Consider the following 57,671-nt stretch of genomic DNA (forward strand, 5'->3'; position numbering starts at 1 on the left):
ACAAATAAAATAGATAAATATATCCAATTAAGGTATAATTAAGTTGAATCAGTTAGATTTATAATTAATATATTATATGGATTAGAGTTGTTATAAAGCTAAAAGTATTGAAATCACAACGATATAAGTGTTTGTATAAAGTTGATGAATTTAGTTTTTAAAATAGATAAATGAGAGTTTGCCACCCATTTGCCACCATACTGTATTTCGGGGTGGCAAACTCTAATTTGTAATTCTTTCAAATATATCTACAGTTTCATTTTTCATCTTATCAGTTACATGTGAATAAGTATCCATTGTAGTTGATAATTGACTATGACCTAGACGATTTTGTATGTCTTTAATGTTAGCACCATTTTCTAATAGTAGGGTAGCATGTGTATGTCTTAGACAATGGAAATGGAAGCCATTATTTAAGACTTCTCTAATTTGTCTTACTATAGTGTCCATAGTGTGAATAGTTACTTGTTGACCATTTTCTTTAGTACATACCCAATCACTATCAAAGTAAAATTCACCATATTTTAATTTCATTTTTTTTTGATATAGTTTATGTTCTTTTAATGCTCTTACTAAGGTATCACCTGTAAATATAGTTCTACAAGAGCTTTCTGTTTTTGGTTGGTTTAATTCAAACATTCCATTTTTCTTTTTAATCAGAGTATGTTTTACTGTGATAGTTTTATTATCAAGGTCTATATCATCCCATGTTAATGCAATAATTTCACCTCTTCGCATACCAGTATAAAATCCAATTAGTAAGACTATACGCTGAAATGAATCTTGAGGAAATATATTTAATGTTTGATTAAATTCTTCTAGTGTAATAGTTTTAACTTTTTTAGTTTCTGTTTTAATTTTAGTTTTTGGTATGCTTACATATTGCATAGGATTTTCTCGTATGTGCTTGTAAGGGTAGACTGCTGATTTTAATGACCTATGTAATATAGCTTTTAATACTTGTAATGTACTTTGAGAATAGTCTTCTTTGTACTTTTTGTTTATGAAGTTTTGTAGTATTGCTGGTGTTAGAGCTTTTACTTTATAAACTCCTAGCTTTGGTTTTATATGTTTTTCTATGTTTATTCGGTAGCTTTCTTGAGTGTTGTATTTACAGTTAAGTAAAACATATTCTTTGAACCAAAAGTCGAGATAGTCTGATAAGCTGATGTTGCTTTCTTCAAATACTATGCCAGAGTTTTCATACTCATTTAGTGCTTCTCTTAAGGCTTTTTCTGCTTCTTTTTTAGTATTGCCTCCAACTCTTTCTACTTTTTTTCTTTTTCCTTCTACTATACCTAGGTCAAAGTAGTAATACCATTTGTTACTTCTTTTTCTTACTCCACCTTTCATAATAGTACCCCCTTTTTTAGAATGTATGTTTGTTTTGTATTTATATAAAAGAGCAGATTGACTGCTCTTTTATATCCTTTTGTTATGTACAATATTATCTTAATTTTGTTTATCTGGTTTTTACTTAATTATTTTCTTAATATTCTTACAATTTTTTAGCTTTTATGTGTAGTTTATTATAATAATATTGAAATATATATTTATTAAGTAAAAAATCTATAAAAGTAGAATAAATAAGTTTAAAAAATATCCTCATATATGTAGAAATTTGGCAAATTAGTTAATACTAAAAATCTGTTACTTCCTAAGTCTAACATGCTTTTCTTTTTTGATAGAAATTCTAATCTTTTTAGTAAGAAGTTGATACTAACTTGTAATTCTTCAGCTATTTCGTATACACTTGTAGCGTGTGAATTAATAACATGTATTATTTCTTCTTCTGTTATAAGAAATTCACCTGCCCATTTTAGTGCTTTGTTTTCAGTTTTGTCTATCAAGATTTTATTTTTGTAGTTGTTTTTTGAAGATACATAATTTCCAACACTGGTAAAATGATGTCCTAATTCTTCTGCTAGTATCTCTATTAGCTTAGTCTTGTTTTGCTTTAATGAGTTAAGCAATGATATAATTTTTAGCCCTTGTTTGTTTATATACAATCCTTTTATGTCATCTGCTATTTTGTCAGTGTAGTAAATTTCTATTTCTTCATTTTTTGCTAAGTCTAAAAGTGCGTCTAGTTTTTTCATGGAAATCCCCCTATAAAAAGAATGTATGTATTACTTTTTTATATATAAAGAGCAGGTTTGAACTGCTCTAAATATTTATTTTTTATATCTATCAACTAAAAATTCTATGTAACTATTAATGTGTTCTTGAGCTTCTTTAGGTAAACTTTTATAAGCATTAATTATTTTGGATATTTCATCAGTAGTTGTGTAATTTTCAATTGAGGTTTTGCCAAGTAGATAATCAACTGACACATTAAAAAAGTCTGAAAGTTTTAACAAATCCTCTTTAACAGGTTCTCTTTTGTCAGTCTCTAACATAGCAATTTTGCTTAGTGAACAATTAAGTGATTTTGATAATTCTGTTTGAGTTAATTCTTTTTTCTTTCTTAATTTTTTTAACCTTATTGGAAAAGTTGAATTCAAGTACTTTGTTAATTGATTTGAATCATCTATGTTAATTTTTCCAATTAAGTAATCTGTAGATACTCCAAAATAGTCTGAGCAATCTTTAATAAATGATTCTTTTGGTTCTCTTAACCCATTTTCAATCCTAGATAGAGTAGATTTATTTATATTTAAGTCTGTACTTAATTTATCTAAAGAAATCCCTTTTTCAGTTCTTAATTTTTTTAATATTAACATAGATTCAATCCTTACTTTTTATATTTATTCATTAAAAATTCAATATAATCATTGAGTTGTTCTTGTGCTTCTTCTGGTAAATCTTTATGAGGATTAGCTTTATGTGCAGCTACAGTATCTATATGATTTCTAACAAGAGTTCTACCCAAAAGATAATCAATTGATACATCAAAAAAATCTGCCCAATTTTCTAAAACGTTTATTTCTGGTTTTCTTTTATTATTTTCATATTGTGATATTGTTGATTTATTAAAACTTGTAAAGTAAATTTTATTAAATTTTGAAACTAGTTCATCTTGAGTAAATTTTTTTTCTTCTCGTAATTGTTTGAAACGTTCTCCAAAAGTTGCCACAAACAACACCTCCCAATAATTAGATAATACTATAAGTTTACAGAAACGTAAACTTATGTTTAAAAAAAAACAAAAAAGTTAACAAAAAAATAAACTTACATATTGACAAGTTTTGTTTATGTGAATATAATGAAAGTATGAAGTTCACAAAAATAAAACATTGGAAGGTGAAGAATATGAAGAAAAGAAGTTTAAAAGCTGGTCGAATAGAAGCTGGATATACTCAAGAAGAATTAGCATATAAAATAGGAATAGCAAAATCCACATATAATTTAAAAGAAAATGGAAAAAGAAATTTTACAGAAAAGGAAATGATAATGATTAGCTATATTTTAAATAAAACAATGGATGAACTTTTTTTAGAAAAAAAGTTAACATAAACTAGAATTTTTTGTTCACAGAAACATCTATAAGGAGGATAGAAAGTATGAATAATTTACAAATATTTAAAAATAAGACTTTTGGAGAAATAAGAGTAATCAAACTAAATGGAGAGTTTTGGTTTGTTGGAAAGGATATCGCAGAACAATTAGGATATAAAGATACATCTGATGCTTTGAAAAGACATGTTGATGATGAAGATAAAGGAGTAGGTGAAGTACCGACTCCTGGTGGAAATCAAAATATGAAAGTAATTAATGAAAGTGGTCTTTATTCTTTAATATTAAGTTCCAAGTTGCCAAGTGCAAAATTATTTAAACGTTGGGTAACTAATGAGATATTACCAAGTATACGTAGTACTGGAGCATATAATATGATAGATTCACAACCTAAATTACCAACTACATATAAAGAAGCGTTACAACATCTTATAGAGCAAGTAGAAGTAAATGAGAAATTACAACTAGAAGGTAAAATGAAAGACCAAGTAATAAAAGAACTAAAACCAAAGGCAGATTACACAGATATGATACTTAAAAACAAAGGTCTTGTCACTATAACTCAAATAGCAAAAGACTATGGAATGAGTGGAAAAGAAATGAATAAAATACTTCATGAAAGAGGAATTCAATACAAACAAAGTGGGCAATGGCTTCTATATAAACAGTATCAAGGCAAGGGATACACTCATTCAGAAACAATAGATATAACTAGAAGTGATGGAATGACTGATGTAAAAATGACAACTAAATGGACTCAAAAGGGAAGATTGTTTTTATATGATTTATTGAAAGTAAATAACATATTACCTGATATAGAAAAAGAGTATAGTTATCAAACTTCAATGTTAGGTTAGTACTTTGAAAAATAAATACAGAATATTCAAAAAGGAGTGATTAGGTAGAAATGAAAAATAAAAAAACTCCAAAGGTAGTACCTAAGGAGCTATCAAATTTAACTGTGATGATTGTACCTAAAAATGAAGATAGTTTAAGTATTAAAATAAATAAAATTAAATCCTTAGTAGATGAATTAAACAAAGAGATTAGTACAATACCATCTGAGTTTAAATCATATTTAAAACTTTAGATTAGATTTTAAATATTCTTCTGTAGCAGTACTAAGCATTTTATCCCATGTAGAAAACTTAGTGTTTTTGGAAATGTAAATATCAAACTCATCTTTTGGAATAGCTTCAAAATCTTTTGAAGAATTAACATTGTAATTTCCAAATTTCAATAATTCATCAAAAGAAGTAAAGTTTGTATATTTGGTCATGAATTTAGAGTTACATATTTTATCAATAGGAACTTGTCCAGTTGATTCTTTAATATTTTTTTCTAAGTTTTTTAGAGATTTTTCTAAATCTTTAAATCCATTTTTACTCATTATTTTGTATCCTTTCCATGATATTTGGAATATATTCCATATTTATATTATACCATGTAGAACTGAGGTGAATCCAATGTTGATAGGCGACAATATAAGCCAAATCCTAAGAAAAAGAGATATAAAACCTTATAAATTAGCAAAGGAATTAAATATAGATGCAAGTGGTCTATATAAATTGTTGAAGAATAAAAATTCTAATCCAACTATAGATACTCTAATAAAATTAGCTGATTTTTTAGATATTACATTAGACGAATTAGTTGGAAGATAAATAATTGAAAAGAGGGGAGAGAATTTTAACATGGATATTTCTGAAAGTATAACAAAGCAATTTAGTGATAGTTTAAAAAGTTTAATAGAAATAGAGATAAATAAACAAGAGACAGATAGAGTTAAGAGTCAAACTGTTGAACAAAAGGTAAAAGTACTGGAGCCTAAAGATATAGTTGTCTTGATAAAAAGAGGTTATCCAAATTACTTGATAACAGTAGAAGAAGCAAGGGGAATTTTAAAATTAGATACAGTTTTTATGCGTAGGTTAGTGAGCACAGGCTTGATAAAATCGCTAGCTAGAGGTGATGGTAGAAAAATTTCAAGGTATGAGGTCGATGATTTTATTGAGAGAAATCAAGGTAGAAATTTGGATGAACTTTTAAAAGAAGCAGAAAAAGAAATAATCTAAAAAATTACTTTAAGGGGGTAAGTTACATGGAAGGATTAATAATAAGATTTGATTTAGATAAGTTTAAGGTAGGAAATGTAGTAAAAATAAGCTCTAAAAGACTTAATTTTGAAGGGAATTGTCTAATTGTACATGCTTCTACACATGAACTAAATTTAGCATACTATGACAAAGAAAGAGGCAGTATGGAGTATCAAGCTCTAACAATAGAAGATATAGAATGCAGTGATTATGAAATTAAATTTCTAAACTAAAAGGGGGCAAGTTATATGGAAACAGCTAGATTAATCGCAATAGGTCAAATTAGACAAGCAGAAAAGGAAATAAAAAAATTAAAGGAGCTGGAAGAGTTTGAAACTAGTAGTTTGAACTGGTGGGAGGCTGTAAAGTTTGCTAGTCAAAATATCTTAGAAGGACTAGAATTTGATATTAAATTAGAAGTTTCTGTTGAGTTTAGAGAGGTTATGATGTATCAAGAAGAACTTGAAAGAGATAGAGCGATAGATGTTCAGATATAAAGAAAAGAGCCTTTGCACAGGCTCAATAAAAAATAATATAAAATATAAGCTAATTATAGCACAAGGGGGAATAAATGAAAACAAGAAATGAAATAATTAAAGATTTAGAAGATAGATTATTTTTATTAAAATTCATGTCAGTGGATGAAGTAGACTATGATGTAAAATTTGGACAAATATCAGCATTAGAATCTTGCATAGATAAACATAGAAAAGGATGGACTTTGAAACAATTTAAAAAGCATTTAGAAGAATACCAATTACAAGGGGGTTGTGGTGATTATATAGACGGTTTTATGTCAGTTTTAGAAAGAAATATTAGAGAAATGGAGGAGGAAGCTGATGGAAGTGAATAACATTTACATAAAATTGATGGATGTAAGAATTAAGTTTAATAAATTAGATATAAAAAAGAGTGGTCAAAACAAGTTTGCTAACTTTAAATACTTTGAGTTGGCAGACTTTCTCCCTCAAGCTACAGAATTATTAGAAAAAGCCAAATTATGCCCTATAGTGACCTTTACAAATGACTATGCAACACTAACATTGATTAATGGAGAAAAACCAACAGAAGAGATAGTATTTACTTCTCCAATGAGAGAATTGCAATTAAAAGGCTCTAATGAGTTACAAGCATTAGGAGGAATTGAAACATATCAGACAAGGTATTTATACATTCAATTATTAAATATTACAGAAAATGATACTTTTGATGCTACTAGTGGAAAAGAAGATTATAAAAGAAATGACTTAGGAACTTCTTCTATTAAAGCGAATGAAAATAATCAAATAAAAATAAGTCAAAATCAAATAAAAAGGTTGTTTTCAATAGGAAATACAATAGGTAAGGATTCAGATAGAGTAAAAAGTGAAGTATATTATAAGTTTAATAAAGAAGTTAAAGACTTAAGTAAACAAGAATATGACCAGATATGTGTTGGATATGAAAAATTGCAAAGAGAAAAAGGGATAATTAAGTAGGTGAATCTCTTGAATAATATGGACAAGGTTATTATAGAAAAAGGAAATATATTAAGTGATGGGTATGGTCTTATGCCAAGATTAGTAGCTAGAGATAGATGGTTAACCATTGGTGCTAGAATGCTATATTCTTATTTATCTAGCTTTGCAGGGATAAATGGAACTTGCTTTCCAACTAGAGATTTAATTTGTTATGAGTTGAATATATCAAAAGATACATTTACAAAATACAAGAATGAACTAGAGCTTAGTGGATATATAAAGGTTCATAAAAATAAATCTAAACAAGGTAAAATGCAAAATAATATATATGAAATAGTATTTGATAGAGTTTATATAGATGAATGTATATCTAGAAGAGGTTTAAAAGTAGATAAAAAGAAGAAAAAACCATGTCCTAAAAATATAGACATGGAACCATGTCCTACTTTTCCGGACACGACTCAGCCGGACACGGAAAATATGGACACTAATATTAATAGTATTAATATTAATAGTTTTAATAGTATGTATATAGATAAGCCTGTGGATAACTATTTAAAAGAATTTAAGAAGCTGTATGAAGAAAATATAGGAGTAGTATATCCGGTTACAGCTGAATGGTTATTAGAAGTATCTAATGAAGTAGATATAAGAGTATTTAAAAGAGCTATAGAGATATGTGCTGAAAGAATGAGTATGAACTTATCATACTTAAAAGGAATCCTTAAAAAGTGGAAGGATGCAAATATAACTACATATGAACAATTAGAATCGTATAAATTGCAACATGAAAATAAAAAATCAAGAAAATCTAGCAATCAAACAAATAAAAATAAGTTTGCTAATTTTGAACAAACATTTACTCAATATAGTAACAAAGAACTAGATGAAATTATAAAGAAAAGCCAAAAGGCTAAATTTAAATAATAATAGTGGAGGTATTAAAATGAATCAAGTTGTATTAGTTGGGAGATTAACTAGAGACCCAGAACTAAAATACATACCAGGAAAAGGTACAGCAGTAGCATCATTTACAATAGCAGTAGACAGAAATTATATAAATAAAGATGGAAAAAGGGATACTGACTTTATACCAATAGAGGTAATAGGTAAATCAGCTGAATACTGTGCAAATTACATAACAAAAGGGAAGCTAGTAGCATTAGAAGGAAATATAAGAGTTGACAATTATCAAACTCAATCAGGAGAAAAGAGAACATTTACAAAAGTAAGTACAAAATCAGTACAATCATTAGAAAGTAAGAGTAAATCAAGTAATTCATATAAAGAGAGTGTACAAGATGAAACAATAGGACTAGACCCTCAAGGATTTGAAATTATAGATGATGATGAGTTACCATTTTAATCTGAAAAGTTAAATATGAGGTGAAATAAATGTTTAAAGTAGAAAGGTATTTTAGTGGCTCAGTAGTGGACAACCTTATTGAAGATGACCTTACATGTAGAAACTACTTAGCATTATATTGTTGTTTGTTAGGAGTTATAAAAAATGGAAAAAGAGTGTATCCTAAGCCAGAAAAGATACTGGCTGAATTTGGAGTTAAGAAGGACAGAAAAATAAAAAAAGAATTGCCAGTAAGAATTAGAAATGTTAATACAGGTGAGGTAAAAGAATTTGAGTCTATAGATGGTGCAGCCTGTTTTTTAAGATTAAAATATCAAGCAGTTTATCAAGCTATTAAAAAGAAAAGTAAAACTAGAAGTGGCTGGAAAGTTGAATACATTGAGGAGGAATAATGGAAGTTTCAAGGACAGAATACACAATTAAGAGAGCAAAAGAGTTATATGACAATGGAGAGGATATATTTATTGCTATAGATAAGGCTAGAGAAGAATATGAGGAGATGATTAAAAGTGAATATCTTAGCTAGTGTGATATTAGTAATAGTAAGTTTCATAGCTGGTAGGGTTTATGAGTATAGATTGAATCTAAAAGAGTGCGAAAATTGTGATAATAAGTATAATGAAAAATAAGAAAGAAGTGATTCTATGAATAAAAGAATAATTTGCAATTGGTGTGGTAAGTTATTTTACATTCCAAAAGAGTCTAAAAGAATTTACTGTTGTAAAAAATGCGAGAGAAAGTCTAATAAAAGCAATAGAGAGCATCAAAATTAATTTTAAATTAGTAAAACTATGGAGGAATAGCAATGAATAAGTTTCAAAAAGCAGTTTCTCAAATGGTAAAGCAAGAGGAAAAAGAAAACTTATGGCAAGGATACGAAAATTGTAGGGTAGGTAGAAGTATACCAAGTTCAATAAGAATATATGTAAAAGGATTTAAAAGGTTTGGATATAGTGTACATGAGGTTTATAACTTTATAAATGATATTAATAAGTATTAGTAATTTTTAAGAGATAAAGGAATTATTTAATTGAGTAAATACAATAATAAGAAAATTATAATAGATGGAATTAAATTTGATAGCAAAGATGAATCAGAATATTATCTATATTTAAAAGAAAAGAAAGAAAATGGAGAAATTAAAGATTTTGGACTACAACAAAAGTTTGAATTACAGCCTAAATTTAAGAAGGATGGAAAGAACTATAGAGCTATTACATATACAGTTGATTTTGCCATATACAAATGGGATGGTGAAGTTGTTTATATAGATGTGAAAGGATACAGCACACAGCAAGGTGAACTTAGAAAAAAGCTTTTTGATTACAAATATCAAGATAAAAAATTGATATGGATTGCTAAGAGTAAAAAATATGGAGTAGATGGTTGGATAGAATATAGTGAACTTAAGAAAAAGAGAAAAGAAAATAAGAAAAAGGTAGCTTAAGTAAATAGGGGTGATGTTATGGCAAGTAAAGTTAAAAAGGAGTTTTTTATGGCAACAAAAAAGCACCTTGAGAACTACAAACAATTACATATTAATATTGAAAGTCTAAAACTTCAAATAAAAAATCTTAAAGAGTGCCATTTAGGTGATTTTATGCAAGGTTTAAGCTATGACAGCATTCCTATAAGTAAGACTAATTCAATAAGTAATCAAGTTGAAAATGAGTTAATTATTCTTGAAGAAAAGATAATAGAAAAACAGATAGAACTATATGAAATGGAAGCACTAAAATATACAATAGATGCATCCATAAGCAATTTAAAACCTATACATAAACAAATTATAAGGTATAGATATATTGAAGGCTTAGAATGGAGTTTAATAGTTGATAAAGTATACTTAGAAGAAAGACAATTAAGGGAAAGAGCTAATCAAGCTATTAGTTCAATATCAATAGCCTTATTTGGTAAAAAGGCACTAATAGAACAAGAACCTTTGTTTAAGATGTTAGATTTATAGGCAGTTAATAACTGTCTATTTTTTTGTAAAAAAGATGTATGGAAATTATTGACAATATCACGCATACGTGATATAATTAAAGTATAGAAAGGAGGTGAAAAGAAAGTGGCTAAGAAAATAAAAGAGTTCAGAAAACTCATAAAAGAATTAACTGAACTCGTACTCGAAGTTGGCACACTATTAGCAGTCATCAAAATGGTAATAGATAGCCTACATTAGTAAAACGTTAAGAGTGGAAGTTGCACCTTCCCTCTTAACTAAATTATAAAACATAGTCACTGAAAATACAATGAATAAGTACAGAGAGTTAACATTTGAATTATTGAAATTACTGTATGATACTATTAAATTGATTGGAGCATTAATCCTGTTATATTATGTTATTAACTCAATTTTATAGTAATGATTAAGGGGGATTTTATGAATCGATTTGAGGGCATTTATAGCTTTGCAGAAGCAACAAAATTATGGAGTTTGAAAGACTCTACACTTAGAAAAGCAGTTGCAACAGGAAAATTAGTTGAAAATATCGATTGTAAAAAATTTGGTCGTGATTGGGTAGTAACTATTGAAGCAATGGAAAGAGAATATGGAAAATTAGATAGTATAATGAAAGACCTAGATTAAATTCTAGGTCTTTTTATTGCCGTTTTTCTGCCGATTTTACAATTTAAAATATGAGATAATAGTATTGTGGAAATGAATATTTCTCTCTCAAAACTAAATACATATGTGGGCTAGGTTAAGGGATTCACCTAGCTTATATGAACAGACTAGGCAGGGCATGAGGATGCTGTAAGTTCAATTCTTACTATGTTCAAACTTATTAATACACTATATGTAGATATGTTGGATTAAATCCGAATTTAATTCAAATGTCTAAAAGGGTGGGGCTTGGTAACCTCACTCAATTTGCAAGTACTGGTGTGTAATCTTAGGTTCGATTCCTAAAACTTGCTCCCTTAAATATAATATGTATCCCCTAAAAATAAGACTTTAGATTAATTTTAAAGTCTTATTTTTTTATTTATAAAGCAAATAAAGAGGTGGTGGTATGGCAAATTTGACTGAAAAACAAAAAAGGTTTTGTGACTATTATATTGAAACTGGTAATGCTACAGAAGCATATAAAAAAGCATATAAAAACAGTAATCAGAGAACCTCAGAAAGCAGTGGGAGTAGACTGTTGAGTAATGATGAGGTTAAAAACTATATTGATGAAAGGCTGAAAAGTTTTGAATCAAGAAGAATTGCAGATGCCAAAGAAGTTATGGAGTACTTAACAAAAATATTAAGAAATCAGGAAAAAGAAGAGGTTGTAATAGTATCTGAAAATGGTCCTGAAATAATAAAAAAAGATGTAAGTATAAAAGACAGAAATAAAGCTGCTGAATTATTAGGGAAAAGATATGCTTTATGGACTGAAAAAGTTGACCTAGATGGAAATGTTGGCGTAACCATAATTGATGATGTAGGTAACTTAAATGATGAATAAAAAATTATCTGAAATAATAAATAAAAATTTCTATGAATTTTGGAAAGTAAGTAATAGCAATAAATATTTATATCATGTATTAAAAGGTGGAAGAGCTTCAGCAAAGTCAACTCATATAGCCTTTTGGCTAACTTTAGCTATGGTTAAATATCCTGTAAATACTGTTTGCTTTAGAAAGGTTGGTAACACAATCATGGATAGTGTTTATGAGCAATTAAAAGAAACTATAGAGATATTTGGTTTAACACATTTATTTCAGTTTAAAAAATCTCCAATGGAAATTATTTTTATTCCAAGAGGAAATAAATTTATATTTAGAGGTCTTGATGACCCACAAAAGATAAAATCTATAAAGTCAGCTAAATATCCAATTGCTTTTGCATGGTTTGAAGAGGTTGCAGAAATAAAAACAGAAGATGAGTTATCTATGGTAATTAATTCAGTGTTACGTGGAGAATTACCAGACAAATTGGATTATAAAATATTTTTATCATACAATCCTCCAAAAAGAAAGCAATCATGGGTTAATAAGAAATTTGAAACACATACATTACCTAAAAATACATATGTTCATCATAGTATTTATTTAGATAATCCTCATATATCAAAAGCTTTCATTGAGGAAGCTAATGAAATTAAAATAAGAAATGAGTTTAAATATAGATGGGAGTACTTAGGAGAGCCTATTGGTTCTGGAGTAGTCCCTTTTTCTAATTTAGAGTTTAAAACAATAACAAATGAAGAAATATTTCACTTTGATAACATAAGGCAAGGTAATGACTTTGGATATGCAACAGACCCTATGGCATTTGTAAGGCTTCATTATGATAAAAAGAAAAGAATTATATATTTTATAGATGAAATATTTGGAGTGAAAATGTCTATAAGAGAATTAGCTTCTAAGATTAAATCAAAAGGGTATGACGATTTTAATGTTGTTTGTGATAGTGCAGAACCAAGAAGTATTGCAGAACTTAGAGAGTATGGAATAAGAGCATTAAAGGCTAAAAAAGGACCTGGTTCAATCGAATTTGGGGAGAACTGGTTAGATGATTTGCAAGCAATAGTAATAGACCCAAACAGAACTCCAAATATAGCTAGAGAATTTGAAAATATAGATTATCAAACAGATAAAGATGGAAATGTAAGAGCTAAATTAGAAGATAAAGACAATCATTCAATTGATGCAACAAGGTATGCACTAGAGTTAGATATGAAAACACATGGAAGAGAAAGACAATATAACAGTAGATAGGGGGTGTAACATGCTAGATTTGATAGATATAATTCAGATGGAACTTACAGGCTTATATGGACAAGAAGTAATACGAGAAATGGGTGAAATTATAAGGCTGTATGATAAGTACGAAGGTACAGGACAACATTGGATAGAAGAGGAACAAGACTATAAGCAAACAAGAAAAAGAACCAATTATATTAAAAAGCTGATTAAAGAAGAAGCAAGATTTTTATTTGGTAAGACACCAATATTTACAATTAGCCCAGAAAATGACTTAGATAAAGACAAAGCGGAAGAAATAAACAAATGCATTAACAAAATTCTAAAGAGAAATTTATTTTCAGATAAATTGATTAAGGCAGCTAGAGATTGTTTTATTGGTAAAAGGATAGCTATAAAACTACATGCAGATAAAGAAAGCAAGAGTTTAAAGATAATGTTTGTACCCAGTTTAGAGTTTATATATGAGCCTTTTGATAACCAATTTGATGAACTTAAGAAAATCGTATTTTTCCATCAAACAAATCAAGAAGTGGAAAAAGATAAACAGAGAATTTGGAAACAAAAATATGAAATGGTTAATGGGAAATGTATATTAAGTGAAGGTATATATAATGGTTATGGATTATGTATAGAAGAAATAGTAAGTGATACAGATTTAAAACTTAGTGGAATACCTTGTTATGTAATTCTTAATGATGGTTTACTTGGTGATTTAAAAGGTGAGAGTGACATAGAAGAGATATTTGATAATCAGATGGCTTATAATAAGCTAGCTTCTGAAGATATAGATACTCTTAAAAAAGGAATGAATCGTATTATATATGGTGTTGATGTTGAAGAAGAGTCAAGTAAACATTTCAAAATAAAGCCAGGTGCTTATTGGGATGTAGAAACATCTCAAACTGCTGACCAAAAACAGGCACAAATTAATACAATTCCTACTGACTTTGGATATGATAACAGAATAGAAAATTCACTTAATAGAATTAAGTCAGATATGCATGAAGTACTAAATATACCACTTATAAATAATCAAGACCTTAAAGGTATGATGACATCAGGCAAATCAATGAAGGCTTTGTATTGGCAACTAATAACTAGATGTGAAGAAAAAATGAAATCATGGGGTCCAGCTCTTGAATGGTTAATACGAGCTATGATAGAGATGATAGAAGTATATAATATAGCTCAAATACCTAAATTAGATGCAGATTCCTATGAAGTGGTAGTTGAAAATCAGTATCCATTACAAGAGGATGAGGATTCTGAGAAATTACTTGATATTCAACAAGTAAATGCTCAAGCAATGTCTAGGAAAACTTTCATTAAGAAGTGGGCTGATACTAATGATGATATAGCAGATGAAGAACTACAACAAATGTCAATAGAAAGACAAATATTAGAAGAAAGCTTCAATCTGGAAGAAGAATCAGAAGCTACAGATATAGAAGAATCAGAGGAAGAAACTGCTGAAAAAGAACCAAAAGAAGTAGTTGATGACTAATGGCCAATAAGTTCAATAAGTCTATGAAGAATGCTGAAAGAGTCAGAGATATATCTTCAAACAAAACTACTAAGAAGATAAGACAATTATATAAAGATATAGCTAATAAATATGTAAAAAAATTAAATAAAGTGAATTCTAACACATTAACTGAACAATATTTAAGAGAAAGTATAATTTATTTAAATAAAGAGTATGATAGGTTAGGAAAAAAGCTAAAAAAAGATATTGAAAGTGAAATATCAAAAGTAATAAAAACTACTACAGATGAACAATTAAGCTTTTTTAATAACATATGTGATAACTATTCAGTTAATTTAAAGCCACAATTTACTGAAATGTTTAGTAAAATTCATGAAGATGTATTAAGGCAAGTTATATCTGGTAGTATGTACAAAGATAAACTTAAATTAAGTGATAGAATTTGGAGTAACATAGATAAAACTAAGAAGGATTTAGATTACATTGTAAGTAGAGGATTAGCAGAAAAAAAAGGTAGTTATGACATAGCAAAAGATTTAGAAAAATATGTTAATCCAAAGGCTAAGAAAGATTATGAGTGGTCAAAGATATATCCTAAAAGTAATAAAAAGATAGATTTTAATGCATATAGATTAGCATCTACATATATAACTCATGCATATCAAAAGACAGCTAAAGAAAGCTGTAATAAGAATCCATTTGTTAAAGGGATTAAGTGGATATCATCACATCATCCTAGAATGTGTAAGGTTTGTGCAGATAGAAATGGAAAAACATATATTCCAGAAGAATTACCATTAGAACATCCTCTAGGAAAGTGTACATTTGAATATGATATTCCAATGAATATGGAGGACATAGGTAAAGAGTTAAGAAGATGGATAGATGGAGAAGAAAACTCTAAACTTGATGAATGGTTTGATGAATATGGATTAGAGTTTGCAGGAATAGATAATAAAAAGTATAATAGTAATAAGAAGAATAATTCTAGTTCTAGGTCAAGTGGAGCTATAAGCAGAAAACTACTTGATGAAGATGGAGTTTATTTTAGAAAAGAAAAGCATGCTGAGTTGTATTATGAGGAGATAAGAAAAAGAACTTCTGATATATCTACTATAGCAAAAAATACAGGTTATAGTGAAAAGGTAATAGAAAATATAAAAAATCATGTTTTTATGAATAAGTATAACTTAGATAATGGATATAAAAGATTTGACCCAAGTTACGATATGGCTTTATCATGGCAAAGATTGATAGATGGCAAAAACATAAAGGAAAGTGATTTAATTCTTTTAAAACATGAAAGACTGGAAAAGTTTATTATGGATAGATATGGATACAATTATAAAGAAGCTCATAATATAGTTGTTAGAAAATATGATTATGATGAGAGCTTAGATAAGGAGGGATTACTTTGGTAGAATTATTTAGAATATTTAATGATGAAAACTTTGTTAAATATGAATATGTGAATGATGGAATTAAGGAAAAATCAGGTATAATAGTATTAAATAAAAAAACGAAGGAAGTTATATTTGAAAGAAAAGCTCAAAATGGAAAGTCTTTAACATTTAGAGGGAGAACAAAATATAGATTATTAAAATATGCTGAAGAAAATGTTTATCCAGAAGAAGATTATATAGCAATATATTAAAGACACTTACTTAAATTAAAGATTAGTAGGTGTTTTTTTATTGCCTTTTTTAGCTATATGTAGGCGTAAAAGAAATAAATAGCAAACTATACTAGAGAAGCAAAACTCGTATAAAAGCGTAGTGTAGGAGGTAATAATGGAAGAATTATTAAAAAAATTAGGATACCAAGATACAGACATAAAAAACATAATTGAGGGTATGAAAAAAGATAAAATTTACACTTCTAAGGAAGAAAACATAGATGAAAGATACAATAAGTTAAAAGAACAAAAAATGGCCTTAGAAGAGCAAATAAAAGGTGCAAATGATACTATATCAGATTTGAAGAAAAATAGTAAAAACAGTGAAGATATAGAAGCAAAAGTGAAAGAATGGGAAAATAAATATAATGAACTTGATAGTACAAGTAAAGCTAAAATAAAGAATATGACTATAGACTATGCTATAAATTCTAAACTATCTGGAGTAAATGAAAAATATAGAAAGCTCTTATGTAAAGAATTTGACACTGAAAAGCTGGAAGTAAAAGATACTGGAGAAATTATAGGATTAGATGAACAATTTAAAAACATATCAGAAACATATAAAGAATGGTTTGAAAGTTCTACTCCAAGTAATACTGGTTCACCAGGTAATTTCCCAAGAAAATCAAATGTAGTCAATAATCCTTTTATAAAAGAAACATTCAATTTAACAGAACAAGGAAAATTATTAAAAGAAAACCCTGATAAAGCTAAAGAATTTGCAGCTCAAGCAGGAATAAATTTATAAGAAAGAGAGTGATTTAAATGGCAGTAACAAAATTAAGTGATGTAATAGTACCAGAATTATTTAACCCATATGTAATAAACAAGAGCATGGAGTTATCAGCTCTATATCAAAGTGGAATAATTACAAATGATGCAAGTTTGAATGCTTTAGCTTCTCAAGCTGCACCAGTTGTAAATATGCCTTTCTTTGAAGATTTAAGTGGAGAATCAGAACAAATAATAGAAGATGCTGATTTAACACCAAATAAAATTACTTCAAGTCAAGATGCAGCAGCTATATTAAGAAGAGCGAAAATGTGGGCAGCTACTGATTTATCAGCAGCTATGGCAGGAAAAGACCCAATGGCAGCAATAGCAAGTTTAGTTGGAAGTTTCTGGGCTAGAGATATGCAAAAAGAACTTATAGCAGTTTTAAATGGTATATTCTTATCTGCAAATATGACAACAAATAAATTAGATATATCAGCAGCAACAGGAAATGCAGCAAAATGGTCACCAGCAGCTTTTATAGATGCACAACAGTTATTGGGTGATGCACAAGAACAATTAAAGGCTATAGCAATGCATTCAGCTACAAAATCAGCACTTAAAAAGCAAAATTTAATAGAAACTATTAGACCAGATGCAGGTCCAGACTTTGACGTTTATCAAGATAAATTAGTTATAGTTGATGATGGTTGTCCTGTAACAAAAGAAGGTGTTTATACTTCTTATCTATTTGGTAGTGGAGCAATAGCTTTAGGAAATGGTAATCCAGTAGGATTTGTAGCTACTGAGATAGATAGAGATAAGAAAAAAGGTTCTGGAGTAGATTATTTAATTAATAGAAAAACATATATACTACATCCAAGAGGTATAAAATTCACTAATGCAAGTGTAGCTAAAACAGAAGGACCTTCAAGATTAGAGTTAGGAAAAGGTGAAAACTGGACAAGAGTTTATGAACCTAAACAAATAAGAATAGTTGAATTTAAGCATAAATTATAAAATGTAGATTTAGTAGGTGATAGTATGGATTTAGAAGTTTTAAAAAATATAAAAATAGAACTTAGAGAAGAACAATCACCTTTTTTTTCTGATGATGAAATTACTTATTACTATAATAAAAACAATCAAGATTTTAAAAGTACTATGTATGAGTTATGTATATTAAAGGCTGAAAATGATAGTATCACTTTACCTGGAGGATTAAGCATGCCAGAAAATAAACTATACTGGTTAACTTTAGCAAAAAAATATAAGACAAATGGAAGTAGATGTCTATGATAGCTCAGAAAGTAAAACCAAAGATAATTAAGGCTATAAATAAGATGCCAACAGAAGGTATAGTAAAAAGAGTTGGAGTAAATGAGTTTGGAGAGCCTTCAGATGAAGAAAATATAGTTTGCAATGTAATAGGCTTATATCATGAAGGAAGTAGCTCCATAAGTCAAATAACAAAGGATAAAGGTGTTGTTATAAAAGATAAAGAGCAATATTTAATGGTTGTTTATGATGAAGATACAATAAAAATAAAACAAGGTGATTTTATGTATTTGGATAATAATAAGTTTGTTATACAGGACCTTGGAAATCAAAATAGAATGAATATTTATTTTGATTTAAAGTTAGGAAAGGTGAGATAGTATGAGAAATGGATTTAAATTTGATGCTAACAAACTACTTAATGCCTTAGTAAGTAGAGAAATGAAAACCAAAGCTGCACTAGGGGCTTATGCAGATACTTCATCTCAGTTACTAGAAAGTAATGCTAAAAATGATAGACCATGGAAAGACCATACTCATGAGGCTAAAAACAGGCTACATGGTAGTTGGGAATGGCAAGGAGATACTATAAGGATAGCACTTAGTCATGGAGTTGACTATGGATTATACTTAGAAAAAGGTACAAGACCACATGTTATAGAAGCAAGACCAGGAAGTTACTTATTTTGGGATGGAGCATCACATCCTGTTAAAAAAGTTAATCATCCAGGAAGTAGACCGTATCCAATTATAATGCCAACTATAGAGAAATGTGGACCAAGTATTATAAGGGGTCTTGATGTGATTTTAAAGTAGGTGAAACATGTTTAAAAAAATATATAAACATTTAAAAAATAAAGGTTTTAATGTGTATTCAATTGGGCAACATCAAGGATTATGCATAGAGCCTTTTTTAGTTATATTTGAAAAAGGTTCACTACAAACAACAGAAAAAAATATAATAAAAGATTTATTTGAGATATATGTATTTTATCCAATTGGACAGTATTCTAAAGTAAGTGAATACAAGACAAATATTGAAAATGTAATGGATGAAATAGTAGGAATAAAACAAGCTTATGAAGCTTTACCTATTCTTATAGATGATGAGAAACAAGCTTATTTTACAAGATTAAGTTATTATGAAAACAAACAAATTAGGAGGTAATAAATATGGCAGTACAAATATTAAATCAATACCCACTTACAGATGTTGTATTAGTTCAAATTGAAACAGTTGAACAAAATCCAGTTACATATACATTTGATACATCTGATGAGATAGGGACAGAGGAAATAATTTCTGAAGGTGAAGAATTAACATTAAAAATAAAGAAAAAAATAATAGCAAATAGAGCAGCAGAAGATACAAGCTTAGGATATGATTTAACATTAAAAGACAATGTATTTTGTCCAGAAATACTTCAAATAATGCAGGGTGGAACAATAGAAAAAGAGGAAGATGGTAGCTTTAAGAGATACTTAGCTCCTGAAGTAGGAAAGACCTTTTCTAAGAAATCTTTTAAAACAATAATATATAGTTCTGTTGTTGGACCAGGAGGAGATACTGGACAATTTGCTAAGACTACTTTCCCAAATTGTAAAGGAAAATCTGTTCCACTTAACTTTAAAGATGGAGAATATTATTCAAATGAATATGTTATAAATAGTAGACCTAATACAGGGCAATCTCCTTATGAGGTTGAAATAGTAGAAGAGTTGCCTAATGGTTATGAAGCTACAAAAGTATTTTTAGACAGTGCATCTGTATCAGGAGCAACAGCAGGAGATAAAAAGATAACAGGATTAACAGCGGGTAAAATATATAAGGTTACAGTTAATAGTGATATAAAATATACTTTAGCGGATGGAACATTAACAAGTACTGAGTCTGATAAAGCAGCATTAACAGGAACAGAGATAATAGGATTAACAAATGGAGAAACATATAAGGTTGAAGAAGTTAGTGTAAGTATATAAATAGATTAAAGCTCTAGTAACTAACTAGAGCTTTTTTAGAAAGGGGACATAAATATGAATGAACTTAAAGTAACAAGTTTAGAAGAATTAAAGAAAATAAAATTGACTGAGGTAATAGAAGTTGGAAGATTTTTAGATGGAACTATGTTAGTTGCAGAAGTAAAGCAACCTGACTTAATGGCTCTTGCAATGGCTGGTAAGATACCAAACAGTCTAATGACAGCATCAATGAGTTTAGTTGAAGAGAAGGAAAGTAAAGATAGTACAGGTGAAAAAGTACTAAAGAAGATGAATGATGAGTCTAATTTCTCAAAAGAAATGTTTGAAATGATGGATATAGTGGCTAAAGAAGTGCTAGTTAACCCTACATATTCTCAGATTAAAAAAATAGGATTGGAACTTTCTATTGAACAAAGATTAAAATTATTTAATCGTATTCAAGGAGGTACAAAGTCACTAGAAAACTTTCATCAAGAGTCCACAGATATTGAGGATTCTAAATCAAGTGATAATGTACAACAAGATGCCTAGTGAGATATTAAGAATTAAAGATGAATATACTTCTTTTTGTTTTGATGAAGCTTGTATGTTTTTAGTAGATGCTATAAAAAATGATAAAAAGCTTAAATTTGAAAATGATGAAAAGAAAACTATAGATAAAAATGAGAGAAAAACTTTTGTCCAAATAGCATTAGAGAAAAAGAAAAAAGTTAATAGGTAAAATATTCTAAATGAATAGAATAAATTAATGTTAATTTATGATATAATGATAATATAGATATTTTGCAGTGTTCAATTTCTTATATACATTGGATGTAATCATTGAAAGTACTATGATATAAGAGTATTTTGTGATATATATAAAACACTGCTGGTTATTCACTGCAATTTTAATATAGTTTTATATGTGTAAGGATTGAAAATGCTCAATTTATTTTGGGGTATTATATTAACTATGTGGTATGTAAAGACTGCAAAAAGTTTGAATGTCAGTATAGAGCAACTTGTATTATATTAACTATGTGGTATGTAAAGCAGATGAACGTAATGAGTTCGCTGAAATGGAAGCTAGTATTATATTAACTATGTGGTATGTAAAGTTCCATATCGATGAAGTTATACTTTTTATGCCATTCATATTATATTAACTAAGTGGTATGTAAATATCATAGTTATAAGACTTGCTATTGCTCCTATAAGAGTATATTATATTAACTAAGTGGTCTTAAAATTGAATAAACGCACAAAACACCTACTTAAACATATAGGTGTTTTTAGTGCGTTTAAAATATTTTTAAGTAATTGGATAAATTTCCTAAATCAATAGACTAAATTATTAATTTTAGATAGAATTATATTTGAATAAATAATTTAATAGGGGAGATTATATTATGAAATTAACTAGAAAAATATTAGCTTTAAGTATGATAGTATGTTTTTCTGTAATGATGTTTGTAACAGGATGTACTAGTGCACCAGCATCTAAAATGGAGGAAACTGGGCAAGAAATACCAAAAGAAGAAGAGGAAGAAGTATCAACAGAAGATAAGGTTGACCTAAATAAATTTAATCCAGATGAACTTCTAGATTATCAGATGAATGAATTTAAAAAGAGTTGGAAGGCGCTACAGGGAATAGAGAAAAGTGCAAAAGAAGGAGAAATAACTAGTGATAACTTAAAAACGGGAGCTGATTTATATGAAGCTCGTTTTAGGGATTTATGTGAAGAAGGCGAGGAATATAGAAAAAGTCATGATTTAACTGATGTGCAAAAGAAGGCTTTTGGTGAATTAAGAACAATAACAACATCAGCAAGTACATACTGTACTGGTTTATTAGGTAATGATGATGAGTTATTAAATAATAGCAAAGAGCTAATGAATCAATCACTTGAAAGATACCATAATTTATATAACTCAAAATAATATAAATAAAGCACTTACTTTAAACTAGTAAGTGTTTTTATTTTATTCAAATTAGCCAATTAAGTAAACTGTTTCAGAAAATTTTGTATGAAAGGAGGAAATAATATGTCTCTAGAATTAGGAACAGCAGTAGGTTATCTAGATTTAGATGGAGGAAAGTTTTTTAAAGCTCTTGCTGATGCAGCTAAACAACTTAGTCAATTTAATTCAAGTACCAAAACTACAGGTAGTGCAATGACAGCTATGGGAAAGCAAATTGCTGACACAGCAAATTCTTTGACACAAATAGGTAGACAATCAGCATTAGCAGCATCAGAATTAAATAAAATAGCATCAACTTCAAGTGGACCATTTTCATCACTAAAAAACTCTATAAAACAGACTGAGAATGAACTAAAAACAGCTAGAAACACAATAGACACTTATGGACAAGGAATATCAAGGCTTACATCCGAAATAGATAAGTCGAAGCAAAAGTATACAGAAATAGAAAACAAAATAGAAAGATATGAACAACAATTAGAACGTTGCAATAGTATGTATGGAGAAAGTTCAGAACAATCACAAAGATATAGAGAAGCTATTGAAAGACTTAAAAATTCTCAAACTCAGTTAGGCAATGAAATCGAAAATGGAGAAGATTCTTTAACTGATATGAGAACAGCCATGAATAATGCAGAGGCAGAAGCTAATAGACTTAGTGATTCATTAAGAAGCATGCCATTTGATGCTATTGGAACTAAAATGAAAGATATTGGGCAGACACTAACTTCAACAGTTACAACTGGATTAGTTGCAATGGGAACAGCAGCAATAACAGCAGCTACAAACACAGAACAAGCAATGTCGATTGTTAATTCTATATTACAACTAAATACAGAAAAAGTTCAAGGTGGTAAAAGTGAGTGGGATGCTTATGCAAGCACATTAAAAGAAGGTGCTAATGAAATTGGAATGGCTTATGATGAATATGCTAACTCTGCATATAATGCGATATCTGCGAGTGTAAAGCAAGCAGATGTAACTGAATTCTTAGCACAAGCAGATAAACTAGCAACATCAGGTTTAACAGATTTAGCAAAAGCTACAGATGTGTTGACAACTATTCAAAATGCGTATGGGATGTCCCAAAAGGATATGGCTCATGTAAGTGATGTTCTTATACAGACCCAAAATAAAGGCAAAATTACGGTGGATGAGTTAGCAAGTTCTATGGGTAAAATAATTCCAACTGCAAAAAGTCTGAATGTATCAGTTGAGCAACTAGGAGCTGGATATGCTATATTAACTGCAAAAGGAATTGCTGGCGCAGAAGCAACAACTTACATGAATGCGATGTTCAATGAACTTGGGAAAAGTGGGAGTAAAGCAGATAAAATACTTAAAAAATTAACAGATAAAGGATTTGCTGATTTGCAAAAAGAAGGAAAATCAACAGCAGATGTATTATTAATATTAAATGATTATGCAAAGAAAAATAGCTTATCTCTATCAGACCTATTTGGCTCGGCAGAAGGTGCAAAGGCAGCTAATGTTTTACTAGGTGATGCAGTTAATGAAACTACAGGAGAAATAATTGAAGGTACAAAGAGTGCTGATTCATTTAATCAAATGCTTAATGATATGAAAAATTCTACTGGACTTTGTGATAAAGCGTTTGAGCAACTGGATAATACTACAAAGACTAAACTTGAAGATGCACTCAATTCAGCAAAGAATATGTTATCTGACTTAGGTGAAGTTATGATGCCTGTAGTTGCTAAAGTGGCTGAGATGGCAACTGCTTTTATGAAAAGTGTTAGCGAAATGGCTAAGAGTAATCCTAATTTTGCTAGAATCGTTGTAAGCATTGGAGCTGTAGTCGCAGCAATAGGTCCGCTTCTTGTAATATTAGGAACTATGGCAATTACAATACCAAAAGGAATAGATGCAATCAAAAAATTAGGTGGCACATTTACATTTCTATCAAGAACATTAGCTGTGGTAAGAGGTGCAACAATACCTACATCTGCTGGTATGGCAACACTAGCTAAAGGGATAGCATTTTTGACTACACCTGTGGGAGGTTTGACACTAGCACTTGGAGCATTAGCAGTAGCGATTGGAACTAACTTAGTAAAAGAAATGAGTAAGCCTTCTGTAGAGATAGACAATTTTGGAAAAGATGTTGATAAAAGTACTAAGAAAATAGTGGGTTCATATCTTGAAATGAGTGAGAAAATAACTAAGTCGGCTATGAATATGAGATTAAGTGGGAATATAGTCACAAAAGATATGGTTGGTGATATGGCTAAAAATTTAGATGAATTGGAACAACAAGTACTTCCAAAATTTGAAGAATTTAAGTCAAGAGCAATAGAAACTCTTAATGGATTATGGAATCAATCCAATGAGCTTAGTGCAAAGCGAGAAATAGAGATAACAGGAGAAGTAATTAAATCTCTAGATGAACAAAAGAAACAATTTAAAGAAAATTCTCAAAAAATAAAGGAAATAGCTCAAAAAGCAAGTGAAGAAAGAAGAGAAATCACTTTAAAAGAACATGAAGAGATTTTAAAACTACAAAAAGAAAATGATGAGATGTCTATTGAGGTATTATCTAAAAGTGCATCTGATGCACTTATAATAAAAGAAAGAGTACATGCTAACAATAAAAAAATGACAGTTAAGCAGGGTGCAGAGCTAAGAGCAGAGGAAAATAAAAACTATAAAGCTCAAAAGGATGATATTGAAAAAGCTTATGATGAGCAATTGCTTTTAGCAGCAATGCAAAGGAAAAAAGGTACAAAAGAAGCAAACCAAATGGCAGATGATATTATAGCCTCAGCAAAGAAGCAAAGAGAAGATTCCTTAAAAGAGCTAGAAGGTCAACATAAAGAAACTGTAACAGAAATAGAAAAAATGGTTGGAGATGGCATAAAAGCCTACAATGGTGATGGAACAGTCAAGAGTAAATGGACATTATTTCAAGAAGGCACAAAAGAAGATATTAACAATGCTCAGAAAAACTTAGACCAATGGTGCAAGGATATAGATTCTAAATTTTCAACTTGGTGGAACGATTTAGTTGAGGAACTTTCTACTTTTTTACCTGAGTTTGTCGAAGATTGGAATAGAGATATGGAAGTCATATCTAATAACTTGAGTACATGGTGGGAAAGCATAAAAACAGGCTTTTTAGATTGGTGGAATGGTATATGTGAGGATTGTAATAATGGTTGGCAAAAACTAAAAGAGGATGCATCTACATGGTGGGAAGATATCAAACAAGGTATATCTGATTGGTGGAATAGTATATGTGAGGATTGGAAAACTGGATGGCAGAACTTAGGTGATAACTTCAACTCATGGTGGCAAGATTTAAAGGACAAATGGTTATCAAGTATGGAAGAACTAGGAATAGATACTTCATCAGTTTGGGGATTTATTACTTCTTCAATTGAAGAATCTTGGAATTTCATTAAAGATAAAGCAGAAGAAATATGGGATAATATAAAAGATTATATATCAGACAAATGGGACGAATTGAGAGACAAAGTGCCTATATTCGATACAATATCTAATAAAATTTCTACTGCATGGGATTTTATAAGTGGAAAAAAATCAATTTGGGGTTCTATAACTTCATTTATAACTGGTAAATGGAATGAGCTTAAATCAAAGTCTTCTATTTTTAACATAATAAGTAGTGTTATATCAAAAGCCTGGGACGTTATTAAAGGAAAAACTTCTATTTGGGATGCAATAAAAGACCTTATTAAGAAAGCCTGGGATGCTATAAAAACTGGAATAGATGATAAAATAACACTTATAAAATCAGCTATAAAAACTGGATTTGATAAAATGAAAGGGTTTATGACTAAGCCATTTTCAGATGCAAAATCAACTATAGATAGTATTATTGGTGGAATTTCTTCTGCTGTTGGTAAAGTTAAAAATATGGTGAGCAGTATCTTTAGGAGTGGTTCTATGATTCCTCAAAATAGTAATGGTTTTATTCAAAAAGATATGTTGCCAACACCAATGATGTTGAAAACCTCAGCCATAGGTTTTGCACCAAGTAGAGGAAGTATGCTAGATTCTATCAGCAAACTTTCTAATACCATGGCGAAAGGCATGGGCAGTTCGTCAGGAATAGTTTCACAATTTGGTAATGCAGGAAAAAATTCAGCAAAAGCATATTTAGATGGATTATCAAACATAGAAGAAGGATTAACAAATACACTCAGAACAGTCCAAGCAATAATAGGTAATGGAAACATAAAAGAAGCTCAAGAAATTAAGAAGTTTAATAAGGAAGTTCAAAAACTACAAGAAGAAAAAGCTGAAGAAATAGCAGAGTTAGATAAAGAACATAAGAAAAAACAAAAAGAAAGAAATGAAAAAGAAAACGAAGATATAAAGGAAGCAGAAGCAAAGAAATATAAGAATAAAAAAGAAAAGTTAGCAGCCTTAAAGAAAATAAAAGATAAGTATAATAAGGAATCTGTAAAAGACCAAGAAGAATATAGAGAAAAACTTGAAAAAATTAATAAAAAGTATGATAAGAAAGAAAAAGAAGATACTGAAAAGCATCAAGAAGAACTACAAAAACTCAGAGAAGAGAAAATAAAAGCTGAAAGAGATTTCAATAAAAAATATAATGATATTAAAGAAGATTATGCTGAAAAAGTAGCAAACTTAGATAAGAAATATATTGAGGACCAAAAGAAACTAAATGAAGAATATCAAAAGATATATGACTCAAGAGTAAAATCTTTAATGGATTATACAGACTTATTTTCTTCTGTAACATTTGAAGAAATTGACAATGATGAGTTAATGGAAAACCTAGAAGAGCAAGTTGATGTGCTTAGAAAATGGGACACTGATATGGCAGATTTATCTACAAAAGTAGGTAAAGATTTGTATGAGGAACTATTAGCTAAAGGACCACAAGCTCATAATGAAATAGAAGCAATAAATAAGATGTCAAAAGAGCAACTAGAAGAATACGAAAGACTCTATCAAGAAAAGAAGAAAATAGCTGAAAGAAGAGCCAAAGAAGATACAGAAGGTGAAAAGTATAGAATAGAAAAAGAAATTGAAGAATTGAAAAAAACTTATGATGCAGAATATAGAAAACTAGGTCAAGAAATGCAAAAAAGTATAGAGGAACAAATTGAAAGTTTTAAGGATAAATTTGGAGTAGTACCAGCTATGTTTATGGAAACTGGTAAAGATTCTATGCAGGGCATGATAGATGGTATTAAATCTATGCAAGGAGCATTGGGTAAGATTTTAAGTGACATAGTTAATTCTATAAATAAACAACTTTCTAATATAGGATTTAAAGATGTAAATATACCTACAGGAGGAAGAAAAGAAGCAGCAAGGTTTAGAAATGAAATAGAAAACTTACAAAGTATAGCATACTCAGATACTCTAGCAAGAGGGATAGCCTCAAATAATTTACTGAAGGATGCAACTGTTAATATAAATAATAATAGTAAAGTTGATAACGAAAAAAGTAGTGATAAAAGAGTTGAGTTAACTTTACATATAGAAAAGTTTATAAATAATACTAAACAAGATATAGAGCAAATAGGTTCTGAAATAGCATTTATTACAAATCGAAAATTAAAGTTTTAGTGTTACAAATACCTTTGTAATATCCAAATTGTGGTATAATAACTTTAGCAAGAAGATGAAACCTATAATCTAAGAGTGGAGTTCATACTGAGATAAAACCTACTTTCTAATGAAAGGAGGTGGTAAGTATGAACAACTTTTTACTTAATGTAATAGCTGGTATTATTGCCAGTTTAATATTTTGCTTAATAAGTAAGATATTTGCAAAAGTAAAAAGCCACTCTGTGCGAAAGAGTGGCTGGGAGTTTGATTTAAAAATCAAATTCCATAAAAAATAATTAGCTTTTAATTATGAACTCCGCTCTACTGACAATAGATTGTAGTTCTTCTTGCTTTTATTATATCACATTTTGATAAAAATATGCAAAGTAAATGGAAGGTGATGTATCAAAAGAAAAATTTGAAGCATCTCTTTTTTTATGTATAGGAGGTGATAATTTGGCTTTACAATACTGTGTCAGTGAAAATGAACTAGTTTCTTTTCAATATGGAAAAATAAATAGTAGAGATTTTGGTATTGTAATTACAGATATTAATGAACTTGCATCACCAGAACGTAGGTTTGAAAGAATAGAGATACCAGGGAGGAATGGCAGTCTTATTTTAGATGAAGGTTGTTATAGTAATTTTAATCTTGAAATAGAATGTTATATAGATGTAGATGGTAAAGATATTAACATACTAGCATCTGAAATAAAGATGTGGTTACAAACAGACTTTTCCTATAAAAATCTTATTATAAGTAGTGACCCAAACTATTATAGAGAAGCAGTTTGTATTAATAAACTTGATTTAGAAGAAGTTATAAAAGATTTAGGATATTTTAAGATTACATTTGAATGCAAACCACTCAAAAAACAGTTAATTAGTAATTTAATTACAATAAATGAATCAAATTCTAAGTTAATAAATACTGGAATGGCTTCGTATCCTCTTATAAAAGTATTTGGAAATGGTGATATAGAATTAAAAATAAATAATGAAATAATAGAACTTACAGAAGTTCAAGGACATATATATATTGATTGTGAACTTATGAATGCTTATAAGATAGATATTCATACAAATGATATAGCTAATGAGAATAGTAGAATGTTTGGAGATTTTCCAACATTTGAACATGGTGAAAATATAATAACATACACTGGAGATGTAGAAAAAATAGAGATAGAACCTAGATGGGTGGTGTTATAGATTGCTTAGGTTATATAATGCAAATGAAACAAATTTTAAAAACAATGGATTAGGAATATTAAAAGATGCAGTTGAAGCAAAGGTTACAGAAGAATTAAATGGGTTGTTTGAGTTAGAGTTTACATATTATGTGGGCTCTTTTTTATTTGATGAAATTGATTATAATAAAATAGTTATGGCTGATGCTTCTCCAAAACTTAAAAATCAGTTATTTAGGATTTACTATATTTCTAAAGAACTTGATGGAAAAATATTAGTTAAAGCAGAACATATTAGTTATGACTTGTTAAATAATTTTATAGAGACTTTAGAACTTAAAAATGTTACTTGTGAAGAGGTTCTTAATCAAATATTTAGGTCCTGTACTGAAGAAAATAGATTTGTAGGATATTCAGATATAACTGGAAATAAAGATTTTTCAATATCATGTGTAAGTCCACACAATGCTATATCTGATATTAAAGAGTTATTTAACAACAAATCTAAATTAAAGAGAGATAATTTTAATATAAGCTTATTAAATAATATTGGAGAAAGTAATAATGTATTACTAGCATATAGGAAGAATATAACAGGTCTTACAGCAACTTATGATACACAGGAAGTCATAACTAAGATATATCCATATGCAACTAAAAAAAGTGGTAAAAATAAAAAAATTACACTATCAGAAAAATATATAGAAAGCAAATATATAAATAATTATCCAACTCAAAGAATTGTTGCAGTTGATTTTACAGATGATGATGTGAAGAATGAAGAGAGTTTAAGGAATAAGTGTAAAGACTATTTTACCAAAAATAATGTTGATTTACCTAAAGTTACTTATAAAGTTGAATTTGTAGATTTATCAACTACAGAAGATTATAAGAATTATAAAATGCTTGAGACTGTTAATATGGATGATGAAATAATAGTTAGAGATTATAACTTAGGTATAAATGCTACTGCAAGGGTAGTAAAAACTGAATATAATCCAGTATTAAAGAAATACAATTCGGTTGAAATTGGTGACTTAGTAAATCATTTTAAAGATGAAAGAATAGATGATTTAGAAGAAAAAATAGATAAGGTTCAAAATAATGTAGATAATATTGTAATTGAAAGTGATAATTTTCCAGATACACTTCCAGAGCCTTCAAATGTAATAGCACTAGGGTTATGGAGTATGATTCAGTTAGATTGGACTTTTGATAATAAACTATATTATAACTATGAAGTATATGCATCCCAAATAAAAGGATTTGAACCAGATACTGTAGGATATACAAATAGGATATATGTGGGTCAAGCAAGTTCATTACTTCATGAAGTTAAGCCTATGCAGACTTGGTATTATAGAGTAAGAGCAGGGAATACACATGATAACTATAATGAATTTTCAAATGAAGTTAGTGCAACAACAAGGAAGTTAAGTGATGCAGCTGAATATTTTGAAGAAGCAGCTATAGGTCATGCAGTTATAAGAGATTTAGATGCAGATAAGATAAATGTAGGAAAAGTAAAAGGACAGTATATTGAAGCTAAAAATTTAGTTGTAGTTGATGGAAACAGTCAAACAACTTTAAATATAGACAGTTTTGGAAATGTTCATATAGGTGCAACAACATTTACATTAAAAGGCAAGTCACTGGAGTCTATTATTGGTGGAGAAATAGATAATATAACTCAACTTGAGATATTTAATAAATTAACTAATAATGGTCTTGCTAAGGGACTATATATGGTTGGGAATGAGTTATACCTAAATGCTAGTTATATAAAAACTGGTACTTTAGAAGGGCAATTTATAAATGGTAGAAATTTAACTGTGAGAGATAATGATGGATATACAACGCTACAAGTCGATAGTAATGGAAAAGTCAATATAAGAGCTAATGAGTTATCTATAGGTGATAAAAACAACTATGAAAGTGTTTTAACTAGTGACCAAAAAGCAGTATTTGATGCATTAACAGGGAACCGAAATTGTGGAATATATTTAAGTGGAAGTAGATTATATATAAATGCTGATTATATAGATACAGGTACTATTTTATGTGACAGAATAGGTGCTAGTTCATCAAATCCAAGAATACTACTTTTTTCAGGTAATGGAGCTGAATGTGCAATAGATGCTACTGCATTAAATGGTGTTGGTATAGGTAAATCAATTAGATTTCAGTATGATAGAAGCCATTATGTAGCTGTAGATGGCTCTTCAATAAACTTTTATATAGGTAGTACAACTATTTATAATAACTTTTCTCGTTCAAAAGTTTATTTTTATCAAGATGAAATTAGATGGGATAGTGCAGTTTTTGATATGTCTGGAGCTTTAAGACTGTATACAGAGAGTGAAGAGACTGGTTTTGTAGCATGGAATGATGGAACTGCTGCAATTTATTGTGATGGAAGAGAAAGACACGCTTTTTATGATGATGGGACTAAAAAAGGAGGTTCTATTGAAATTGATGGGACTATTTTTGGTATGTCACCAGTTGACAGTCCTCAAACATTAATAGAAGATATTTTATTTGATGTAGAAGTAGAAGAAACAGGAACTATAGTTAAATTAGACAGTACTTATGCCAAAACTATTTCAAGATATGCTGTATTTCCTTCTAATGGAAAAGTTGAAGTTGTAGAAAAGCAAAATGGATATTTTAAAGTATCTGGATATACTGGGAAAGTAGATTTTAGTGTAAAGGGAAGTAGAATTGATAAAGAACATGAATATTTTTCAATAATGGGAGGAGAAGAACAACATGGCAATTTCTAAGGATATAACAAATGCAATGGGTCAAACTGCTAACTATTGGAGGATAACAACAATAAATAGTAGTTATGGTGCAAAAAAGTGTAATGTATTTATTGCTGGATATAAAGATGAGCAAAGAAGATTAGATAATAAGCAACCAATAATTGTTAAAAACTATATGATGAAGGAAGATGATTTTGCTTTATATTTAGATACAAATACGCTGGATATAAGTGGAGTAAATCAAGCTCAAGCTTGCTACAATTGGTTAAAAGAAAGTGTTGAAGAGTTTAATGGAGGAATAGATGCATAGAGAGGATGTGATAAATCTTGAGAGATAGAATTTATATTGTAGACATCAATACAAAGATGTATCAAATAGCTAGATATAAGCAAAATGACAACGATGTATTTTATAACATGAGGATAGTACAGGATTCTATAGATGTTGACTTAACTGGATATACAGCATTAGCATTTTTTAGTTTACCAAGTGGAAGAGTTACTCAGAAAAATTGTACTATAGAAGGTTCAACTGTTTATACTGAATTAAGTCATATAGAGCTTTCAGAGGAAGGTGATGTTGCTTCTGAGATAACTTTATATAAAGATGACAAGGTAGTTACTACATTTTCTACAATAATAAAAGTTGAAAAAAGTATAAATAGAAATGCAATAGAGGATGAGCCTAGTTGGGATATAATAAAAGACATATTAAATGTATTAAGTTATGAAGAAGAAAGACAAGAAAATGAAAATGTAAGAAAATCTAATGAAGAAATTAGAATAAGTTCTGAGAATGTAAGAGTTGGCAATGAGAATATAAGAATTGAAAGTGAAAATCAAAGAAAAGGTAATGAAGCTGAAAGATGTGATAATGAGGAAACAAGAAAAACTCAAGAGCTTACTAGGGAAACTAATGAAGAAACTAGAAAGACAAATGAAATAACAAGGGAAGCAAGTGAGGAACTTAGAAAGACAAATGAAACAACAAGAGAAGCAAATGAAGAGATAAGAAAAAACAATGAGATAGTCAGAGAATCAAGTGAAGAAACTAGAAATACAAATGAAGAAACAAGAGAAAATAATGAGATAGTTAGAGAATCAAATGAGGGAATAAGAAAAACTAGTGAAGAAACAAGAGAATCAAATGAAAATACTAGAAAAGCAAGTGAAGAAGTAAGAAATACAAGTGAAGAAACAAGAGTTACTAATGAAGTAGATAGGCAAGAATCAGAAACTAAAAGGGAAGAAAGTGAAGAGCTTAGAAAAAGCAATGAAGAGACAAGAGAAGAAAATGAAGAACTAAGAAAAAGTAATGAAAATACTAGAAAAGCAAGTGAAGAAGTAAGAAATACTAGCGAAGAAACTAGAAATGCAAATGAAGAAACTAGAAAAGCAAGTGAAGAAGTAAGAAATGTAAGTGAAGAAACTAGAAATACAAATGAGGAAGTTAGAAAAGTTAGTGAAACAACAAGGGAAACTAATGAAGAAACAAGAAAAGCAAATGAAATAACAAGACAAAGTTCAGAAACTAAGAGAGAAGAGAATGAAAAACTAAGAAAAAGCAATGAAGAAACTAGAGAATTAAATGAATCAACTAGACAAACATCTATAACTAACATGCAAAAGAAAGTAGATGATAAAGTAGCTGAGGTTGATAATAAAATAGTTGAAGTTAATACTGCTAAGACAAATATGGAAACTGCTGTGAGCAATAAGATTACTGAATTTGAGGATAGATTTGAAGAGTTGGAAAGTACAAATACAACAGGAGAAATAATACAAACAAGAGAAACTTACGATGGAACTCAAAAAAGTACATTGAAAGAAAGATTTACATATGATTTTGATAAGGTATATGAAAAAATCGCTGAAATGAGTTCGGCTGCAACTAATGTAGCTTTTAGTAAGTCTTACGTTGAATCTGATTGGGTATCTGATGGAGAATACTTTAAGCTTACAGTTAACCATAACTTAGTTACAGAAAATATATTTGTGGCGATACTAGATGAAGTAACTAAGAAAAGTATGACTAATTCTTATACTGTAGTTGATTCTAATACAATAGAAATTTTTAATGAAAGTAATATAGATGTGAAAGTGACTGTTGTAAATGGTAATACAAATAAAGAAGTTATACAAGCTACCATAAATGATAATATAACAACACTAGATAGTACATATTCTAGTGTTAAAATTGATTCAAAAATAGGTGTAAACGAATTAAGCACAAATGCTAAAAACCTAACAGATGCAGTTAATGAACTTTTTCAATCTGTCAGTAATGGGAAAGAATTAATCGCTACTGCTATTACTGACAAAGAAGTTCCAACTAATAGTAGTGATACATTTCAAACTATGGCAAGTAATATTAGTAGTATAAAACAAATGCCAGATATGCCTGATGATGTTGAAGAAGTTTGGTGTTTTTACAATGATTCAAGTGTAAATTCAGTATGCGTAGATTCTAAAGATAATATTTATAATGCTAGTAGTGATATGTCAGTTAAGAAAATATCTTCATTAGGAAAAGAAATATGGAGATTTACAAAGCATACACATTTTGTGAATTCAGTAACAGTAGATTCTGATCTTAATGTTTATAGTGGTGGGGTTGACAGAATCTTAAGAAAAATATCTTCTTCTGGAGATGAAATATGGTCTTTTTCAGGTTTTAAAAACAATATAACATCTATATGTATTGATTTAGATAATCATATAATAGTTGGAATTGCAGATAGTAGTCTGGTTAAAGTATCATATGAAGCGACAAAAATATGGGAATACACAGAAAACACTAACAGTATATTATCAATAGATGTAGATTCCGCTAATAATTATTATATTGGAAGTGCTGATGAGAGTATAAAAAAGTTATCTAAAAACGGATCATTAATATGGAGTTATATGGACAACATGGGTTCAGTTCATTCAGTGTGTATTGATTCTAACAATAATCTAATAAGTGGTGGAAACGATAAGATTATAAGAAAGTTTAATTCTAATGGCGAGATAATCTGGAAATCTATAAGCCTTTCTACTATATTTTCTTTAACAGTTAATAATGAAAATGAAATATACTGTGGATGTGATGATAAAACTATAAAAAAGATATCTCATGATGGATTAAAAATATATGAATTTATGGTACACACTAATCGAGTAAAAACTGTAACTTTAGATAGTAAAAATAACATACTAAGTGGTAGTAGTGACAATACCTTAAAAAAATTTCAACAAAATTTAGGTATTCTAGTTACAAAAGATAACCAAAGCGAAATACATAAGGTAACTAAACTAGATACTATTGTGAAAGAGGTTTTACCTGCACCTACTGGAGTATGGGATAAAATCCAAGGTGGTTATGTATATTCAATATGTATAGACCTAAATAATAATATTATTAGTGGAAATTATGATAGAATAGTAAAAAAAATATCTCCAACTGGAGAAGAAATTTGGAGTTATAAAGGACATGAAAGTGGTGTATATTCAGTATGTGTAGATTTACAGAATAATATATATAGTTGTAGTAGTGATATTACTTTGAGAAAAATATCTTCAAGTGGTACTGAAATTTGGAGATTTACTGGGCATACAGGTACTGTACGTTCAGTATGTGTAGACTTGCAAGGTAATATAATAAGTGGTAGTGCTGATTTTAAAGTAAGAAAAATATCTTCAAGTGGTGCTGAAATTTGGAGATTTACTGGGCATACAGATACTGTACGTTCAGTATGTACAGATTCACAAGATAATATAATAAGTGGTAGTGCTGATGATACAGTAAGAAAACTGTCAACAAATGGTGCTGAAATTTGGAGTTATAAAGAATATGAAAGTTCTGTAAACTCAGTATGTACAGATTCACAAGATAATATAGTAAGTGGTAATGGTAATTTTAAAGTAAGAAAGATATCTTCAACTGGAGAAGAAATTTGGAGTTATAAAGGACATGAAAGTGGTGTATATTCAGTATGTGTAGATTTACAGAATAATATATATAGTGGAGGCAATGATAATACCATTAGAAAAATATCTTCTAATGGAGCAGAAATTTGGAAATATTCAAACTACAAAGATTGGGTATTGAGTATATGTATTGATTTAGAAAATAATATAATTACTGGAGATAGAAGCAGCTTAATAAAAAAACTACAAAACACACATACAGTACAAAAAATAGCTTATTATAGTTAAACTCGGGAGGTAATAAAAATGAACAATCAAAAATATTTAACAGGATTAGAACACAAAGAAGGAAATATATATAAGGTGAATTTAATACACAATATGCCTTTTGACCAAACATATGGGTTAAATAAGTCAGCTCAAGAATTAGAATTAAATGGAGTATTAGTTAATGAAGTAGTAGAAGCAGAACAAAGAGAAGGTTTTGCACCTATTATGTATGTAGATAAGGCAACAAAAGAGATTACATATGAGTATGTGGAAATACCTTTAACACCTGAACAAGAAGTATTAAAAAAGATTAAAGAATTAGAACAGGAAAATGCAAATATAAATTACAGCTTAATGATGGGAGGATTAATATAATGTTAAATTACGATAAAATAAAATATTATTATGACAATGGTATGTGGACTAAAGAAATGGTTAAAAATTCAGTAGGTAAGAATAAAATAACTGAAGTAGAATATAGAGAAATAACAGGTGAGGACTATATAGGATAGTTCTTTTTTATGTTCAAAATGGAGAGTTACTTTTGTAGCTCTCTAAATAAAAAAGAAGGTGATAAATTGTTAAATCAAGATGTAGTAAAGAATATTAATAGCTTGAATAGAGAGAAGGATAATATTAATTTAGAACTTACTAAAAAGGTAAATAAAGAAGATTTGAATATCTTATTACAATTATTAGAAAATAGTAAAAAATATATAATAAATTATGACATTAACTTACCAGAAGGACATTTAGATGAAGATACCATAGTACCAAATCCTATGACAGTACTCTCTAATACGGAAGCCAAACTAGGTTCTCCAAGTAATACAGATTTAAATGAATATAGATTTAAAGGTTGGTCATTAACTGAAAGTGGAGATGTAATTGAAAGATATATAGCTACAGATGACATTACTTTATATGCTATCTGGTATAAATGTGTTGATATTGTGTATGAATTGAATCTTCCTAATGATTTTCAAGGTAGTATTCCAACCATACCTATTGATAGTAATAAATATATTTTAGGAGACAAAGTTAGTCTTTTGCAATTAAGTAATTATGATGAAAATAACAAAGAATATAATTATAAGTTTTGTGGTTGGTCATTAACTGAGAGTGGAGATGTAATTGAAAATGCTACTATAGAAAATGAACATGTACAATCAGAGGGTTTACATTTATATGCAGTCTGGAAAAAATATAGATATGTAACTTATAATGCTAATTTTCCACCAGAAGAATACCCTTTAAATAGAACAGGAGAAGTACCTATAGATACAAATAGATATGTTGAAGGTGATATAGTCACTATATTACAAAATGGTGAAAATAATCCGCTAGGTGGAGAAGAGGATAAGGACAAGTTTTGTGGGTGGGTTTCTGATATAGAAAAAGCTCAAATTCCTGTAATAGCAAGTGAGGCAGAAGAAATCATTATAATAGATAAAGAAGATGTAATATTATATTGTATGTGGGGAAAATATAGAGTGGCATATAGTTCAAATTTTCCAGCTGGAACGGGTGTAAGCGGTACGGCACCAGTTAACACATATTCATATCTAACAGGTGCAAGTGCAATTGTAGCATCTAATACAGGAAATTTACAAGCAGGTTCCTATGAACTTCTGGGGTGGACAACAGTAAGAAATGATGGGTCAACTATGCTAAATTTTGGAGATAGAATAATATTTGATAAAAGTAATATTATTTTATATGGATTTTGGAGAAATAATGAAGAATAAACTCTGAATCAAGAAAAAAAGAAGGCTGGTAATTTAGCATATGTTAGTTATTATGATAATGATACTAGTTCAATTAAAGTTACTGGGATTAGATTAACTAATATTGGATTTAAACCAAATGTTGTTTTTATTAAGGGGTCAGGAGGGGGTTATTATGACTTTTATACTATTGCTTTTGATTCTAATTTAACTAGTAAACCTAACTTTTGCTATTGTGCTTCTCTTGACCGCAGAAATAGTTCTTATGATAAGCATTATTATGTCAAGATTAATCAAAGTAGTGAAACTAATGATAATGCTGTAGGTATGTATAATGACAGAGTATTCTTACCATTTTTGTTTACTGGAAGTAATCCTGGAGCTACTTTTGATTGGTTTGCTATTAAATATATATAGATAATCTAAAATACAATAAAATAAATATGTAGAATTAATAAATTTATCATACAAGATACAAGAAGTTTTAATAACATATAAGACTTAGATAACCTCTAAGTCTTATTTTAATACAAATAAGGAGGTTTTCATGAATGAAGAACTTTTCAACGCAGATTTAAAAAGACATGAAACAAGAATAAATAAACATGAAGAAGAAATAGATGAATTAAAGATAGCAAATATAGAATCTAAAGCAGAGTTAAAGGCACTATGTGAGAATTTGAACTCACTTACAAGCATGTTGAAATGGTTGATTGGAACAATGATTACAACACTTATAGGATTCTTTATATTTGCTATTCAGAGAGGAATATTTTAAATTAGGAGGAAAATAAATGGATAATTTAATAAGTTTCATACCAGAGCAGTTGCTAATTTTAGTAGCTGCTCTTTATGTTATAGGAGCAGGCTGTAAGAAGTATAAACAGTTAGATAACAAGTATATTCCAGTAGTGTTATTGATACTTGGGGTAGGTTTTTCAGTATGGATGTTAGGGTTAAATGCTGATGCAGTCTTACAAGGTGTAATTTGTTGGGGTATATCAATAGGTATAAATCAAACTTACAAACAGCTAAAGGATGGTGAAAAGTAATGAAAATATGTATAACAGTAGGACACAGTATTTTAAAAAGTGGTGCATGTACTTCTGCTGATGGAGTAGTTAACGAGTATCAATATAATAAATCTCTTGCACCAGTATTAGCAGATACATTCAGAAAAGAAGGACATAAGGTAGATGTAATAATATGCCCCGAAAAGCAGTTTAAAACTAAAACAGAAGAAAAGTCATATAAAATACCTAGAGTTAACGGTGGAGGATATGACTTACTTATAGAGTTACATTTAAATGCAAGTGATGGTCAAGGAAAAGGTTCAGAGGTGCTATATTATAGTAATAAAGGTCTAGAGTATGCAACTAGAATATGTAAGAAACTAGGCACAGTATTTAAAAATAGAGGTGCTAAATTAGACAAAGGATTATATATTTTAAATAGTTCCAAGCCTACAGCCATATTAATTGAAAGTTTCTTCTGTGATAATAAAGAAGATTATGAGAAGGCTAAGAAACTTGGATATGAAGGTATGGCCAAATTAATTGTAGAAGGCGTATTGAATAAAACTATAAATAATGTAGAGGTGGGCAAAATGTATAAACACACAATAGTGTACAGTGGTGATGATAAGGTATCAGCAGACATCTTAGGACTATATTACAAGAGGTCAAAAGAAAGTTATTTAGTAGTAGACATAAAAGACTATAAGCCACATCAAACACAAAATCTGTATGTAATTGGTGGAGTAACTTGTAATAAGATGAAAGAAATGAGTAAGACCACAGGAGAAAAGTTTACTCAGATATATGCTGATGATGTATGGTTAACTATGGATAGAGCTAGAGAGTTTGTAAAAGAAAAGTTATAGAATTGACATACACTAAAATAGGTAAGACGAATTTTATATAAGATTCTTCTTATCTATTTTAATGGGTTAAATTTTATACTAAAGCACACTCGCACAACAAAATCATTATTCTATGAAGGCAAGACTCTACAATATCTTCTCCATATTTTTTAATGAAATCATCAAGCTGAGTTTCTATGAATGAATAATATTCTTTTAAATTAGCAATATATGCAGTCATTATGTGAATACATTCATCAATCATATCATTAAACATAAGCAATCCCCCTAGAAAATGAAAAATAAAAAATATTCAGTAAATTATGCATATTATGTTATCTAAAATCTTATTTAAATAATACTTTTTTTAAAAATATTTTACAAGTAGATATGCGAAACTAGTCATTATAATTGTAAAACTAGTTATATTTATTAATTGTATAGCCAAAGAGAAGTACACAGCTATAAAAGGTAATGATTTGATACACTTTACAAAGTATTAGATTTTATCAATAGATAGAAGTAAATACTATATGAAAGAATTATAAATATATGGAAAAATATGTTTAATATCGTTTTGATTAAGGTATAAATTTAATGAATAGAATGATAAGGGGTGGATAAGATGTTAATACATGATAAGAGCTTTTATCCAAATAATATTTATCCAACAATAGACTTTCTAAAGATAAAAAGACAATTAAAATCAATATACAAAAATGATTTATCAGATTGTGGAAGTATATGTATAATAGAAAGAAAAGAATATTCTGTAAGTATAAATAGTATAGGTGAGATAAATATATATTATGATTTAGAATATGAAGATAAGATACAGAGTATAGTCGGTGAGATTGAACAGTTATTCAAGTCTCAAGTTAAAAATTTTAGTGTATCAAAATTTAAGCATTGATGATTAGGAGGTAGCAACTGGAGTTAGTTGTTACCTTCTTTTGCTATATTTTCTTTCTTTAAGTTTTTTATTTTCCATATCATCTAATACTTGCAATGAATTAATACGAAATTTCTGGTAACTATCTGATTTTTGCTGAGCTTCACATATTAGATACAAATAAATACCAAAAAAAGCCCCTATTATAGCACAAGCATTATAAAAATCTTTTATAATATTGCTAGCAAATAGGCTAAAGAAAATTGATATAAATGCGGAAATAATAGCAATTGCAAATGGAATTGCTGGATTATTTTTAGCCTCTAATAGAGTTTTGATGCGTGTTTTTTCTTTTTTTATATTTTCTATTGAATCCATCTCCCGAAGAGAATTGTAAAATCTGTAATTATATTCGTAATATTATTCATATTCTTTTATTTCCGATTTTTCTTCATTTTGAATAATTTTTAATTGTTCTACACCACTTTTTAAAAAAATTTAATTATATCAAAATTTTACTAGAAATAGAAGCTATATAAGTCTATTTAAGTTAAATACTAGAAATACTATGTTAAAATTCAAAAATTAGAACCATAGATATTTAAAGACTTCGTTCTTTGTTTGGCAAGAATCGTTTGCATATTTTGATAAAATATAAAGCTTTTTGAAATAACGTTCTTTACATTCTTGAATCGTTCGTGTATAATAAATTAGGAGGTGAAAATCATTGAAGTATTCAATTGAAATTGGAAAAATAGTTGAAGGTGCCTTAAAACGCGATCAACTTAAAGTTGTTAATTATACAAAGCAACTTATTGCTAAATTAGAAAATGATGATGAAATGCGTGCTGCAAACAAATTTAGTAAAATGTTGGCGATACAAAATGAGACAGTACTTTCGGCAATGGGTATGAATAAAGATGTAAATATTCCTGTAGATGCCGAATCCCGTACAACTATGGCTGATATTATTTACCCTACTGATAATACTATTGAAGTTATTCTTTCTAAAAGAAATATAGAAAATCTGAACTCATTTATTTTAAGTTATAAAAACGCTGACAAGTTAAATTTATTAGGAGTTGGCGTATCTAATACATTGTTGTTATATGGTCCACCAGGATGTGGAAAAACAAAATGTGCATATTTAATCGCAAAAGAATTGCAGTTACCTTTAGTGGTTGCTCGTTTAGACAGCTTGATTTCATCTTATTTAGGAACGACAGCAAAGAATATACGTACTTTATTTGAGTTTGCGCAAAGGACGCCTTGTGTTTTATTTCTTGACGAATTTGATGCTATAGCAAAAGCTCGTGATGATAGTAATGAATTAGGTGAATTAAAACGTGTTGTAAATAGTTTGCTACAAAATGTGGATATGATGAGTAGTGACAGTTTGTTATTAGCAGCAACAAATCATGAAAATATGTTAGATTCCGCTGTATGGAGACGTTTTGATTATAAATTAGAAATTGAGTTACCAGATATTGATGCAATTATAAAAATGATTAATCTTTTTGTTAATGGAGCAGTAAATTTAAGTAATAAAGAAACACATGAGTTAGCAACTGTATTTTACGGATTAAGTGGTGCTAACATTGAAGAAATCATTAAGAGGTCACTTAGAAATGCAATAATTCATGGAGATTGTTTTTCTAAAGTCAACATATATGAAGATTATTTCACTTTTAAGAAGATAATTCCTCAAAGTTGTGATGATGAGAGAATTTTGTTAAAAATTAAAGCAAAATTTTTACGCAATTGTGATGAGAAAGTTTTTAGCTATTCAGTTATTGCAGATATTTTAAATATCTCTAAAACAACAGTATCAAAATTAATAAAGGAGGAGAATGAATAATGGCGGAAAAAAATTTGCCTATAAAAATAGTACTTCAAAAATCAAGTGATACACAAAAAAATTTAAATGGTGGAGGAACTACCTTTTTTGGAGAAGTAACATCTTCATTACAGTGCAAAATTTCAAGTAAATTTGAAAAAATTTTAGAATTTTATGAAGATGTTTTTTCTGAAAATGAATTTGTTCCAGCTGTTGGTAAAATTACTGTAAAGCAGGAAGCTATAGCTAAATCTCATAAGCCAAATGATTTTTGTCGCAATTGTCCTATTATTGGGAGTGAGGATTTGAACGAGATATATATCAAAATTACCAAAAAATCAATTATAGATACTATTGAACTAATTCAAAATCCTCCTTCAAAAAAATTTCGTGCAAATTTGACAGCTATTGAAGATATTCAACCAATTATAGCAAATGAAAAAATTTCAAAAGAACTAAATGAAATTTCTTTTCAAGGAAAATTTGATAAAATAAAAAACAAAATTAAAATTAAATATTTTGATTTTGATGATGATTTTGATAACACTCAGATTAAAAATTATATTATAGGAAAGCTTGAAGAATTTGGATTCGAGGAAAAGTATGAATTGATTACATATGGCGATAATATAAAGTTTATCAAGATGGAAGTTTCTTCTTATGAAGATATAATAAAAATATCATCTATAAATGGTGTGAAATCAGTAGATTTTTTTCAAGAATATTCGCTTCCTTTAGGTGAAGTTTCAGAAACTAGTTTACAAGCACTTTTAGATAATAAGTACTCTGATAGTGAAACTATAATAGGAATAATTGATGGTGGAATAAGTGATGATAATAAGTTTCTGAAACCATATATTATTGCTAGAGAATCATATGTAAATGAAATCTATCGCAATCCAAGTCATGCAACATTTATTGCATCTACAATTCAATATGGGAATACACTAAATGGAATTGAGTCTACTGACTCAAAATGATTTAAATTTGTAGATATAATTGCTATTCCTAATAGTGATTATAAGTTTGGGCCAGTAGATACTGTTAGTGAAGAAGAATTAATGGAGATTATAGAAGAAGTTATGCAGAAATATTCTTCAAGTGTTAAGATTTGGAACATTTCACTGGGAATTGAAACAAAGGTATGTGAAGGTTCAATGTCTGATTTAGGTGTTTTTTTTGATTATATTCAAGATAAATATAACATCCAATTTTTTGTATCTAGTGGAAATCTTAATACAGCGTTGTTAAGAAAATGGCCTATACAAGAAGGTATAGGAGAGATAGATAGAATTATTTCACCTGCAGATTCAGTTAGAGCGATTACTGTGGGTTCTGTGGCTCTCTATGATTCAGAGAAGTCAATCGTAAAGACAAACGAACCATCTCCTTTTAGTCGCAGAGGTCCAGGTGCAAACTATATAATTAAACCAGATGTAGTTGATTATGGAGGAAATATAGCAACTGATTTAAGTATAGAAGGATTAGGAATGAAAGGTATGGATAGTAATGGAAATATAATTGAAGGTAATGGAACAAGCTATTCAAATCCTAGAGTAGTTCAAAAATTCACCTCTATATATGATGAGATGGTTGAAAAAGATATGTTGCTTGCAAAAGCAATGATTGTTCATTCAGCAAGGATGACATCACGTAATATTTTAAGTAAAAATAGAGATAATATAAAATATTATGGTTTTGGAATACCTGCTGTTAATGTTCAAGATATTTTGAAATGTAGTGAAGATGAGATAACTTTAGTTTTTCGACAAAGAGTTCCTCAAGGTTTTCATCTTGAAATGTTTGATTTTCCATATCCTGCTTCTTTGATTAGAAATGGAAAATGTTATGGGGAGATTGGAATGACACTTGCTTATAATCCAACTCTTGACATTCGTTATGGTAGAGAATACTGTAGAACTAATATTGATGTAAGTTTTGGAACTTATAAATATGATGATGTTTCTGGTAAAATTGACTTTTCTGGTGAGGTTCCACTTGAAAAATCATGGGATGAAAAGTTTGAAAAGGCAAGAGTAGAAAATGGATTTAAATGGAGTCCTATTAAGTCTTATTATAGAAGATTTAGTAAAGGTATTAAAGCTGGTGATGGATGGAAGATTAGAATAGATATGAATCCAAGAAATGGATTAAATGCTGTCGCACAAGAATTTGTTTTGATAGTAACTATTAAGGATAATGAAGGAAATGATATCTATTCAGAAGTTGTTAATGGACTTCGAGAAAGAGGTTATGTTACTAATAATCTTGAGACTAGACAAGAAGTTCGTCAGCGACAATAGAATAGAATAGATTATTTTATAAGATGTTCAGAAATGGACATCTATTTTAATATAAAAATAAGTTAATTACGTTATTTTATCACTTTTAGATAGGAGATTTAATTTTAGAAATAGCAATAAATATGAACATTATTTGTTAATGATTATTCATAAAAGGACTCAATTATTTGTTCTAGAGATGATGCTATTTTTTAAATTTTTTATTACAAAGCTTTTCAATAAATTTATATTAATGAACTATATTTCTTAAAAATAAAAATAAATGGTGGCAAAACCTAACTTGCCACCATCTTGCCACCGAAAATAAAGAATAGAATAAATTTAAATTAAGCATAATAAAACATAAACAACAAAACTGACATTAATAAATTATTGAAATACCAACACTTGTTAAAAAATAACAACAATAAACAAATAAAATAGATAAATATATCCAATTAAGGTATAATTAAGTTTTATATGATATAGTTATATTTGATAATTGACAATGGTAAAACTTGGAGGGAAAAAATGGATGAAAAAAAAATAGATAATATGAATTATTCATATAGTAACTATTCTAAAAAAACAGGTAAGCCAACTAGAAAAATAAAAAATAATAACCTTACACTTGAAACTAAAGAAGATAAACTTTGTTCTAGTTGCAACAAAGAAAATAATCCTAAAGATAATTACTGTAAATTTTGTGGAAATGAACTTTATGAAATAGTATCATTAAAATCGAGCGAAACAAAACTTGACTTAAAATCTAAAATAAAAGAACTCTCATATCACGCAAATACAAGAGGGATATTTTTAACGACCTTTTCAACTATATTCATATTGCTTGTTATTTCGTTAATATTTAAGGCTATAATTACTATTCAATTTAATGATATCAGTTACATGATAAATCCAGCACATATAATGTTAGCCCTTAATCTAGGTCAAATTAGCGTATCTATGTCTACCATGATGGGTTCTGGATTTATAAGTGCAAATATAGGATTGTTAATATTACTTATAATTCCTGTTTTAGGATTAATTATATCAAATTTAATTTTTATGAGAAAAAGATGTAAGGATTCAAAAACTACATTAGCAAATTCTCTTGGAGTTGGAATTTTCTATGGATTAATTTTAGCTATTTTATGTACTTTTACTAATGTTAAAACTAGTTCACATAGTATGCTAGAGTATGGATATGCTTTAGAGTATAGTTATGAATTTTTTAGTGCACTTTTAAATGGATTTGTATTAGGATTTATATGTACATATATAACTAATTATAGAAAAAGCTATGAAAAAGAAAATATGTATATGTCCCTTTTTTCAAATGCTATTAAAATATTCATATTAGGTTATGCTTTAGTGTTAGCAATACTTTTTATATTAACTATATCTGATAGTAGTTATTTAAATGAATTGAATATGAGTGGATATTCAAGTGGTATCGATTTATTTGCTGTATTGCCACAAATTGCTAGTTACATGTGGGCTTTTGCAAATGGAATTTCGGTAACAATAATAAATTCAACAGTTTCAATGCTTAGCTTAGGCTCATCCTCTTTATTTGGAGATACTAAATTAATGTTTTATGCAATGGGGGCTTTGTCTGCATTAATAATTTTATTAAATGGATATAAATTAAGATTTAAATATGATACAGATAATATTAAACCTGTAATAATATTTAGTATATATTATGCATTTTTAATGGGTATGTTGGCTCTATTTAGTACTTTTATACTTGATAGTAATATTAACTTCTTTAATACACCTAGCTATGGAACAACTCTAGTTATGCAATTTAAATTGTTCTCAACTATTATAATTTCATTTATATACAGTTTTGTGATATCTTTAATAGGATATAAGCTAAACTCAGCTGATTAAATATGATTGGAGGAAACTTCTGTGGAAGAAAATAATAAAAAGACAGTAGATGATAAATTTTCTAAGGTTAAGAAAAGATTTGGTAATGGAAAATTTAAGATTGAATTATATAAAGAAAAATCAAAGATAAATAGAGAAATTGATGATATTCAAGAAAAGAAGAGTAAAATCTTTTTAGAAATGGGAATGTTGACTTATCAAAAAATTAGAGAAAATTCTATTGATGATGAGTGTTTTGATAAATTCTGTGATGAGTTATTAGAACTTGATAAGATAATTTATGAAAAAAATATGGAAATTAATGATATGGAAATTGCAGAAAGCAATGTAACTTGTGAATGTGGCTATATTGGAAATATAAATGACAAATATTGCGCTGAATGTGGTAAAAAATTTGAATTAGATAATGATTGCGATAATTTTATAGTTTGTGGTTATTGTGAAAGTGAAGTAGATTCGGAATCTGAGTTTTGTCCATGTTGTGGTAGAAAAATTATTATGGATTTAGAGTAATATTGGGGAACCTATGTATTATATACATGGGTTTTTTTATTGAAATCATTTGTATCTATATAGGAATGAAAATAAAAACCAAAAAAATGAAATAAATTTTCTTAAAACTGTGAAATATAAGGAAATACTTGGAATAAATCTATAAAAAAATAGAATTAATAAAAAAATATGAAAAAATATTGCAAAGAAAAAGTTTTCATGTTATTATTAATACATAAATTAAGAAAATAAATTTCAGAAATGAGGTAATCGAAAAAATGCTAGATAAGGTAAAGGGAAGACTAATAGTATCATGCCAAGCTTTAGAAAATGAACCTCTTCACAGTTCTTTTATAATGGGTAGAATGGCTAAAGCTGCTCAAGAAGGCGGAGCAGTTGGCATTAGAGCTCAAGGAGTTGATGATATTATTGAAATAAAAAAAGTTACTGGACTTCCTGTTATAGGTATTATAAAGAGAAATTACGAAGATTCAGATATATATATAACACCAACTAAAAAAGAAGTAGATGAGCTTTTAGCAACAGGATGTGAGATGATAGCACTGGATGCTACTAATAGAGTTAGACCAAACAATGAAGATTTAAAAGAAATTATAAATTATATAAAAGAAAATAATGTTTTAGTAATGGCTGATATTTCAAATTATGATGAAGCTGTTAAGGCGCAAGAATACGGTGTAGACTGCGTTTCAACTACATTATCTGGATACACTCCATATACAGAAATTTTAGATGGTCCAGATTTTGTATTGATGGAAAGATTGGTTAAAGATTTAAAAATACCTGTAATAGCAGAAGGAAAAGTAAATACTCCTCAAGATTTAAAGAAAGTCTTTGAAATTGGAGTTCATTCATCAGTTGTAGGTTCAGCAATAACAAGACCACAATTGATAACAGAAAAATTTGTTAAAGCAATTGAAATTAATTAAAAAATTAATTTATAAATTAAAAATTAATTATATTTAACTATATTTGAAAATTAAAATTGGAGGTAAAGATATGAGAACAACAGATATGAAAGGAATTTATTCAGCATTATTAGTTTCATTTGATAAGGAAGGAAATATAAACGAAAAAGGGTTAAGACAAATAATTAGACATAATATAGATGTTTGTAAAATAGATGGTCTTTATGTAGGAGGAAGTACAGGAGAAAACTTCATGCTTTCAACTGATGAAAAGAAAAAAATATTTGAAATAGCTAAGGACGAAGTAAAAGAAGAAATAAAGTTAATAGCTCAAGTTGGTTCAGTTAATTTAAAAGAAGCTGTAGAGCTTGCTAAATTTGCAACTGATTTAGGATATGATGCTATAAGTGCTGTTACACCTTTTTATTATAAATTCGATTTTGAAGAAATAAAACATTATTACAATACAATAATAAATTCTGTAGACAATAGATTAATAATATACTCTATACCATTTTTAACTGGTGTTGATATGAGTTTAGATCAATTTGGAGAATTATTTGAAAATGAAAAAATAATAGGTGTTAAGTTTACAGCAGCAGATTTCTACTTATTAGAAAGAATGAGAAAAACATTCCCAAATAAATTAATATTTGCAGGATTTGATGAAATGATGTTACCAGCTACAGTTTTAGGTGTAGATGGGGCAATTGGTTCTACATTTAATGTAAACGGTATCAGAGCTAGACAAATATTTGAACTAACGAAGAGTGAAAAAATATCAGAAGCACTTGAAGTACAACATGTGACAAATGATTTAATAACAGATATATTAGGAAATGGTCTATATCAAACAATTAAATTACTACTTGAAGAACAAGGCGTTGAAGCTGGATACTGTAGACAACCTATGAAAGAAGCAACTGATGAAATGAAATCAAGAGCGAAAGAAATATACAGAAAGTATTTTTAATAAAAATACTTTTGGTATGGGAGGATTGGTCAAATGGTAGGATTTACTTGGATAGATTTTGCAATACTAGTAGTTTACTTATTGGCAGTTTTATTTGCAGGATTATTATTTTCAAAGAAGGAAATGAAAGGAAAAGAGTTCTTCAAAGGTGATGGAACTATTCCATGGTGGGTTACATCAGTGTCAATATTTGCCACATTATTAAGCCCAATATCATTTTTATCACTAGCAGGTAATTCTTATGGTGGAACATGGATTTTATGGTTTGCACAATTAGGTATGTTTATAGCTATACCTTTAACAATAAAATTCTTCTTACCTTTATACAGTAGATTAGAGATAGATACTGCATATGAATACTTAGAAATGAGATATGAAAGTAAAGGACTTAGAGTACTTGGAGCTTTAATGTTTATAATATATCAAATAGGACGTATGTCTATAATAATGTATCTACCATCAGTAGTTTTAGCAGGTCTTACAGGAATACCTGTAAATGTGTTAATAATAGTTATGGGGGTAATAGCAATAATTTATTCATATACAGGTGGATTAAAAGCTGTTTTATGGACTGACTTTATACAAGGTATGGTATTAATAGTAGGTGTTACAGGTACGCTATTTTATCTAATATCAAGTATAAATGGTGGATTTGGAACAGTGATGGATACTCTTACAAGTGGGCATAAGTTCTTAGCAACAAATGAAGTTATGTTTGATAAAAACATACTATCTACAAGTGCATTTATAATATTTGTTGGAGCTGGTCTTAATACTTTTTCATCATATGTATCAAGTCAAGATATAGTTCAAAGATTTACTACAACAACTGATATAAAACAACTTAACAAAATGACATATGGAAATGGTGTTTTATCAATGGGACTTGCAACAGTATTTTATCTAATTGGAACTTGTTTATTTATATACTATACTCAAAACCCAGATTTAGCACAAACAGTTCAACAAGACCAAGTATTTGCATCATATATAGCTTATGAATTACCAGTAGGTATAACAGGAATACTACTTGCAGCAATATATGCAGCATCTCAGTCAACTTTATCCACAGGGCTTAATTCAGTTGCTACAAGCTGGACTTTAGATATACAAACTATTATAACAAAAGATATGAGTATGGAAAGACAAACTAAGGTTGCACAATATATATCATTAGGAGTAGGTATACTTTCTATAGTTGTTGCAATAATCTTAGCAAATGGAGAAATAAAGTCAGCATATGAATGGTTCAATAGTTTTATGGGGCTAGTTCTAGGAGTTTTAGCAGGAATATTTGTACTTGGTGCGTTTTGTAAAAGAGCAACTAAAATGGGAGCATATATTGGATTTGCAGTATCAGCAATTTTAGTTGTTTATCTAAAATATAGAATGCCCGAAGTAACTTCTTGGGCTTATTCTCTAATAACAATAACTACTTCTGTAGTAGTAGGAACAGTATTTAGTGCAATAGAATCTAAAGTTAAAGCAAAAGTATCTTTACCAAAAGCTGAAACTACAGTTTATTATGAAAAATAATATAGAATTTAAATAAGAAATTATCCTATAGAGTGGCTAGATTAGAGTGATTAGATATATAAATAATCTAGCTACTCTATAAGAATGTATAAAGAACTGTATATGTAAAAAACCTGAAAGTAGAATGTACTTAAAATTATATAGGGAGATAGTGATTATGATATTTGGAAGTATAAATCATAGTAAGACATATTCAACATTACACGAAGACTTACTTAAGTGTTTTGAATATGCTAAAGAAAATTCATTGATAGATTACGAAAAAGGGACTCATACAATAGATGGTGATGATATCTTTGTAAATATTGTTGAGTATGAAACTTGTGAAAAAGAAGAAAGATTCTGGGAAGCTCATAAGAAATATATAGATGTACACTTGATGTTAGATGGATGCGAAAGAATAGATTTGAACTTTATAGAAAATTTAGAGCAAAAGACATATGAAGAAGATAGTGACTTTTTGCCTCTTGATGGGAAAAACAATGGATATGTTGAACTTAGAAAAGGTGATTTCTTAGTATGTTATCCAGAAGATGCACATATGACAGCAATAAAAGTTTCAGAAAAAGAAAATATAAAAAAAGCTATTTTTAAGGTTTTGGTTAGATAATGAAAATTTATATAACTACTAAGGCTGAAAATAGTGATTTAACTTTCAGCGATTAGTGATATTTCGTAAATTTTAGTTAGATTACTATTTTCAGCCTTAGTTTTTTATAAGAAAGTTTAAATAGATATTAAAAGGTTTAGAATTGTATAGAGGAGTTAATTTATGGATAAAATAGATGTATTTTTATTAATAGGACAAAGTAATGCGAGAGGCTTAGGAAATCCAAAAGACAGTGTTATTCCAAATGAGAATTGTTTTGAATACTTAAGTAGCAACGAGATTATAAACATGAGATGTGAATTAGAGACTTCTGAAGGAGATGGTACTATAGCACCTGCATTTTCAAATGAGTGGAATAGACTTACTGGTAATAAAGTTTGTTTTATACACAATGCAAAGGATGGGTCAAGAATAAAAAATTGGAATCATGATAATAACTGGTTTTTAAATGACACTATAGAAAAATTTAATGCAGGGTGTAATACTTTAAGCAAGAATTATAAAATAACAAATAAATATGTTATTTGGATTCAAGGTGAAAGTGATGCAAAATATGGTAGTGATGTTTTATACTATAAAGAGAGTCTAAAGAAAATTGCATATAGACTAAAGGAAGAATGTATCATTGATAAAATGTTTGTTAGTTTAACTGGTTATTGGCTTGGAGAAGATGAATATTTTGTTAGAACAAGACGAATTGCAGCAGCACAAGAATTTGCTTGTAATGAATGTGACATATTAAGCATAGGAAGCAAAATTGCTATGAAATTTCATGACCAAGGTCTAACTATTGATGATGTACATTATAGTCAAGAAGGTCTTAATATGTTGGGAGAAGATTTATGTAAGAATATTTATAAATATCATATAACTGAGAAAAAAATTATATTAAAGGATACCATAGATTTATCAGAAGCGAGAAAATATATCTGTGAGTTGGAAAAAATAAATAAAAAATTCATGTAATATAAAATTTTAATTAGTAATATTGGTTATAAAAATAATTTGTATGGAGATATGTTATGAAAAATTACGTTTGTATAGATATTGGAGGTACTTCAATAAAATATGGATTTATTAGAGAAGATGGGTTAATAATCGATAAATCCAGTTTAGATACTGAAGCAAAAGAAAAAGGTGGACCAGGAATATTATCTAAAATAAAGAAAATAGTTAAAAAATATATGAAAGAAAACAATATTGATGGGATATGTATATCAACTGCAGGTATGGTTGACCCAATTGAAGGTAGGATAGTATTTGCGTTAGAAGAATTAATTCCAAACTATAAAGGTATGGAATTAAAGAAAGAGATAGAAAAAGAATTTAATATAAAATGTGAAGTTGAAAATGATGTTAATTGTGCTGGCCTTGGTGAAATGTGGCTTGGAGCAGGTAAGGGAGCAACTTCTTCTATATGTATGACAATAGGTACTGGTATTGGTGGTTGTGTTATAATAAATAATAAGCTTATAAATGGATTTAGTAATAGTGCTGGTGAAGTAGGATATATGAATATGAATGGAAGTACTTTCCAAGAACTAGCATCAACTAGTAGTTTGGTAAAAAAATTAGCAAAAATAAAAAATATGGATGAAAATGACCTAAATGGGAAAATAATTTTTGATTTAGCAAAGAATAATGACGAAGATTGTTTAAAAGAATTGGATAATATGATAAAATCATTAGCAATTGGTATTGCAAATATATGTTATGTAATAAATCCTGAAGTTGTAATTTTAGGTGGTGGAATAATGGCACAAGAAGAATTTCTAAAACCTAAAATAGATAGAGCATTAAAGGAGATTCTTATAGAAAGAGTTTATAAAAATACTAATGTAGAATTTGCAAAGAGACAAAATGATGCAGGTATGCTTGGGGCATTGTATAATTTTTTAAACAAAATATAGAGAATAGAAGGTTTTTTAATGAGTATTTTAGAACAATTGGAATCACCAACTTTTAAAGTTACAAAGTCAGATAAATTATTGATAGCTTATATAAAGGAAAATATAGAGGATGTATTTTATAAACCAATATCACAAATTGCTAAAGAGAGTAATATTGGTGAAGCAACTATAACTAGATTTGTTAAAAAAATGAAGTTTAATGGGTTGCAAGACTTTAAAGTTACTTTAGCGCAAGAAATATCAAGTAGTAATAAAAAAAATATTATAAATAAGAATATACAAAATGATGAGCCAGCTTTAGATACAGCCAAGAAACTTTTAAACTCAAATATAACTACTTTAGAGAATACTGTTGAGATAATCAATAGTGTAGATGTTCATGACTGTGCAAGACTTATAATAAATGCTAAAAAGGTTTACTTTATTGGTATTGGATATTCAGGTATAATAGCACAAGATTCAAACTATAAGTTTATGAGAATTGGGCTTAATTGTGTAAGTTTTGATAGTAGTCATACTATGATAATGATGTCTTCTATAATGGAAGAAGGAGATTTAATAGTTGCAATTTCTCATTCTGGGGAAACTGAAGAAATTATAAAAACTGTAAAACTTGCGAGAGCTAATAATGCTAAAATTATATCTATTACTGAAAATAAAAATTCTGAATTAAAGGATATTTCAGATGTGCACTTATCTTATGTATCTGGGGAAACTGTATTGGAAACTGGTTCAATATCCTCTAAATTGGCACAATTTTTTATTATTGATTTAGTATATACACAGGTAGTAAAAGAGCTTTCAAATGAAGCTATTGAAAGAAAAATCAAGACTACAAATGCTATAAAACTGTTTAAAAATGAATAAAATCAGATATTTGTAATACTTTATGTGGTTTTCTTAAAAATTTAGTAATGGGGAGATTTTACATGTCTAAATTAAAAGACTATGATATTGACAAAGTAATACTTTTTAATAATTTATGTAGTGAAACTAAGAATCAACTTAAGGAAAAAGCTAAACTAAAAAGATTACAAAGAAAAGAAATTTTATTTTATGAAAAAGAACAATTGGACAGAGTATACGTACTTTTAGATGGGAAAGTATCTATTTTTAAGATAAGCGAAAATGGTGAGAGAAAGGTGATTTTTATATTAAATAATGGAGAAATTATAAATGACATTACCTTTGATTTTACGAAGAATTCTGCTGTTGGATGTGAGGCATTTGAAAATTCAATTGTGTCTTATTATAGCATTGAAGAATTTACAGAAATTATGAAAAATGATTTTCAGCTTACAAAAGATATTATTTCTTATATGGAGAGAAGGACAAGACGTTTATATAGACAGTTAAAAAATTCAATATCTATAAAAGTAGATAAGAAATTAGCAGCAAAATTGTATAGATTAAGTAAAGAGTTTGGAATTTATTGTGGAGAATGGACCTTATTAAATGTAAATCTTACAGTTACATATTTAGCTGATATGCTTGGCTGTAAAAGAGAGACAGTTTCTAGAATGATAAAAGTATTGCAAAAAGAAGAACTTATAAAGATTGATAATAAAGGTTTTTATGTAAAAGAAGCCGAACTATCAAAATACTTTAAAAATAATTAATTATAATTAAATAAAGATATTATTAAGAGAATCTATCCATAGATTCTTTTTTATTTATCTAAAATGATAATATTTGCCTTAAGTTTATTGAAACAGCTTAATTCTGATAGTATAATTAATTTAATATGAACAGTAAATATACAGATGTTGACACAGCTTCTATACTCAGAAAGGGATGTATCAAAATGAAAAATAAAAAATTCATAGGTTATGCTTTAGGTTTGATTTTTATATGTGTATTTGTGATGTTTTCTCTTTGGGATTTTACCTATAATGTTAATTCATTAGTAGAAAAAAGTAAAAAGATGCATTTAGAAGAGTTGTCATTGCAAAGTTCAAATACTATAAATGTTAAGCTTAACTCACTAACAAAGTTTATAAATAGTATTTCTAAAATTATTTCAGAGTCAGAGGGTATGAAGAAAGAAGATATAATGAAATTGCTAAATGATGTATCAAAGGAATCTGATTTTGAAAAAATCTATATTGCATGTCCAGATGGTACAGCCTATACAGGTGATGGAAAGGTCTATAATATATCACAACATAGCTATTTTAAGAAAGCAATGAAAGGGGAAAGCAATATTTCAGAAATCATAAAATCATCTGTTAACAATGAAAATAGTTTTATAGTAGCGTCTCCTATGTACAAAAATGGTAAAGTGATAGGTGTTCTGTATGGTTCTTATTATACAAGTAAATTAAGTGAATTTATAGATGTGACTAGTTTTAATGGAGAAGGAAGTACATATATATTTGAAAAATCAGGAAATCTTGTCTTAAAATCTACTCCAGGAGAAACTGATGATACCATAAATAATGTTAGCGATTTTTTTGATTTTATTTATGTTAGAAAAGATTACAGTTATAAAAACTTTATTGAAGATATATCAAATAAGAAAAGTGGATTTTTAGAATATAAATTTAAAGGAAAAGAGGAATATGCCACGTATACTCCAGTTGGTATAAATGATTGGTATGTATTGTCTTTTATTCCAAAGGCTTTGATAGTGAAAGAGATTTCTAAGATAAACAAACTTGCAATTATATTAACAACTAAAAACTTCATAGCACTTTCAATTTTGATTTTAATTGTATTTTATAAAGAGAAAAAATCCAAAGAAAAGCTTGTAAAAGCAAATCTAGAGATATCTTCACTCACTAACAATATACCAGGAGGTGTTTTTAAATGTAGTGTAGGTGAAAAATATGAATTTGTGTTTTTAAGTGATGGATTTATTAACCTGTTTGAATATACTAAAGAAGAGATAAAATCTATGTTTAATAATAATTTTTATGATGTAATTTATAAAGATGATGTAGATAGAGTGAAAAATGAATTTGCACTTCAAATATTAGAATCAAAAGTAGTTGAAATAGAGTATCGAATGATTACTAAGAGTGGGAATTTTGTGTGGGTTGTAAATAAGTGTGAGCTTATAAAAGATTCTGATGGAAAAGAGTATTTTTACTGTGTGTTGGTTGATATAACAGATTTAAAAAAAGTAGAAGAAGAACTTAAGATTAATGAAGAAAGGCTTAGAATAGCCTTATCCAAGACTTCTAACATAGTATTTGACTATTATATGCATACAAAATCTATACATGTCTCTAGTGATGTCTCTTTAATATATGGATTACAAAAAAATATTGAAAATGGCATAGAATATTTTATAGATTCTGGGATAATACATCCTGACTTTGTTGATGTGTTTAAAGAATCTTTTAATAAAATGGAAAAAGGTGAAGAAAGTGTAGTATCTGTAATAAAAACAAGACTAGTCAATGGAAAATATATATGGAATAGAATGACTCTAACGAATCTATTTAATGGAGCAGAAATTCCAATTAGAGCGATAGGTCTACTAGAAGACATAAATGAGCAAAAAAAAGCTGAAATGCAATATAATCAAGAAGAGCAATATAGAAAAGCTATGTTGTCTGAAGCAATTGCTATATATGAAATTAATTTTTCTCAAGATAAATTTATATCAAGTAATATAAAGCCTGATAACAATTTAGGCTTAAGACCTGCTGGAAAATATTCTGAAGTAATGGAGGCTATTGTTGACGATATAGTTTTTATTTCAGATAGGGAAAACTTTAAAAAAGTATTTTATTATGAAAATGTCTTAGATTCATATAATAAGGGAGTAAATGAGTTAAAGTTAGAGTATCGAAGATATGACATTAATGGTAAGATTTTATGGGAACTTTGTACAATGCATTTACTTAAAGACCCCCAAAGCAATCAACTTAAAGGATTTGCGTACATTAAAGATATAGACAAACAGAAAAAAGAAGAGATTGAGCTTAAATTTAAAGCTGAACGTGATATATTAACAGGAATTTATAATAAAGGTACAACTGAAACTCTAATAAAGAGATTTTTGAGTTTAGACAGAGTTAAAGAAAGTAGTCATGCATTTTTTATTATTGATTTAGACGATTTCAAAGCTATTAACGATAATTTAGGGCATGTCTTTGGTGATAAAGTATTAGTTGAAGTATCAAAAAAATTAACTTCTATTTTTAGAGAGGATGATATAATTGGACGTATTGGTGGAGATGAGTTTGTAGTTTTCATAAAAAATATGAAGAATATAAAATTTATTGAAAACAAAGCGATTGAGCTATGTAATGCATTTAGAAATTATTATACTGGAGAAAATAAGTCATATAAAGTTTCTTGTAGTATTGGAATATCTATTATGCCAAATCATGGAACAACTTTTATTGAATTATATGAAAAAGCAGATAAAGCTCTTTATCATTCAAAAAATCAAGGAAAAGATAGATTTATTATATTTAATGACTCTATTTAAAGTTTAAATGCAAATGGAGGGCTTAAATTTTTAATATAAAGAATATTAAGTTGAATAAGAATATTTTAACTATCTTGATATGATTTAGTTATAAATGGAGGCATATTATGAATGGAAAATATAGATTTACTATTACTATGGTTATTTTTTTACTTATATTAAATACATCATTTGTTTTAGCCACTTCTGAGAAAGAAAAAGTAAGGGTTGGATATTGGCCTAGTTATGGAATTTCTGTTACAAAAGATGGTCAGTTATATGGATATACAATTGATGGAAAAGTAGTAGGTACAGTTTCAGATAATCATTTTAAAAGTGTATTTGATGAATACTGTAAAAAAAATAAAATATCTGTAAAATATAAGTACATAGAAGGTGCAGAAGAACTT

The 57,671-nt window shown here is 28.4% G+C and carries 67 protein-coding genes (1 of these 67 running past the window's edge); 60 read left to right on the plus strand and 7 right to left on the minus strand.

The window, feature by feature from the left end:
• Positions 1 to 222: 222 nt before the first annotated feature.
• From IC174_RS06500 to IC174_RS06515, 4 genes are all read right to left on the minus strand, one after another.
• Positions 223 to 1,353, minus strand: a complete 1,131-nt coding sequence (locus IC174_RS06500; protein WP_227482448.1) for a site-specific integrase — start codon at positions 1,351 to 1,353, stop codon at positions 223 to 225.
• Between the two features lie 239 nt (positions 1,354 to 1,592).
• Complete coding sequence (locus IC174_RS06505) at positions 1,593 to 2,099, minus strand: ImmA/IrrE family metallo-endopeptidase (protein ID WP_227482449.1); 507 nt, start codon at positions 2,097 to 2,099, stop codon at positions 1,593 to 1,595.
• A 75-nt stretch (positions 2,100 to 2,174) separates the two neighbouring features.
• Positions 2,175 to 2,723, minus strand: a complete 549-nt coding sequence (locus IC174_RS06510; RefSeq protein WP_227482450.1) for a helix-turn-helix transcriptional regulator — start codon at positions 2,721 to 2,723, stop codon at positions 2,175 to 2,177.
• Between the two features lie 11 nt (positions 2,724 to 2,734).
• Complete coding sequence (locus IC174_RS06515) at positions 2,735 to 3,076, minus strand: XRE family transcriptional regulator (RefSeq protein WP_227482451.1); 342 nt, start codon at positions 3,074 to 3,076, stop codon at positions 2,735 to 2,737.
• Positions 3,077 to 3,252: 176 nt separating this feature from the next.
• Between IC174_RS06515 and IC174_RS06520 the strand changes: the two genes are divergently transcribed.
• From IC174_RS06520 to IC174_RS06530, 3 genes are read left to right on the plus strand one after another with little or no spacing between them, the layout of a single operon-like run.
• Positions 3,253 to 3,456 carry a helix-turn-helix domain-containing protein gene (locus IC174_RS06520; RefSeq protein WP_227482452.1) on the plus strand — a complete coding sequence of 68 codons (204 nt, stop codon included), beginning with the start codon at positions 3,253 to 3,255 and terminating at the stop codon, positions 3,454 to 3,456.
• 47 nt (positions 3,457 to 3,503) lie between these two features.
• Positions 3,504 to 4,313, plus strand: coding sequence for a phage antirepressor (locus IC174_RS06525; RefSeq protein WP_227482453.1), 810 nt, complete (start codon positions 3,504 to 3,506; stop codon positions 4,311 to 4,313).
• A gap of 50 nt (positions 4,314 to 4,363) precedes the next feature.
• On the plus strand, positions 4,364 to 4,546 hold the full coding sequence (locus IC174_RS06530; RefSeq protein WP_227482454.1) for a hypothetical protein: 183 nt from the start codon (positions 4,364 to 4,366) through the stop codon (positions 4,544 to 4,546).
• Here IC174_RS06530 and IC174_RS06535 read toward each other — a convergent pair.
• The gene (locus IC174_RS06535) at positions 4,535 to 4,846 is read right to left on the minus strand and encodes a hypothetical protein (RefSeq protein WP_021372451.1); all 312 of its coding nucleotides are present in this window, start codon (positions 4,844 to 4,846) and stop codon (positions 4,535 to 4,537) included. The two genes, IC174_RS06530 and IC174_RS06535, sit on opposite strands and share 12 nt — an antisense overlap.
• A 76-nt stretch (positions 4,847 to 4,922) precedes the next feature.
• On the opposite strand from IC174_RS06535, the gene IC174_RS06540 reads away from it, so the two are divergent.
• The 41 genes from IC174_RS06540 (at position 4,923) to IC174_RS06735 (ending at position 39,502) form a co-directional block, all read left to right on the plus strand.
• Complete coding sequence (locus IC174_RS06540; protein WP_227482455.1) at positions 4,923 to 5,120, plus strand: helix-turn-helix domain-containing protein; 198 nt, start codon at positions 4,923 to 4,925, stop codon at positions 5,118 to 5,120.
• 30 nt (positions 5,121 to 5,150) lie between these two features.
• Complete coding sequence (locus IC174_RS06545; RefSeq protein WP_227482456.1) at positions 5,151 to 5,531, plus strand: helix-turn-helix domain-containing protein; 381 nt, start codon at positions 5,151 to 5,153, stop codon at positions 5,529 to 5,531.
• Positions 5,532 to 5,557: 26 nt separating this feature from the next.
• Entirely contained in the window at positions 5,558 to 5,785 is a 228-nt protein-coding gene (locus IC174_RS06550; RefSeq protein ID WP_227437496.1) for a hypothetical protein, read from the plus strand.
• Between the two features lie 15 nt (positions 5,786 to 5,800).
• Positions 5,801 to 6,049 carry a hypothetical protein gene (locus IC174_RS06555; protein WP_227482457.1) on the plus strand — a complete coding sequence of 83 codons (249 nt, stop codon included), beginning with the start codon at positions 5,801 to 5,803 and terminating at the stop codon, positions 6,047 to 6,049.
• Between the two features lie 74 nt (positions 6,050 to 6,123).
• Positions 6,124 to 6,405, plus strand: a complete 282-nt coding sequence (locus IC174_RS06560; protein WP_227482458.1) for a hypothetical protein — start codon at positions 6,124 to 6,126, stop codon at positions 6,403 to 6,405.
• The gene (locus IC174_RS06565) at positions 6,392 to 7,030 is read left to right on the plus strand and encodes an ERF family protein (protein WP_227482459.1); all 639 of its coding nucleotides are present in this window, start codon (positions 6,392 to 6,394) and stop codon (positions 7,028 to 7,030) included. Before IC174_RS06560 ends, IC174_RS06565 begins: the two co-directional genes overlap by 14 nt.
• A gap of 18 nt (positions 7,031 to 7,048) precedes the next feature.
• The gene (locus IC174_RS06570; RefSeq protein WP_227482743.1) at positions 7,049 to 7,939 is read left to right on the plus strand and encodes a DnaD domain protein; all 891 of its coding nucleotides are present in this window, start codon (positions 7,049 to 7,051) and stop codon (positions 7,937 to 7,939) included.
• Positions 7,940 to 7,958: 19 nt separating this feature from the next.
• On the plus strand, positions 7,959 to 8,378 hold the full coding sequence (locus tag IC174_RS06575; RefSeq protein ID WP_227437489.1) for a single-stranded DNA-binding protein: 420 nt from the start codon (positions 7,959 to 7,961) through the stop codon (positions 8,376 to 8,378).
• A gap of 29 nt (positions 8,379 to 8,407) precedes the next feature.
• Positions 8,408 to 8,770, plus strand: coding sequence for a hypothetical protein (locus tag IC174_RS06580; protein WP_021426509.1), 363 nt, complete (start codon positions 8,408 to 8,410; stop codon positions 8,768 to 8,770).
• Entirely contained in the window at positions 8,770 to 8,904 is a 135-nt protein-coding gene (locus IC174_RS21070) for a hypothetical protein (RefSeq protein ID WP_021362347.1), read from the plus strand. Before IC174_RS06580 ends, IC174_RS21070 begins: the two co-directional genes overlap by 1 nt.
• Positions 8,905 to 9,183: 279 nt before the next feature.
• Entirely contained in the window at positions 9,184 to 9,378 is a 195-nt protein-coding gene (locus IC174_RS06585; protein ID WP_021426507.1) for a hypothetical protein, read from the plus strand.
• 30 nt (positions 9,379 to 9,408) lie between these two features.
• The gene (locus tag IC174_RS06590) at positions 9,409 to 9,825 is read left to right on the plus strand and encodes a DUF1064 domain-containing protein (RefSeq protein WP_021426506.1); all 417 of its coding nucleotides are present in this window, start codon (positions 9,409 to 9,411) and stop codon (positions 9,823 to 9,825) included.
• An 18-nt stretch (positions 9,826 to 9,843) separates the two neighbouring features.
• On the plus strand, positions 9,844 to 10,344 hold the full coding sequence (locus IC174_RS06595; RefSeq protein WP_021426505.1) for a hypothetical protein: 501 nt from the start codon (positions 9,844 to 9,846) through the stop codon (positions 10,342 to 10,344).
• 420 nt (positions 10,345 to 10,764) lie between these two features.
• Positions 10,765 to 10,971, plus strand: a complete 207-nt coding sequence (locus IC174_RS06600; protein WP_227482460.1) for a helix-turn-helix domain-containing protein — start codon at positions 10,765 to 10,767, stop codon at positions 10,969 to 10,971.
• Between the two features lie 427 nt (positions 10,972 to 11,398).
• The gene (locus tag IC174_RS06605; RefSeq protein ID WP_227482461.1) at positions 11,399 to 11,839 is read left to right on the plus strand and encodes a terminase small subunit; all 441 of its coding nucleotides are present in this window, start codon (positions 11,399 to 11,401) and stop codon (positions 11,837 to 11,839) included.
• The gene (locus IC174_RS06610; RefSeq protein ID WP_227482462.1) at positions 11,829 to 13,094 is read left to right on the plus strand and encodes a PBSX family phage terminase large subunit; all 1,266 of its coding nucleotides are present in this window, start codon (positions 11,829 to 11,831) and stop codon (positions 13,092 to 13,094) included. Before IC174_RS06605 ends, IC174_RS06610 begins: the two co-directional genes overlap by 11 nt.
• Before the next feature lie 10 nt (positions 13,095 to 13,104).
• Entirely contained in the window at positions 13,105 to 14,586 is a 1,482-nt protein-coding gene (locus IC174_RS06615; protein WP_227482463.1) for a phage portal protein, read from the plus strand.
• The gene (locus IC174_RS06620) at positions 14,586 to 15,989 is read left to right on the plus strand and encodes a hypothetical protein (RefSeq protein ID WP_227482464.1); all 1,404 of its coding nucleotides are present in this window, start codon (positions 14,586 to 14,588) and stop codon (positions 15,987 to 15,989) included. Before IC174_RS06615 ends, IC174_RS06620 begins: the two co-directional genes overlap by 1 nt.
• Positions 15,983 to 16,222, plus strand: a complete 240-nt coding sequence (locus IC174_RS06625) for a hypothetical protein (RefSeq protein ID WP_227482465.1) — start codon at positions 15,983 to 15,985, stop codon at positions 16,220 to 16,222. The genes IC174_RS06620 and IC174_RS06625 overlap by 7 nt, the downstream gene beginning before the upstream one ends.
• Before the next feature lie 136 nt (positions 16,223 to 16,358).
• Positions 16,359 to 16,994: a phage scaffolding protein gene (locus IC174_RS06630; protein ID WP_227482466.1), complete on the plus strand. Its 636-nt coding sequence runs from the start codon at positions 16,359 to 16,361 to the stop codon at positions 16,992 to 16,994.
• A gap of 17 nt (positions 16,995 to 17,011) precedes the next feature.
• Positions 17,012 to 17,980: a major capsid protein gene (locus IC174_RS06635; protein WP_227482467.1), complete on the plus strand. Its 969-nt coding sequence runs from the start codon at positions 17,012 to 17,014 to the stop codon at positions 17,978 to 17,980.
• 24 nt (positions 17,981 to 18,004) lie between these two features.
• A complete protein-coding gene (locus IC174_RS06640) occupies positions 18,005 to 18,259 on the plus strand; it encodes a hypothetical protein (RefSeq protein ID WP_021426496.1) in 255 nt (84 codons plus the stop codon).
• Positions 18,256 to 18,618, plus strand: coding sequence for a hypothetical protein (locus IC174_RS06645; protein WP_227482468.1), 363 nt, complete (start codon positions 18,256 to 18,258; stop codon positions 18,616 to 18,618). The genes IC174_RS06640 and IC174_RS06645 overlap by 4 nt, the downstream gene beginning before the upstream one ends.
• Position 18,619: 1 nt before the next feature.
• Positions 18,620 to 19,054 carry a hypothetical protein gene (locus IC174_RS06650; protein ID WP_227482469.1) on the plus strand — a complete coding sequence of 145 codons (435 nt, stop codon included), beginning with the start codon at positions 18,620 to 18,622 and terminating at the stop codon, positions 19,052 to 19,054.
• A 7-nt stretch (positions 19,055 to 19,061) separates the two neighbouring features.
• Positions 19,062 to 19,406, plus strand: a complete 345-nt coding sequence (locus tag IC174_RS06655) for a hypothetical protein (protein ID WP_021408083.1) — start codon at positions 19,062 to 19,064, stop codon at positions 19,404 to 19,406.
• A 5-nt stretch (positions 19,407 to 19,411) separates the two neighbouring features.
• A complete protein-coding gene (locus IC174_RS06660) occupies positions 19,412 to 20,218 on the plus strand; it encodes a hypothetical protein (protein ID WP_227482470.1) in 807 nt (268 codons plus the stop codon).
• Positions 20,219 to 20,272: 54 nt separating this feature from the next.
• Positions 20,273 to 20,749, plus strand: a complete 477-nt coding sequence (locus IC174_RS06665; protein WP_227482471.1) for a hypothetical protein — start codon at positions 20,273 to 20,275, stop codon at positions 20,747 to 20,749.
• Positions 20,724 to 20,939 carry a hypothetical protein gene (locus tag IC174_RS06670; RefSeq protein WP_022617031.1) on the plus strand — a complete coding sequence of 72 codons (216 nt, stop codon included), beginning with the start codon at positions 20,724 to 20,726 and terminating at the stop codon, positions 20,937 to 20,939. The genes IC174_RS06665 and IC174_RS06670 overlap by 26 nt, the downstream gene beginning before the upstream one ends.
• Positions 20,940 to 21,609: 670 nt before the next feature.
• Positions 21,610 to 22,143: a hypothetical protein gene (locus IC174_RS06675; protein ID WP_227482472.1), complete on the plus strand. Its 534-nt coding sequence runs from the start codon at positions 21,610 to 21,612 to the stop codon at positions 22,141 to 22,143.
• 105 nt (positions 22,144 to 22,248) lie between these two features.
• Entirely contained in the window at positions 22,249 to 27,774 is a 5,526-nt protein-coding gene (locus IC174_RS06680; RefSeq protein ID WP_227482473.1) for a phage tail tape measure protein, read from the plus strand.
• Positions 27,775 to 27,902: 128 nt separating this feature from the next.
• A complete protein-coding gene (locus tag IC174_RS06685) occupies positions 27,903 to 28,052 on the plus strand; it encodes a type I toxin-antitoxin system toxin (protein WP_021426487.1) in 150 nt (49 codons plus the stop codon).
• Positions 28,053 to 28,212: 160 nt separating this feature from the next.
• A complete protein-coding gene (locus IC174_RS06690) occupies positions 28,213 to 28,968 on the plus strand; it encodes a distal tail protein Dit (protein WP_159066984.1) in 756 nt (251 codons plus the stop codon).
• Position 28,969: 1 nt separating this feature from the next.
• Complete coding sequence (locus IC174_RS06695; protein ID WP_227482474.1) at positions 28,970 to 31,729, plus strand: phage tail spike protein; 2,760 nt, start codon at positions 28,970 to 28,972, stop codon at positions 31,727 to 31,729.
• Positions 31,716 to 32,021, plus strand: a complete 306-nt coding sequence (locus tag IC174_RS06700; protein WP_227482475.1) for a hypothetical protein — start codon at positions 31,716 to 31,718, stop codon at positions 32,019 to 32,021. The genes IC174_RS06695 and IC174_RS06700 overlap by 14 nt, the downstream gene beginning before the upstream one ends.
• A 17-nt stretch (positions 32,022 to 32,038) precedes the next feature.
• The gene (locus IC174_RS06705; RefSeq protein WP_227482476.1) at positions 32,039 to 35,911 is read left to right on the plus strand and encodes a WD40 repeat domain-containing protein; all 3,873 of its coding nucleotides are present in this window, start codon (positions 32,039 to 32,041) and stop codon (positions 35,909 to 35,911) included.
• 18 nt (positions 35,912 to 35,929) lie between these two features.
• Positions 35,930 to 36,268 (plus strand): hypothetical protein, encoded by a 339-nt coding sequence (locus tag IC174_RS06710; RefSeq protein ID WP_227482477.1) that lies wholly within the window; start codon positions 35,930 to 35,932, stop codon positions 36,266 to 36,268.
• Positions 36,268 to 36,405, plus strand: a complete 138-nt coding sequence (locus IC174_RS06715; protein ID WP_227482478.1) for an XkdX family protein — start codon at positions 36,268 to 36,270, stop codon at positions 36,403 to 36,405. The genes IC174_RS06710 and IC174_RS06715 overlap by 1 nt, the downstream gene beginning before the upstream one ends.
• A gap of 9 nt (positions 36,406 to 36,414) precedes the next feature.
• On the plus strand, positions 36,415 to 37,641 hold the full coding sequence (locus IC174_RS06720; RefSeq protein WP_227482479.1) for an InlB B-repeat-containing protein: 1,227 nt from the start codon (positions 36,415 to 36,417) through the stop codon (positions 37,639 to 37,641).
• 526 nt (positions 37,642 to 38,167) lie between these two features.
• Positions 38,168 to 38,398 carry a hemolysin XhlA family protein gene (locus IC174_RS06725; RefSeq protein WP_227482480.1) on the plus strand — a complete coding sequence of 77 codons (231 nt, stop codon included), beginning with the start codon at positions 38,168 to 38,170 and terminating at the stop codon, positions 38,396 to 38,398.
• 16 nt (positions 38,399 to 38,414) lie between these two features.
• On the plus strand, positions 38,415 to 38,672 hold the full coding sequence (locus IC174_RS06730) for a phage holin family protein (RefSeq protein ID WP_227482481.1): 258 nt from the start codon (positions 38,415 to 38,417) through the stop codon (positions 38,670 to 38,672).
• A complete protein-coding gene (locus IC174_RS06735; RefSeq protein ID WP_227482482.1) occupies positions 38,672 to 39,502 on the plus strand; it encodes an N-acetylmuramoyl-L-alanine amidase in 831 nt (276 codons plus the stop codon). Before IC174_RS06730 ends, IC174_RS06735 begins: the two co-directional genes overlap by 1 nt.
• A gap of 73 nt (positions 39,503 to 39,575) precedes the next feature.
• Here the strand turns inward: IC174_RS06735 and IC174_RS06740 are convergent, their stop codons facing one another.
• Positions 39,576 to 39,758 carry a hypothetical protein gene (locus IC174_RS06740; RefSeq protein ID WP_227435222.1) on the minus strand — a complete coding sequence of 61 codons (183 nt, stop codon included), beginning with the start codon at positions 39,756 to 39,758 and terminating at the stop codon, positions 39,576 to 39,578.
• A gap of 348 nt (positions 39,759 to 40,106) precedes the next feature.
• Here IC174_RS06740 and IC174_RS06745 point away from each other — a divergent pair, with 348 nt between their 5' ends.
• Positions 40,107 to 40,394: a hypothetical protein gene (locus IC174_RS06745; protein WP_227482483.1), complete on the plus strand. Its 288-nt coding sequence runs from the start codon at positions 40,107 to 40,109 to the stop codon at positions 40,392 to 40,394.
• A 30-nt stretch (positions 40,395 to 40,424) separates the two neighbouring features.
• Here the strand turns inward: IC174_RS06745 and IC174_RS06750 are convergent, their stop codons facing one another.
• Complete coding sequence (locus IC174_RS06750) at positions 40,425 to 40,751, minus strand: hypothetical protein (RefSeq protein ID WP_227482484.1); 327 nt, start codon at positions 40,749 to 40,751, stop codon at positions 40,425 to 40,427.
• 349 nt (positions 40,752 to 41,100) lie between these two features.
• Between IC174_RS06750 and IC174_RS06755 the strand changes: the two genes are divergently transcribed.
• The 15 genes from IC174_RS06755 to IC174_RS06825 all read left to right on the plus strand — a co-directional run.
• Positions 41,101 to 42,231, plus strand: coding sequence for an AAA family ATPase (locus tag IC174_RS06755; protein ID WP_227482485.1), 1,131 nt, complete (start codon positions 41,101 to 41,103; stop codon positions 42,229 to 42,231).
• The gene (locus IC174_RS06760) at positions 42,231 to 43,190 is read left to right on the plus strand and encodes a hypothetical protein (protein ID WP_227482486.1); all 960 of its coding nucleotides are present in this window, start codon (positions 42,231 to 42,233) and stop codon (positions 43,188 to 43,190) included. Before IC174_RS06755 ends, IC174_RS06760 begins: the two co-directional genes overlap by 1 nt.
• 81 nt (positions 43,191 to 43,271) lie before the next feature.
• Entirely contained in the window at positions 43,272 to 44,513 is a 1,242-nt protein-coding gene (locus tag IC174_RS06765; RefSeq protein ID WP_227482487.1) for a S8 family serine peptidase, read from the plus strand.
• Between the two features lie 510 nt (positions 44,514 to 45,023).
• Positions 45,024 to 46,388, plus strand: a complete 1,365-nt coding sequence (locus tag IC174_RS06770; protein ID WP_227482488.1) for a hypothetical protein — start codon at positions 45,024 to 45,026, stop codon at positions 46,386 to 46,388.
• 21 nt (positions 46,389 to 46,409) lie between these two features.
• Positions 46,410 to 46,901 carry a zinc ribbon domain-containing protein gene (locus IC174_RS06775; protein ID WP_227434928.1) on the plus strand — a complete coding sequence of 164 codons (492 nt, stop codon included), beginning with the start codon at positions 46,410 to 46,412 and terminating at the stop codon, positions 46,899 to 46,901.
• 257 nt (positions 46,902 to 47,158) lie between these two features.
• On the plus strand, positions 47,159 to 47,830 hold the full coding sequence (locus tag IC174_RS06780) for an N-acetylmannosamine-6-phosphate 2-epimerase (protein ID WP_227482489.1): 672 nt from the start codon (positions 47,159 to 47,161) through the stop codon (positions 47,828 to 47,830).
• 70 nt (positions 47,831 to 47,900) lie between these two features.
• A complete protein-coding gene (locus IC174_RS06785) occupies positions 47,901 to 48,782 on the plus strand; it encodes an N-acetylneuraminate lyase (RefSeq protein ID WP_413926912.1) in 882 nt (293 codons plus the stop codon).
• Between the two features lie 33 nt (positions 48,783 to 48,815).
• On the plus strand, positions 48,816 to 50,318 hold the full coding sequence (locus IC174_RS06790; RefSeq protein ID WP_227434925.1) for a sodium:solute symporter: 1,503 nt from the start codon (positions 48,816 to 48,818) through the stop codon (positions 50,316 to 50,318).
• 157 nt (positions 50,319 to 50,475) lie between these two features.
• Positions 50,476 to 50,928: a YhcH/YjgK/YiaL family protein gene (locus IC174_RS06795; protein ID WP_227482490.1), complete on the plus strand. Its 453-nt coding sequence runs from the start codon at positions 50,476 to 50,478 to the stop codon at positions 50,926 to 50,928.
• Positions 50,929 to 51,090: 162 nt separating this feature from the next.
• The gene (locus IC174_RS06800; protein WP_227434922.1) at positions 51,091 to 51,894 is read left to right on the plus strand and encodes a sialate O-acetylesterase; all 804 of its coding nucleotides are present in this window, start codon (positions 51,091 to 51,093) and stop codon (positions 51,892 to 51,894) included.
• A gap of 56 nt (positions 51,895 to 51,950) precedes the next feature.
• Positions 51,951 to 52,838: an ROK family protein gene (locus IC174_RS06805; protein WP_227434920.1), complete on the plus strand. Its 888-nt coding sequence runs from the start codon at positions 51,951 to 51,953 to the stop codon at positions 52,836 to 52,838.
• Positions 52,839 to 52,856: 18 nt separating this feature from the next.
• Entirely contained in the window at positions 52,857 to 53,705 is an 849-nt protein-coding gene (locus IC174_RS06810; protein WP_227482491.1) for a MurR/RpiR family transcriptional regulator, read from the plus strand.
• A gap of 62 nt (positions 53,706 to 53,767) precedes the next feature.
• Positions 53,768 to 54,457: a Crp/Fnr family transcriptional regulator gene (locus IC174_RS06815; protein ID WP_227434918.1), complete on the plus strand. Its 690-nt coding sequence runs from the start codon at positions 53,768 to 53,770 to the stop codon at positions 54,455 to 54,457.
• A 185-nt stretch (positions 54,458 to 54,642) separates the two neighbouring features.
• Positions 54,643 to 57,282 carry a diguanylate cyclase domain-containing protein gene (locus tag IC174_RS06820; protein ID WP_227482492.1) on the plus strand — a complete coding sequence of 880 codons (2,640 nt, stop codon included), beginning with the start codon at positions 54,643 to 54,645 and terminating at the stop codon, positions 57,280 to 57,282.
• A gap of 107 nt (positions 57,283 to 57,389) precedes the next feature.
• On the plus strand, positions 57,390 to 57,671 hold the 5' end (the start) of the coding sequence (locus IC174_RS06825) for an EAL domain-containing protein (RefSeq protein ID WP_227482493.1). Its footprint extends 2,355 nt past the window's final position; only the first 282 of its 2,637 coding nucleotides appear in the window; it begins with the start codon at positions 57,390 to 57,392; its stop codon lies off the right edge, out of view.

The sequence above is a fragment of the Clostridioides sp. ES-S-0001-03 genome, assembly GCF_020676075.1.
Lineage (GTDB): Bacteria > Bacillota > Clostridia > Peptostreptococcales > Peptostreptococcaceae > Clostridioides.

Bases quoted from the DNA above. Each gene is read 5' to 3' on its own strand.
- IC174_RS06635 (WP_227482467.1), top strand. From the start codon at position 17,012: ATGGCAGTAACAAAATTAAGTGATGTAATAGTACCAGAATTATTTAAC.
- IC174_RS06720 (WP_227482479.1), top strand. From the start codon at position 36,415: ATGTTCAAAATGGAGAGTTACTTTTGTAGCTCTCTAAATAAAAAAGAA.
- IC174_RS06685 (WP_021426487.1), top strand. From the start codon at position 27,903: ATGAACAACTTTTTACTTAATGTAATAGCTGGTATTATTGCCAGTTTA.
- IC174_RS06520 (WP_227482452.1), top strand. From the start codon at position 3,253: ATGAAGAAAAGAAGTTTAAAAGCTGGTCGAATAGAAGCTGGATATACT.
- IC174_RS06820 (WP_227482492.1), top strand. From the start codon at position 54,643: ATGAAAAATAAAAAATTCATAGGTTATGCTTTAGGTTTGATTTTTATA.
- IC174_RS06595 (WP_021426505.1), top strand. From the start codon at position 9,844: ATGGCAAGTAAAGTTAAAAAGGAGTTTTTTATGGCAACAAAAAAGCAC.
- IC174_RS06680 (WP_227482473.1), top strand. From the start codon at position 22,249: ATGTCTCTAGAATTAGGAACAGCAGTAGGTTATCTAGATTTAGATGGA.
- IC174_RS06530 (WP_227482454.1), top strand. From the start codon at position 4,364: ATGAAAAATAAAAAAACTCCAAAGGTAGTACCTAAGGAGCTATCAAAT.
- IC174_RS06760 (WP_227482486.1), top strand. From the start codon at position 42,231: ATGGCGGAAAAAAATTTGCCTATAAAAATAGTACTTCAAAAATCAAGT.
- IC174_RS06640 (WP_021426496.1), top strand. From the start codon at position 18,005: ATGGATTTAGAAGTTTTAAAAAATATAAAAATAGAACTTAGAGAAGAA.
- IC174_RS06525 (WP_227482453.1), top strand. From the start codon at position 3,504: ATGAATAATTTACAAATATTTAAAAATAAGACTTTTGGAGAAATAAGA.
- IC174_RS06790 (WP_227434925.1), top strand. From the start codon at position 48,816: ATGGTAGGATTTACTTGGATAGATTTTGCAATACTAGTAGTTTACTTA.
- IC174_RS06665 (WP_227482471.1), top strand. From the start codon at position 20,273: ATGAATGAACTTAAAGTAACAAGTTTAGAAGAATTAAAGAAAATAAAA.
- IC174_RS06615 (WP_227482463.1), top strand. From the start codon at position 13,105: ATGCTAGATTTGATAGATATAATTCAGATGGAACTTACAGGCTTATAT.
- IC174_RS06555 (WP_227482457.1), top strand. From the start codon at position 5,801: ATGGAAACAGCTAGATTAATCGCAATAGGTCAAATTAGACAAGCAGAA.
- IC174_RS06750 (WP_227482484.1), bottom strand. From the start codon at position 40,751: ATGGATTCAATAGAAAATATAAAAAAAGAAAAAACACGCATCAAAACT.
- IC174_RS06580 (WP_021426509.1), top strand. From the start codon at position 8,408: ATGTTTAAAGTAGAAAGGTATTTTAGTGGCTCAGTAGTGGACAACCTT.
- IC174_RS06700 (WP_227482475.1), top strand. From the start codon at position 31,716: ATGGCAATTTCTAAGGATATAACAAATGCAATGGGTCAAACTGCTAAC.
- IC174_RS06710 (WP_227482477.1), top strand. From the start codon at position 35,930: ATGAACAATCAAAAATATTTAACAGGATTAGAACACAAAGAAGGAAAT.
- IC174_RS21070 (WP_021362347.1), top strand. From the start codon at position 8,770: ATGGAAGTTTCAAGGACAGAATACACAATTAAGAGAGCAAAAGAGTTA.
- IC174_RS06805 (WP_227434920.1), top strand. From the start codon at position 51,951: ATGAAAAATTACGTTTGTATAGATATTGGAGGTACTTCAATAAAATAT.
- IC174_RS06765 (WP_227482487.1), top strand. From the start codon at position 43,272: ATGGAGATTATAGAAGAAGTTATGCAGAAATATTCTTCAAGTGTTAAG.
- IC174_RS06560 (WP_227482458.1), top strand. From the start codon at position 6,124: ATGAAAACAAGAAATGAAATAATTAAAGATTTAGAAGATAGATTATTT.
- IC174_RS06575 (WP_227437489.1), top strand. From the start codon at position 7,959: ATGAATCAAGTTGTATTAGTTGGGAGATTAACTAGAGACCCAGAACTA.
- IC174_RS06535 (WP_021372451.1), bottom strand. From the start codon at position 4,846: ATGAGTAAAAATGGATTTAAAGATTTAGAAAAATCTCTAAAAAACTTA.
- IC174_RS06810 (WP_227482491.1), top strand. From the start codon at position 52,857: ATGAGTATTTTAGAACAATTGGAATCACCAACTTTTAAAGTTACAAAG.
- IC174_RS06550 (WP_227437496.1), top strand. From the start codon at position 5,558: ATGGAAGGATTAATAATAAGATTTGATTTAGATAAGTTTAAGGTAGGA.
- IC174_RS06565 (WP_227482459.1), top strand. From the start codon at position 6,392: ATGGAAGTGAATAACATTTACATAAAATTGATGGATGTAAGAATTAAG.
- IC174_RS06785 (WP_413926912.1), top strand. From the start codon at position 47,901: ATGAGAACAACAGATATGAAAGGAATTTATTCAGCATTATTAGTTTCA.
- IC174_RS06510 (WP_227482450.1), bottom strand. From the start codon at position 2,723: ATGTTAATATTAAAAAAATTAAGAACTGAAAAAGGGATTTCTTTAGAT.
- IC174_RS06740 (WP_227435222.1), bottom strand. From the start codon at position 39,758: ATGTTTAATGATATGATTGATGAATGTATTCACATAATGACTGCATAT.
- IC174_RS06745 (WP_227482483.1), top strand. From the start codon at position 40,107: ATGTTAATACATGATAAGAGCTTTTATCCAAATAATATTTATCCAACA.
- IC174_RS06795 (WP_227482490.1), top strand. From the start codon at position 50,476: ATGATATTTGGAAGTATAAATCATAGTAAGACATATTCAACATTACAC.
- IC174_RS06600 (WP_227482460.1), top strand. From the start codon at position 10,765: ATGAATCGATTTGAGGGCATTTATAGCTTTGCAGAAGCAACAAAATTA.
- IC174_RS06715 (WP_227482478.1), top strand. From the start codon at position 36,268: ATGTTAAATTACGATAAAATAAAATATTATTATGACAATGGTATGTGG.
- IC174_RS06800 (WP_227434922.1), top strand. From the start codon at position 51,091: ATGGATAAAATAGATGTATTTTTATTAATAGGACAAAGTAATGCGAGA.
- IC174_RS06730 (WP_227482481.1), top strand. From the start codon at position 38,415: ATGGATAATTTAATAAGTTTCATACCAGAGCAGTTGCTAATTTTAGTA.
- IC174_RS06650 (WP_227482469.1), top strand. From the start codon at position 18,620: ATGAGAAATGGATTTAAATTTGATGCTAACAAACTACTTAATGCCTTA.
- IC174_RS06770 (WP_227482488.1), top strand. From the start codon at position 45,024: ATGGATGAAAAAAAAATAGATAATATGAATTATTCATATAGTAACTAT.
- IC174_RS06645 (WP_227482468.1), top strand. From the start codon at position 18,256: ATGATAGCTCAGAAAGTAAAACCAAAGATAATTAAGGCTATAAATAAG.
- IC174_RS06630 (WP_227482466.1), top strand. From the start codon at position 16,359: ATGGAAGAATTATTAAAAAAATTAGGATACCAAGATACAGACATAAAA.
- IC174_RS06585 (WP_021426507.1), top strand. From the start codon at position 9,184: ATGAATAAGTTTCAAAAAGCAGTTTCTCAAATGGTAAAGCAAGAGGAA.
- IC174_RS06505 (WP_227482449.1), bottom strand. From the start codon at position 2,099: ATGAAAAAACTAGACGCACTTTTAGACTTAGCAAAAAATGAAGAAATA.
- IC174_RS06735 (WP_227482482.1), top strand. From the start codon at position 38,672: ATGAAAATATGTATAACAGTAGGACACAGTATTTTAAAAAGTGGTGCA.
- IC174_RS06620 (WP_227482464.1), top strand. From the start codon at position 14,586: ATGGCCAATAAGTTCAATAAGTCTATGAAGAATGCTGAAAGAGTCAGA.
- IC174_RS06570 (WP_227482743.1), top strand. From the start codon at position 7,049: ATGGACAAGGTTATTATAGAAAAAGGAAATATATTAAGTGATGGGTAT.
- IC174_RS06780 (WP_227482489.1), top strand. From the start codon at position 47,159: ATGCTAGATAAGGTAAAGGGAAGACTAATAGTATCATGCCAAGCTTTA.
- IC174_RS06540 (WP_227482455.1), top strand. From the start codon at position 4,923: ATGTTGATAGGCGACAATATAAGCCAAATCCTAAGAAAAAGAGATATA.
- IC174_RS06815 (WP_227434918.1), top strand. From the start codon at position 53,768: ATGTCTAAATTAAAAGACTATGATATTGACAAAGTAATACTTTTTAAT.
- IC174_RS06675 (WP_227482472.1), top strand. From the start codon at position 21,610: ATGAAATTAACTAGAAAAATATTAGCTTTAAGTATGATAGTATGTTTT.
- IC174_RS06725 (WP_227482480.1), top strand. From the start codon at position 38,168: ATGAATGAAGAACTTTTCAACGCAGATTTAAAAAGACATGAAACAAGA.
- IC174_RS06660 (WP_227482470.1), top strand. From the start codon at position 19,412: ATGGCAGTACAAATATTAAATCAATACCCACTTACAGATGTTGTATTA.
- IC174_RS06605 (WP_227482461.1), top strand. From the start codon at position 11,399: ATGGCAAATTTGACTGAAAAACAAAAAAGGTTTTGTGACTATTATATT.
- IC174_RS06610 (WP_227482462.1), top strand. From the start codon at position 11,829: ATGATGAATAAAAAATTATCTGAAATAATAAATAAAAATTTCTATGAA.
- IC174_RS06655 (WP_021408083.1), top strand. From the start codon at position 19,062: ATGTTTAAAAAAATATATAAACATTTAAAAAATAAAGGTTTTAATGTG.
- IC174_RS06545 (WP_227482456.1), top strand. From the start codon at position 5,151: ATGGATATTTCTGAAAGTATAACAAAGCAATTTAGTGATAGTTTAAAA.
- IC174_RS06500 (WP_227482448.1), bottom strand. From the start codon at position 1,353: ATGAAAGGTGGAGTAAGAAAAAGAAGTAACAAATGGTATTACTACTTT.